The organism is Paraburkholderia sp. BL23I1N1, from assembly GCF_003610295.1.
In the GTDB taxonomy this organism is placed as follows: Bacteria; Pseudomonadota; Gammaproteobacteria; order Burkholderiales; family Burkholderiaceae; genus Paraburkholderia.
In genome coordinates this window covers 1,091,137-1,148,807 of sequence record NZ_RAPV01000001.1, presented here as the reverse complement: position 1 = coordinate 1,148,807, position 57,671 = coordinate 1,091,137, and the positions used below count along the sequence as shown (strand labels likewise).

At 60.2% G+C, this 57,671-nt stretch carries 52 protein-coding genes and 2 tRNA genes (2 of these 54 only partly in view); 18 read left to right on the top strand and 36 right to left on the bottom strand.

Features of this window, described 5'->3' with window-relative positions; all coding sequences use genetic code 11:
- The 6 genes from B0G76_RS05420 to B0G76_RS05395 form a co-directional block, all read right to left on the bottom strand.
- Positions 1 to 692, bottom strand: the 5' portion of a protein-coding gene (locus B0G76_RS05420) for an NAD(P)-binding protein (protein WP_183081994.1). The gene continues 109 nt to the left of window position 1, outside the view; the window shows 692 of its 801 coding nt (coding positions 1-692); it begins with the start codon at positions 690 to 692; its stop codon lies beyond the left edge, outside the window.
- Positions 693 to 819: 127 nt separating this feature from the next.
- The gene (locus B0G76_RS05415) at positions 820 to 1,755 is read right to left on the bottom strand and encodes a 3-hydroxyacyl-CoA dehydrogenase NAD-binding domain-containing protein (RefSeq protein WP_120290692.1); all 936 of its coding nucleotides are present in this window, start codon (positions 1,753 to 1,755) and stop codon (positions 820 to 822) included.
- Positions 1,756 to 1,776: 21 nt separating this feature from the next.
- Positions 1,777 to 2,982, bottom strand: a complete 1,206-nt coding sequence (locus B0G76_RS05410; protein WP_120290690.1) for an acyl-CoA dehydrogenase family protein — start codon at positions 2,980 to 2,982, stop codon at positions 1,777 to 1,779.
- A gap of 31 nt (positions 2,983 to 3,013) precedes the next feature.
- Entirely contained in the window at positions 3,014 to 3,751 is a 738-nt protein-coding gene (locus B0G76_RS05405) for an acetoacetate decarboxylase (protein ID WP_120296218.1), read from the bottom strand.
- Between the two features lie 81 nt (positions 3,752 to 3,832).
- Complete coding sequence (locus B0G76_RS05400) at positions 3,833 to 5,062, bottom strand: CaiB/BaiF CoA-transferase family protein (protein WP_120290688.1); 1,230 nt, start codon at positions 5,060 to 5,062, stop codon at positions 3,833 to 3,835.
- 91 nt (positions 5,063 to 5,153) lie between these two features.
- Positions 5,154 to 5,957 carry an enoyl-CoA hydratase-related protein gene (locus B0G76_RS05395; protein ID WP_120290686.1) on the bottom strand — a complete coding sequence of 268 codons (804 nt, stop codon included), beginning with the start codon at positions 5,955 to 5,957 and terminating at the stop codon, positions 5,154 to 5,156.
- Between the two features lie 432 nt (positions 5,958 to 6,389).
- Between B0G76_RS05395 and B0G76_RS05390 the strand changes: the two genes are divergently transcribed.
- Complete coding sequence (locus B0G76_RS05390; RefSeq protein WP_120290684.1) at positions 6,390 to 7,202, top strand: IS5 family transposase; 813 nt, start codon at positions 6,390 to 6,392, stop codon at positions 7,200 to 7,202.
- 515 nt (positions 7,203 to 7,717) lie between these two features.
- Here B0G76_RS05390 and B0G76_RS05385 read toward each other — a convergent pair.
- Positions 7,718 to 8,392 carry a response regulator transcription factor gene (locus tag B0G76_RS05385; RefSeq protein ID WP_120296217.1) on the bottom strand — a complete coding sequence of 225 codons (675 nt, stop codon included), beginning with the start codon at positions 8,390 to 8,392 and terminating at the stop codon, positions 7,718 to 7,720.
- 297 nt (positions 8,393 to 8,689) lie between these two features.
- Positions 8,690 to 10,660, bottom strand: coding sequence for an ATP-binding protein (locus tag B0G76_RS05380; RefSeq protein WP_120290682.1), 1,971 nt, complete (start codon positions 10,658 to 10,660; stop codon positions 8,690 to 8,692).
- A gap of 727 nt (positions 10,661 to 11,387) precedes the next feature.
- On the opposite strand from B0G76_RS05380, the gene B0G76_RS05375 reads away from it, so the two are divergent.
- On the top strand, positions 11,388 to 12,338 hold the full coding sequence (locus B0G76_RS05375) for an AraC family transcriptional regulator (RefSeq protein WP_183081993.1): 951 nt from the start codon (positions 11,388 to 11,390) through the stop codon (positions 12,336 to 12,338).
- Positions 12,339 to 12,352: 14 nt separating this feature from the next.
- Here B0G76_RS05375 and B0G76_RS05370 read toward each other — a convergent pair whose 3' ends face one another.
- The 9 genes from B0G76_RS05370 to B0G76_RS05335 form a co-directional block, all read right to left on the bottom strand.
- The gene (locus B0G76_RS05370) at positions 12,353 to 13,150 is read right to left on the bottom strand and encodes a cytochrome c (protein WP_120290678.1); all 798 of its coding nucleotides are present in this window, start codon (positions 13,148 to 13,150) and stop codon (positions 12,353 to 12,355) included.
- Positions 13,147 to 14,769 (bottom strand): cbb3-type cytochrome c oxidase subunit I, encoded by a 1,623-nt coding sequence (locus B0G76_RS05365; protein ID WP_120290676.1) that lies wholly within the window; start codon positions 14,767 to 14,769, stop codon positions 13,147 to 13,149. The genes B0G76_RS05370 and B0G76_RS05365 overlap by 4 nt, the downstream gene beginning before the upstream one ends.
- Positions 14,759 to 15,328, bottom strand: a complete 570-nt coding sequence (locus B0G76_RS05360; RefSeq protein ID WP_120296216.1) for a cytochrome C oxidase subunit II — start codon at positions 15,326 to 15,328, stop codon at positions 14,759 to 14,761. The genes B0G76_RS05365 and B0G76_RS05360 overlap by 11 nt, the downstream gene beginning before the upstream one ends.
- Before the next feature lie 42 nt (positions 15,329 to 15,370).
- Entirely contained in the window at positions 15,371 to 15,562 is a 192-nt protein-coding gene (locus B0G76_RS05355; protein ID WP_120290674.1) for a hypothetical protein, read from the bottom strand.
- 7 nt (positions 15,563 to 15,569) lie between these two features.
- A complete protein-coding gene (locus B0G76_RS05350; protein WP_120290672.1) occupies positions 15,570 to 16,853 on the bottom strand; it encodes a cytochrome c in 1,284 nt (427 codons plus the stop codon).
- Positions 16,854 to 16,866: 13 nt separating this feature from the next.
- Positions 16,867 to 17,535: a c-type cytochrome gene (locus B0G76_RS05345; RefSeq protein WP_120296215.1), complete on the bottom strand. Its 669-nt coding sequence runs from the start codon at positions 17,533 to 17,535 to the stop codon at positions 16,867 to 16,869.
- Between the two features lie 374 nt (positions 17,536 to 17,909).
- A complete protein-coding gene (locus B0G76_RS05340) occupies positions 17,910 to 18,281 on the bottom strand; it encodes a response regulator transcription factor (protein WP_120290670.1) in 372 nt (123 codons plus the stop codon).
- Positions 18,282 to 18,546: 265 nt separating this feature from the next.
- A complete protein-coding gene (locus B0G76_RS43490; protein ID WP_259460510.1) occupies positions 18,547 to 18,672 on the bottom strand; it encodes a hypothetical protein in 126 nt (41 codons plus the stop codon).
- A gap of 23 nt (positions 18,673 to 18,695) precedes the next feature.
- A complete protein-coding gene (locus tag B0G76_RS05335; protein WP_147394007.1) occupies positions 18,696 to 19,058 on the bottom strand; it encodes a hypothetical protein in 363 nt (120 codons plus the stop codon).
- Between B0G76_RS05335 and B0G76_RS42420 the strand changes: the two genes are divergently transcribed.
- The 3 genes from B0G76_RS42420 to B0G76_RS42745 all read left to right on the top strand — a co-directional run bounded on the left by B0G76_RS42420 (position 19,057) and on the right by B0G76_RS42745 (position 20,336).
- Entirely contained in the window at positions 19,057 to 19,263 is a 207-nt protein-coding gene (locus B0G76_RS42420; RefSeq protein ID WP_147394006.1) for a hypothetical protein, read from the top strand. The genes B0G76_RS05335 and B0G76_RS42420 overlap by 2 nt on opposite strands.
- 447 nt (positions 19,264 to 19,710) lie before the next feature.
- The gene (locus tag B0G76_RS05330) at positions 19,711 to 20,208 is read left to right on the top strand and encodes a DUF3331 domain-containing protein (RefSeq protein ID WP_310793958.1); all 498 of its coding nucleotides are present in this window, start codon (positions 19,711 to 19,713) and stop codon (positions 20,206 to 20,208) included.
- Entirely contained in the window at positions 20,175 to 20,336 is a 162-nt protein-coding gene (locus B0G76_RS42745; protein WP_183082245.1) for a hypothetical protein, read from the top strand. Before B0G76_RS05330 ends, B0G76_RS42745 begins: the two co-directional genes overlap by 34 nt.
- A gap of 534 nt (positions 20,337 to 20,870) precedes the next feature.
- Here the strand turns inward: B0G76_RS42745 and B0G76_RS05325 are convergent.
- On the bottom strand, positions 20,871 to 22,331 hold the full coding sequence (locus tag B0G76_RS05325) for an efflux transporter outer membrane subunit (protein WP_120290664.1): 1,461 nt from the start codon (positions 22,329 to 22,331) through the stop codon (positions 20,871 to 20,873).
- A gap of 76 nt (positions 22,332 to 22,407) precedes the next feature.
- Here B0G76_RS05325 and B0G76_RS05320 point away from each other — a divergent pair, with 76 nt between their 5' ends.
- The 5 genes from B0G76_RS05320 to B0G76_RS05300 all read left to right on the top strand — a co-directional run bounded on the left by B0G76_RS05320 (position 22,408) and on the right by B0G76_RS05300 (position 28,907).
- Positions 22,408 to 23,025 (top strand): TetR/AcrR family transcriptional regulator, encoded by a 618-nt coding sequence (locus B0G76_RS05320; RefSeq protein ID WP_120290662.1) that lies wholly within the window; start codon positions 22,408 to 22,410, stop codon positions 23,023 to 23,025.
- Positions 23,026 to 23,107: 82 nt separating this feature from the next.
- Positions 23,108 to 24,223, top strand: a complete 1,116-nt coding sequence (locus tag B0G76_RS05315) for an efflux RND transporter periplasmic adaptor subunit (RefSeq protein ID WP_120290660.1) — start codon at positions 23,108 to 23,110, stop codon at positions 24,221 to 24,223.
- Complete coding sequence (locus B0G76_RS05310; RefSeq protein WP_120290658.1) at positions 24,220 to 27,360, top strand: efflux RND transporter permease subunit; 3,141 nt, start codon at positions 24,220 to 24,222, stop codon at positions 27,358 to 27,360. The genes B0G76_RS05315 and B0G76_RS05310 overlap by 4 nt, the downstream gene beginning before the upstream one ends.
- A gap of 35 nt (positions 27,361 to 27,395) precedes the next feature.
- On the top strand, positions 27,396 to 28,202 hold the full coding sequence (locus tag B0G76_RS05305; protein WP_120290656.1) for an oxidoreductase: 807 nt from the start codon (positions 27,396 to 27,398) through the stop codon (positions 28,200 to 28,202).
- Between the two features lie 147 nt (positions 28,203 to 28,349).
- Entirely contained in the window at positions 28,350 to 28,907 is a 558-nt protein-coding gene (locus tag B0G76_RS05300) for a MarR family winged helix-turn-helix transcriptional regulator (RefSeq protein WP_259460509.1), read from the top strand.
- Between the two features lie 486 nt (positions 28,908 to 29,393).
- On the opposite strand, the gene B0G76_RS05295 is transcribed toward B0G76_RS05300, so the two are convergent.
- Entirely contained in the window at positions 29,394 to 32,420 is a 3,027-nt protein-coding gene (locus B0G76_RS05295; protein WP_120290652.1) for an ankyrin repeat domain-containing protein, read from the bottom strand.
- 409 nt (positions 32,421 to 32,829) lie between these two features.
- Between B0G76_RS05295 and B0G76_RS05290 the strand changes: the two genes are divergently transcribed.
- Both B0G76_RS05290 and B0G76_RS05285 read left to right on the top strand, forming a co-directional pair.
- Complete coding sequence (locus B0G76_RS05290; protein ID WP_120290650.1) at positions 32,830 to 33,087, top strand: hypothetical protein; 258 nt, start codon at positions 32,830 to 32,832, stop codon at positions 33,085 to 33,087.
- Positions 33,088 to 34,163: 1,076 nt separating this feature from the next.
- Entirely contained in the window at positions 34,164 to 35,249 is a 1,086-nt protein-coding gene (locus B0G76_RS05285) for a LacI family DNA-binding transcriptional regulator (protein ID WP_120290648.1), read from the top strand.
- Between the two features lie 135 nt (positions 35,250 to 35,384).
- Here the strand turns inward: B0G76_RS05285 and B0G76_RS05280 are convergent, their stop codons facing one another.
- On the bottom strand, positions 35,385 to 36,632 hold the full coding sequence (locus tag B0G76_RS05280; protein WP_120290646.1) for a DUF1479 domain-containing protein: 1,248 nt from the start codon (positions 36,630 to 36,632) through the stop codon (positions 35,385 to 35,387).
- A gap of 95 nt (positions 36,633 to 36,727) precedes the next feature.
- On the opposite strand from B0G76_RS05280, the gene B0G76_RS05275 reads away from it, so the two are divergent.
- Entirely contained in the window at positions 36,728 to 37,663 is a 936-nt protein-coding gene (locus B0G76_RS05275; protein ID WP_120290644.1) for an AraC family transcriptional regulator, read from the top strand.
- Positions 37,664 to 37,684: 21 nt separating this feature from the next.
- On the opposite strand, the gene B0G76_RS05270 is transcribed toward B0G76_RS05275, so the two are convergent.
- Together B0G76_RS05270 and B0G76_RS05265 are read right to left on the bottom strand one after the other, a co-directional pair.
- The gene (locus B0G76_RS05270; RefSeq protein WP_120290642.1) at positions 37,685 to 38,491 is read right to left on the bottom strand and encodes an IclR family transcriptional regulator; all 807 of its coding nucleotides are present in this window, start codon (positions 38,489 to 38,491) and stop codon (positions 37,685 to 37,687) included.
- 43 nt (positions 38,492 to 38,534) lie between these two features.
- Positions 38,535 to 39,101 carry a VOC family protein gene (locus B0G76_RS05265; RefSeq protein ID WP_120290640.1) on the bottom strand — a complete coding sequence of 189 codons (567 nt, stop codon included), beginning with the start codon at positions 39,099 to 39,101 and terminating at the stop codon, positions 38,535 to 38,537.
- A gap of 145 nt (positions 39,102 to 39,246) precedes the next feature.
- Between B0G76_RS05265 and B0G76_RS05260 the strand changes: the two genes are divergently transcribed.
- The 4 genes from B0G76_RS05260 to B0G76_RS05245 all read left to right on the top strand — a co-directional run bounded on the left by B0G76_RS05260 (position 39,247) and on the right by B0G76_RS05245 (position 43,587).
- Positions 39,247 to 40,095: a fumarylacetoacetate hydrolase family protein gene (locus B0G76_RS05260; RefSeq protein WP_120290638.1), complete on the top strand. Its 849-nt coding sequence runs from the start codon at positions 39,247 to 39,249 to the stop codon at positions 40,093 to 40,095.
- A 58-nt stretch (positions 40,096 to 40,153) separates the two neighbouring features.
- Positions 40,154 to 41,677, top strand: a complete 1,524-nt coding sequence (locus tag B0G76_RS05255) for a bifunctional 3-(3-hydroxy-phenyl)propionate/3-hydroxycinnamic acid hydroxylase (RefSeq protein WP_120290636.1) — start codon at positions 40,154 to 40,156, stop codon at positions 41,675 to 41,677.
- Between the two features lie 96 nt (positions 41,678 to 41,773).
- Positions 41,774 to 43,120, top strand: coding sequence for an MFS transporter (locus tag B0G76_RS05250; RefSeq protein WP_120290634.1), 1,347 nt, complete (start codon positions 41,774 to 41,776; stop codon positions 43,118 to 43,120).
- 110 nt (positions 43,121 to 43,230) lie between these two features.
- Positions 43,231 to 43,587, top strand: a complete 357-nt coding sequence (locus B0G76_RS05245) for a nuclear transport factor 2 family protein (RefSeq protein WP_120290632.1) — start codon at positions 43,231 to 43,233, stop codon at positions 43,585 to 43,587.
- 542 nt (positions 43,588 to 44,129) lie between these two features.
- Here the strand turns inward: B0G76_RS05245 and B0G76_RS05240 are convergent.
- Together B0G76_RS05240 and B0G76_RS05235 are read right to left on the bottom strand one after the other, a co-directional pair.
- Complete coding sequence (locus B0G76_RS05240) at positions 44,130 to 44,354, bottom strand: AlpA family transcriptional regulator (protein WP_120290630.1); 225 nt, start codon at positions 44,352 to 44,354, stop codon at positions 44,130 to 44,132.
- A gap of 505 nt (positions 44,355 to 44,859) precedes the next feature.
- Positions 44,860 to 44,936 (bottom strand) — tRNA-Pro (locus tag B0G76_RS05235).
- A gap of 151 nt (positions 44,937 to 45,087) precedes the next feature.
- On the opposite strand from B0G76_RS05235, the gene B0G76_RS05230 reads away from it, so the two are divergent.
- Positions 45,088 to 46,217 (top strand): IS630 family transposase gene (locus B0G76_RS05230; RefSeq protein WP_409076698.1). Its coding sequence is split into 2 segments (ribosomal slippage): positions 45,088 to 45,526 and positions 45,526 to 46,217, totalling 1,131 coding nucleotides; the frame shifts between segments, so codons are not numbered across the junction.
- 163 nt (positions 46,218 to 46,380) lie between these two features.
- Here B0G76_RS05230 and B0G76_RS05225 read toward each other — a convergent pair.
- The 12 genes from B0G76_RS05225 to B0G76_RS05165 all read right to left on the bottom strand — a co-directional run.
- Positions 46,381 to 46,788 (bottom strand): MerR family transcriptional regulator, encoded by a 408-nt coding sequence (locus tag B0G76_RS05225; protein WP_120290626.1) that lies wholly within the window; start codon positions 46,786 to 46,788, stop codon positions 46,381 to 46,383.
- 46 nt (positions 46,789 to 46,834) lie between these two features.
- Positions 46,835 to 47,245, bottom strand: a complete 411-nt coding sequence (locus B0G76_RS05220) for an integration host factor subunit alpha (RefSeq protein ID WP_006052505.1) — start codon at positions 47,243 to 47,245, stop codon at positions 46,835 to 46,837.
- A gap of 69 nt (positions 47,246 to 47,314) precedes the next feature.
- A complete protein-coding gene (gene pheT, locus B0G76_RS05215; RefSeq protein ID WP_120290624.1) occupies positions 47,315 to 49,750 on the bottom strand; it encodes a phenylalanine--tRNA ligase subunit beta in 2,436 nt (811 codons plus the stop codon).
- A gap of 142 nt (positions 49,751 to 49,892) precedes the next feature.
- Positions 49,893 to 50,906: a phenylalanine--tRNA ligase subunit alpha gene (pheS, locus tag B0G76_RS05210; RefSeq protein ID WP_183081992.1), complete on the bottom strand. Its 1,014-nt coding sequence runs from the start codon at positions 50,904 to 50,906 to the stop codon at positions 49,893 to 49,895.
- A 157-nt stretch (positions 50,907 to 51,063) separates the two neighbouring features.
- A complete protein-coding gene (gene rplT, locus B0G76_RS05205) occupies positions 51,064 to 51,423 on the bottom strand; it encodes a 50S ribosomal protein L20 (protein ID WP_006052502.1) in 360 nt (119 codons plus the stop codon).
- Between the two features lie 29 nt (positions 51,424 to 51,452).
- Positions 51,453 to 51,650 carry a 50S ribosomal protein L35 gene (gene rpmI / locus B0G76_RS05200; protein WP_012433738.1) on the bottom strand — a complete coding sequence of 66 codons (198 nt, stop codon included), beginning with the start codon at positions 51,648 to 51,650 and terminating at the stop codon, positions 51,453 to 51,455.
- Between the two features lie 247 nt (positions 51,651 to 51,897).
- Positions 51,898 to 52,422 carry a translation initiation factor IF-3 gene (infC, locus tag B0G76_RS05195; protein ID WP_075643546.1) on the bottom strand — a complete coding sequence of 175 codons (525 nt, stop codon included), beginning with the start codon at positions 52,420 to 52,422 and terminating at the stop codon, positions 51,898 to 51,900.
- Positions 52,423 to 52,471: 49 nt separating this feature from the next.
- Positions 52,472 to 54,379, bottom strand: coding sequence for a threonine--tRNA ligase (gene thrS, locus B0G76_RS05190; RefSeq protein WP_120296213.1), 1,908 nt, complete (start codon positions 54,377 to 54,379; stop codon positions 52,472 to 52,474).
- A gap of 252 nt (positions 54,380 to 54,631) precedes the next feature.
- A tRNA-Val gene (locus B0G76_RS05180) sits at positions 54,632 to 54,708 on the bottom strand.
- 140 nt (positions 54,709 to 54,848) lie between these two features.
- A complete protein-coding gene (locus tag B0G76_RS05175) occupies positions 54,849 to 57,092 on the bottom strand; it encodes a bifunctional (p)ppGpp synthetase/guanosine-3',5'-bis(diphosphate) 3'-pyrophosphohydrolase (RefSeq protein WP_120290622.1) in 2,244 nt (747 codons plus the stop codon).
- An 85-nt stretch (positions 57,093 to 57,177) separates the two neighbouring features.
- The gene (locus B0G76_RS05170) at positions 57,178 to 57,531 is read right to left on the bottom strand and encodes a RidA family protein (RefSeq protein WP_120290620.1); all 354 of its coding nucleotides are present in this window, start codon (positions 57,529 to 57,531) and stop codon (positions 57,178 to 57,180) included.
- A 96-nt stretch (positions 57,532 to 57,627) separates the two neighbouring features.
- On the bottom strand, positions 57,628 to 57,671 hold the final stretch of the coding sequence (locus B0G76_RS05165) for an alpha/beta fold hydrolase (RefSeq protein WP_120290618.1). Its footprint extends 868 nt past the window's final position; the window shows 44 of its 912 coding nt (coding positions 869-912); its start codon lies beyond the right edge, outside the window; the stop codon is at positions 57,628 to 57,630.

Below are 57,671 nucleotides of genomic sequence, written 5' to 3'. Positions count from 1 at the left end.
CTCAAGGGATTTTCGCCGGGCACTACGATCGTAAGCGAGGCATTCAGCGAATGCGCCAGCAAGGTGATCGCCAGATTGTTATTGCTGTCGGGCGTTGTCACGACCAGCGCTTTGGCGCTATCCAGCCGCGCGCCCTTGAGCACGTCGTCGAAAACGCCCGGCGCCCCGAGCACGACCATATGGCCGCGATCTGCCGCCCGGTCGGCCTGATCCTGATCGCCCACGAGCACGAGCACCGTCTGTCCGGTTTCGCGCAAGCGGTCTGCAACCAGTTCACCCAGCGAATGAAATCCAACCAGCACAATGTGATTGGCAAGATGTTCGAGCTTGCGTTCCATAACCCTGTTCTCCCGATAAGCCATCACATCGTCGCCCGACAGCATGCCGGTGAGCCTCGAAACCGCGAACCCGCCGACCACCAGCGCCGCGAACATGGCCACCAGCATGAAGATCTTTTGAGGCTGATTGAACTCGGTAAAGTCACCGAGTGTCGAGACGAGATTGACCCCATCCCAGAGGGCCGCAAACACTTTGTCGGGAAAGGAGGCATCGGACTGATCGAGCAGGACCAGCCCAACAGCGGCGCCGCCCAGCAGCAGAACAAGCAGACCGACGGTATGGCGCGCGCGGCGGCGCCATTCACGAATGCGGATGCCCCCGAGACGCGGCTCATCGACACGGAAGATCCACATCGTTACCTCGGATAGATATTCTGATCGAGCTAAAAGCGAACCCAATGCCAGATAATCGCGCTCGTCTTTTGGATCAGTTGCCCATAGTCAGGAGTCTCTGGACACGCCGCGCTTGTGGCGGATAGCGTCATTCCTTTCCTCGCAGACGCAGCAGGCCCATCAGAACCTCGTCGCGATACGTCGCAAGGTCCTCCTGTAAGGAGCGTGACTGGATCTCCTCATGCACCCCCTTGATGATGGTCGCGCGAACGTCAGGCGTCAGCTCCGGCGTACCGAGCACATGCCACCATGCCGTCAACGGGCCGGTGAACTGATCGAAGAAATGCTCGATGCCACCCTGACCGCCGCCGAGGTGATACAGAAGACTCGGCCCCATGATCCCCCAGCGCAAGCCAGGGCCCCACGAAACGGCGGCATCGGCGTCGGCCACGCTGACCACACCCTCCGCGATCAGGTGGACCACCTCGCGGAAGAGCGCCGCCTGCAGACGATTGGCGACATGGCCCGGCACCTCCTTGTGCAGGCGTATCGTCCTCTTGCCCAGGCCGCGATAGAACGCGCTGACGCGCTCTATCGTCTCTTCCGACGTCTTCGCACCGCCGACAATCTCGACAAGCGGAATGAGATGCGGCGGATTAAACGGATGACCGATCACGCACCGCTCAGGGTGGTTCGGGCAGGCCGACTGAATCTCGCTCATCGTCAAGCCCGACGAACTCGATGCAATGATTGCGTCCGGCGCCAAGGCCTCATCGAGACGCCGGTAGAGATCTTTCTTGAAGTCGATTCGCTCCGGGCCGTTTTCCTGAACCAGATCGCTGCCGGCGATGGCGGCATCGAGGTTGTCAGTGAATTCCAGCTTCGACGGCGCAGCTCCCGGTGCGAGGCCCAGATGCTCCAATGCAGGCCAGGCGGCCGAGATGAAATCGTCGAGCTTTTTCTTTGCGTCGAGGGCGATGTCGGTAGCGACCACCTCCAGCCCTTTCGCAAGGAACAGCGCAGCCCAGCTCGCGCCGATAACGCCCGTCCCAATGATCGTGACGCGTTTGATTGGCTTGGCCATGACAGATGAACTCCGGTAATTTTAAACAAACGCACTGAAGCCGCTGACCGCCTTGCCGACAATCAACGAATTCATCTCGCGCGTGCCTTCATAGGAGTAGAGCGCTTCGGAATCGGCAAAGAAGCGGGCGACGTTGTAGTCGAGCACAATACCGTTGCCACCCAGAATCTCCCGAGCCGACGCTACCGTTTCGCGCATGCGTACCGTGCAGAAGGCCTTGGCAAGCGACGCATGATGGTCCTTGAGCTTGCCCTGGTCCTGCAACTGCGCCAGCCGCACGACCATGCACTGCGACGCGGTGATGTTTCCCAGCATCTTCGCGAGGTGATCCTGGATCATCTGGAAAGACGCAATCGGTTTACCGAACTGCTCGCGCGTCTGCGCATACTTCAGCGCATGTTCGTACGCGCCCATGCTGCAACCGACCGATTCCCACGCGACATACTGCCGGGTCAGGCGGAGCACGCGCGCGGTGTCGCGGAACGTCAGATCGCCCCGCAGGCGGTTTTCTTCGGGCACGCGGCAGTTATCCATTGTGATGACGCCGTTCTGCACCACACGCAGCGCAACCTTGCGCTCGATCTTCTCGACGGAAAATCCCGGCGTGGTCTTGTTCTCGACGATAAAGCCCTTCACCTGATTATCCGTGACGTCACGCGCCCAGATGATCGACACGTCGCACCACGGCGAATTGCCGATCCAGCGCTTCTGGCCGTTGAGGATCCATGTATCGCCTTCGCGTTTGGCCGTCGTCAGCAGGCCGCCTCCGCTACCGGATCCGACCAGCGGCTCGGTCAACCCAAAGCAGCCGATCTTCTCCATCCGCGCCATCGGTGGCAGCCACTTCTGTTTCTGCTCTTCCGATCCGCCCAGGTAAATCGAGCCCATCGCAAGGCCGCTATGCACACCGTAGAACGTCGCGATCGATGCATCGACGCGCGCCAGTTCCATTGCGATGAAGCCGTCGAGCAAGGTGCTGCCTCCGGGGCAGTCGTAGCCCTCGAAGCCGATACCGACAATGTTCAGCTCGCGGATACCGGGAATCAGTTCGAACGGAAACCGGTCCTCGGCCCAGTACTGGTTGATGACGGGAGCAACGCTCGTTTCCATGAAATGGCGCACCCTCTTGAGGATGGCCTGCTCTTCCTCGCTCAGAATGTCGTGGATCTGATAGAAGTCGCTGTCGGGTTCAGGCAGCGACAATTGGGAAGTCTTCGTCTCGGGCATGGCGATCTCGCACAGTGGAACTGGACAACGTCTACGCAAGGTAGTTGTAGACGACCTCGGCATTCCCGAGAGACAGATCCGTCAGGATATGGACAGCTGACAGCACCTCGAGAACGGGAAGTTTCGCGACGGGTGCAAAGCAGTGTGGATGCAGCTCCAGGGACGCGGGTCCCGACCAGGCACCCTTCACTGTCAGATCGTCGACGTGGTATTTGACGATCTCGCAGACCCGCGCGGTGCCGTCCACATTCGGCAGGATCTTCAGCAAAAAGCCTGGCGTTTCGAGCGACTTCCTGACGCCGGCGAGATCGAGCTCGGTGTACTTGTAGGCCATCGTCGCGGTGGCGACGCGTACGCCGTTATAGTCGAGCGTGCCGACCAGGGCGTCCTTGCGCACCTCGAGCTTCGGTTGCGCCAACACCTTTGGAAAACCCAGCAATTCGCGGCCGGAGGCAATGCCCGCTTCGCTGTCGAGATACATCGCGTGCGTGAACCCGCCCGCCACGCCATTGAACGTTACGGGAATGACCTGGCCGGATTCGGTGTACGAGCCGAGTCCGCTCGAGTCGGGCATGTTGATGAATTCGTATTTCACAATCGGCTCGGTCGGCTTCAGCGGCGCCGGCACCACGCGCGCAAGCGCTTCCGGATCGGTGCGATAGGTGATGATCACGAATTCGCGGTTGACGAACCGGAACGGACCTTTAGGATAGGCGGGACTCGTCAACGGCATGGTGTAGGCGGTCGAGCGTACTTCGTCTTCAGTCATGTGCATCTCCATGTGTGCTGCTGCGCGACGTATGCGAAGCCGGGCGGCGGTTTGCCTGGTCCGACGCCTGGATGCGTTACCTCATGATTTGTCTTCGAAGCGGGCGACGGCGCCGCCATCGCTCAGTCGTGCAATATCGCCGTCGTCGAATCCCAGTTCCTTCAGGATTACCGCACCGTGTTCGCCGAGCCGGGGCGCGACCGAGGGCTTGACCTTCGGTGCACCATGGATCTGAATGGGGCTGCTGACGGTACGGGCGCCGGCTCTGTCGGCAATTTCGAGCGGCACGACGATGCCGTTGGCCGACAGTTGAGGATCGTTGATGATCTCTTGCGCGATCTGCACGACGCCGAAAATCACGCGACCTGCCGTCAGCACTTCTTTCCAGTGGGAAAGCGGTTGGCTCGCAAACAGCGGATCAAGAATCTCAACCAGCTGTGCAGCATTGGCCGTGCGCTTGTCGTCGGTGAAACGCGGATCTTCGAGTAGCTCGGGCCTGCCGATCGTCTTCACGAAGCCGGGCCAGTCCTTGCGCTGCGCAGCGACAAGCAGAATCCAACGATTGTCCGACGTCTGGTACGGATTGAGCAGCGCATTGGGTGGAGACTTACGGTTATGTTGCGCGAAGAAATGGCCGCCATTGAGGCCGCCTTCGACCCACGCTGCCGCGGCCCAGATACCGTTTGCGATCAGCGAAGTCGAGACGTGGCTGCCCTTGCCCGTCGTCGCGCGCACATAAAGCGCTGTGACGATCGCCGCATAGAGCGTTGTCGCAGTCGCGTGGTCGCCGATGCCGGGTATCGGAAGCGTCGGCGGGCTTCCGGCATCGTGCGTCACTTCCATCAGGCCCGAGCGTGCCCAATAGGCGGTCACATCGAACCCTGGTGTATCAGCCTCCGGCCCCTCGGAACCGTACCCTGTAATATCCGCGTAGATCATCTTCTCGTTCAGCGGCGAGAGATCTTCATAAGTGACGCCCAGAGAAGCCTTCACGCGAGGAGGAAAATTGACGACGACAACATCGGCCCAGCGCACAAGGCGCTGCATCACTTCTTTCGCCTGGGGAGACTTCAGATCGATGGCAATGCTGCGCTTGTTGCGGTTCGTCAGTTGCCACGCGTAGTTGACGTCGCTGGTTGGATTCGGCGGCATCGCTGAAAAAAAACGATAGACGTCACCCGTACCGGGGGGCTCCACCTTGATGACGTCGGCGCCAAAATCGGCAAGGATCGTCGCCGCAGCCGGGCCCGCAATATAGCTTGCCAGATCGAGTACTTTCAGATCCGAGAAGACGTGGTTGCCGGTAGTCATCTAGTCATCTCCATGAATTAGGACTAACCTAGTCGCGTTGGTTACGCGCTGTATTTAAAACAGTAACGACGGTCGTATGGACAGTCGCTATTCATCGGCCGGTGAACTTTGGTGGCCGTTTTTCGAGGAATGCTTTCGTGCCTTCCGTCTTGTCTTCAGTGGATGCGCACAGCGCAAACAAGGCTCCTTCGAGGGCGAGTCCCTCAAACAGCGAGCCGTCGAGTCCGCGATTGACGGCCGCAATGGCATAGCGCACCGCGAGGGGTGCATTCACGGCGATCTGCGCGAGAATTTCTTCTGCACGCGCGAGAAGCTTCGACGGCTCGACGATTTCGTTAACAAGGCCGATACGAAGCGCTTCTTCGGCGGTGATCATCTCGCCGGTGAGAATGAGCTGCAGCGCGATTCCCTTGCCGACAAGGCGCGCAAGACGCTGTGTTCCGCCAAAGCCCGGAATGAGGCCGAGTTTGATTTCGGGTTGCCCGAATTTCGCGGTTGATGCTGCAAGTCGGATCGTGCAGGCCAATGCGGTCTCGCATCCACCGCCAAGTGCAAGACCGTTGACCGCCGCAATGACGGGCTTGCCGAGGCTTTCGACGAGGTTGAGCAAAGCCTGCCCGTCACGTGTGTGCTGCTCGGCCTCGACGGGCGTCGCGCTGGCCAGTTCGGCGATATCCGCTCCCGCGATAAACGCGCGATCGCCCGCGCCCGTGATGATGACGCCGCTGACCTGAGTATCATCCCGAGCGGTTTCGAACGCTGCCCTCAATTCGCCGATGGCTCGCTGGTTCAATGCATTGAGAACCTTGGGGCGATTCAGCGTGACGTATGCCACAGCACCTTTCGTTTCATAGACAATCGTTTCAAACAATTCCGGGGTAAGTGACGGCGCCATGGATCTCAACACTCCACATGAACGTTACAAATCATCTACGATACTTTTGTGATCGCCAGGATTCCAAGTCTGTATTTGCGCGAACTCCTTCTTTCGCTTTTTCTGGATTCCAGCACTGGCTATCTCGCGCATATGCCGTTTGAGGCTACCGCCGACCATTGAGGATTTTTCTGGGATGCGCGGGCCGGTCCATGAGACTAGATTAGATATTCGTGGCACACAGAACCATGCTACGAACGGCTAGCTTTACTAGCGAATTAGCATGGGATGCTCATACTCTTGTATACCCACCCGGCCAGGAAAAACGGTCAGGAGCGGACGGCCAACTGACCGCTGATTCAATCGGTCCGATGGCGGCACGAGACTGTTACGAGTTGCCTGTTTTCTAGACGGTGTTAGGAACTTCCGGTCAAAACCTGGTACCCTGGAGGGATGACAAGAGAGAAACGTAAAGCGTACCCGACAGACGTGTCAGACGAAGAATGGAGCTTCGTAGCAGCGTATCTGACGTTGATGGATGAGAGTGCACCACAGCGTAAATACGAGTTGCGCGAGATGTTCAATGCGTTGCGCTGGATGGCTCGCGCTGGGGCTGCGTGGCGAATGCTGCCGACCAACTTCCCGCCGTGGGAACTCGTGTACCAGCAGACGCAACGATGGCTGGCGGCCGGCTGTTTCGAATGCATGGTGAGTGATCTTCGTTCAATCATCCGTGTCGCGCAGGGGCGGCGGGGGCAGCCCAGCGCGGTGATCCTTGATGGCCGTACGATGCAATCGACATGTGAGAGCGGTCCACGCGCAGGCTATGACGGCTACAAGCGCAAGCGTGGCAGCAAGGTGCATATGGCGGTCGACACGCTGGGTCAGTTGCTCGCCGTACACGTGACGCCGGCCAACGAGCAGGAGCGCGCACAGGTGACAGAGCTGGCGCGCCAGGTGCAGCAGGCAACGGGAGAAACCGTGAAAGTGGCCTTTGCCGATCAGGGTTACACGGGCGAAGCTCCTGCGCAGGCCGCGCGCGCTCAGGGAATTGATCTCCAGGTGATCAAGCTCGATGAAGCGAAAAAGGGTTTTGTGCTGTTGCCACGTCGATGGGTAGTCGAGCGCAGCTTCGGATGGCTCAACCGCTTTCGACGCCTCGCTCGCGACTACGAACGCTTGCCCGAAACACTCGCAGGTCTGCATTTTGTCGTCTTCGCCATGCTTATGCTTGTCCATGCAATCCCAGTACTTCGAAGTTCCTAACACCGTCTAAGCCTGCTCAATCAGAATTGAATAAGTGTCGGCAAGCTCGCCGCATCCAATACGCATGTATAGGTCAGCCAGACCATCGACGAGGAAACTACATCCATTCGTAGAATGGCGTCTCGCGTTTGTCCAGGCTAACTTGGTTTCATGGCGCACGGACGGAATCGGCCGCCGCTGCACCGACCTGCGAACGCGATGAGCGCGACGGCACCTATCTGCCATCAGGGGCTGGGGCACTGGAAATGAAATACCTCGTACGGTTTTCTGTCGTGGTGGTTGCACTCGCGGTGTGCTGCGTTATTGGTCTTTCGGTGCAGGATCACCGGTCCTATGAGCGCCTTGTAAGCGCACAGTGGGACGCGCGCGACTATGTCGTAGAGACGTGCTATCCCAGCGAGAATCCCGATGACTCATCTGGACGGCGGAATGCGGAACAGCTCGCGCCAACGCGCATACACCGCGGCCACCATGCGGATGACGCACGAAACATGGCAACTGCTAGGCCCACGCTGTTAGACCGATCTTTCCGGACGCGGCTTAACGCCGAGCGCTTCTGCCTTTCTGACGAGATCCGCTACCGAGCGCGCGGCCATTTTTCTCATCGCTTGTCCCCGATGAATCTTTACCGTAATTTCGCTGAGATTCATTTCCGCGGCAATCTGCTTGTTCAGCAGGCCGGCCACGACGAATTCCATGACCTGCTTTTCTCGTGGCGTCAATGAATCGTGAGAAATGCGGAGGGCAGCAATGGATTGTTCGGCGAGGAGGCGCTCACGGTCACGGGTCAACGCATGAGTGACTGCATCCAGCATGTCCTGGTCGCGAAAAGGTTTGGCAAAAAAATCGAGAGCGCCAGCTTTCATGGCCTTGACCGACATTGCAATATCACCGTGCCCGGTCATGAAAACGATCGGCATACGAAGCACGCTCTTTGCAACATCCTCCTGAAATGCAAGACCGCTCTCGCCCCGCAGCCTGACATCGAGAATCAGGCAACTCGGTGCGTCATGCTTCGGAAACGCCAGAAATTCCCGAGAGGATGCGAACGTTTCGACGCGCAGCCCGACGGATCGCAGCAGGGCGCCTAGCGCGAACCTTATCGCTTCTTCGTCGTCGACAATGTAAACTACCGATTGCACGCTTTCGCCAGTGCCTTTGATCGAACTCGAATCTTGTCCCGAACTCATCAGCGTCTCCCTATCGGCACAATGGGCGGCGAGGTTCGGCATACCGACACCGGTTCCGATACCTCCAGCCGCAATGAACGCTTCTCGCTCAATCCGTTTTCCTTTGGATACGGCAAATTCCGCCAGCGCATCTCGGCCGTGACCCGAGAGAGGACTTCTTAAGGTCGAATTGGTCTGCACGTCCTTGCTCGACGTATGCCGCCGACCGCACGCAATAGGTGACGATAATTCTATGCTTCGGAATCGAGAGCGAACAGTGCCGGCCGAATGTAAATCCCTGGAGATGCTGCGGTGCATCTAATGCGCCGCACCTTTGCGCAACGCCCGGAAATCGCTGTGTTCTAGTTCGTCGCTTTGTCCTCGTTCGTTATCCGGGCGCTCGATGATCGCAGGCATCCCAAGCTGGAAGGTCGCGCCGTGGCCCGGCTTGCTCGACACCCGCATCCGTCCTCCATGAGATTCGACAATCGATTGACAGATCGACAATCCCATGCCGAGTCCGTTGGGTTTCGTCGTGAAGAAGGCGTCGAATAGTCGGTCGGCATTTTCTGGATCGATTCCCGATCCTGAGTCCTGAACCGCGACGACCAGATTTCCACCCTCGTCCATGCGCGACTCGATGAGCAGTTCGCGGGGCCGGCCTTGAATGTCGTCCATGGACTGGATACCGTTCATCATGAGATTGATGATCACCTGCTGAAGCTGGACCCGATCGCCCAGTAACGGGGGCAGCCCAGAGGCAAGTCTGAGGCAAAGTGATACCTTGTGACTTAGAACTTCTCGCTGCGTCAGGCAGACAACGTCATTGATCACATCATTGAGATCCAGTCGCGTTTTCTGCAGAGAATCCTTCTTGGCCAGCGCGCGGATATGGTGAACAATTTCGCTCGCGCGCCGACCTTCGCCAATCATGCGCGTGACGCAGGACTGCACCTCCGCCAGTTCCGGGCTCGGGTGCCCTAGCCATCGCAGACAGGCCTCGCCGTTTGTGACAATTGCGGCGAGCGGCTGGCTGATTTCGTGAGCGATCGATGCGCTTAGTTCTCCCAGCGTCGTCACGCGCGTAACGCGCGCGAGTTCGGTCTGTGCCTCATGCAACTTTTGCGCCGCCAGCTTCGTCGCGGTCACATCCATTATCGCGCCCACAAACCGCCGCTTGCCAGGCTCATCGATCACGACATGGGCGACGACATGGAGATGCTTGACCGAGCTGTCCGGCATCAGTAGACGATATTCATAATCAAATTCCTGTTCGCCATTCATCGCCCTGTCGATCACCTGCCTGACGAAGGTAACATCGTCGGGATACACGCGTTCGAGCGTTAACTCGACCGTGGGGGTGATGTCCGGGTCGTATCCAAAGATCCTGAAGCTTTGCTCGGACCAGAAAATTTCTCCGCTCGCTGGGTTCCAGCCGAAACTGCCGGTGAGGCTCAGTTTCTGGGCTTCAGCCAGGTAGGCCGCCTGACTTCGGCGCAGCGCGTCTTCGGCACGCTTGCGCAGCGTAATGTCATTGTCGGTTTCGAGCGCCGAGATTGGGCGTCCGTTCGCACTGCGCTGCAATGACCAGCGGCTAGCTACCACGACTTGCGAACCGTCCCGCTTGGTATGAACGAGTTCGCCTTCCCAGCGTTCCGTCCTGAGCAACGTGTTCATGGTGTCGTCAAGAGAGACGGGAAAGCGGGTTTGCAAGAGTTGATGGGAAGTCTTGCCGAGTGCCTCCGCCTTTTTCCATCCATAGAGCGCCTCCGCGCCGTGATTCCAGTAGGTGATTACGGCGTTCATGTCGCGAACAAAGACGGTGTCGTGAGACAGATCGAGGAGCCTGGCCTGCTCGCGCGCTGCTTTCCCGAGCCAGCGTACGCGTCTCACCAGTGTGGTGATGGCGAGTGACGTGATTAGAAAAGCAATCAGCGCTGCAACATCGCGTAACTCACTTACCCGAAAGCTGAAGGTCGGCTGTGAAAAGAAAAAGGCAAGGCAGCCAACGGCGATTGTCGAGAAAACCGCAGAGGTAATGAAGCTGTCCATTAATGACAGCAGCACCACGACAATCAGATAGACAAATCCCGCTGTGCCAAGGCGAGCCCCAAGGTGGAAGCAGACCCAGGTCGCACTTGCCATAGCAACGCCACCGGCTAACCAAAGCCAGGCCAGATAACGCAATCGGGCACTCTGGTCGCCCCAGGTATCTGACCGAAACAGCCGGCGCTTTGGAAGGCAACGGAGCCGCTCCGACTGCCCAACCAATTCCGCGAATAAATTCATGGGGTATCGTGATTTCAACCGGGGTCAACTAGTCTTTGTTGATAGCTTCTGCCGTTGTGCCTGTGAGTCGTGAGTCATCCGCCGATGGGGGCCGCCACCCCTGAGTGATTAGCAGGCCGTACGACGCGCGCATACCTGCGCTTTGCTTGAGCCCCTTCAAGAGGCAACACATCTCCTTTGCCAATAACCCTTTAGTGTTCAAGGTAACGGTGGGTTGTCCCGTTTTTTCTTCTGGTAGTTCGAGGCGAGGCTCAGCGTTGAGCGACCCACAAACTCTCTGATAGCTTTCGCTTCTCTACTGGGCTTCGCTTCGGCATCGCGAGCGGTCACCCGCATGCCGTCCCACAACGATTCATCAGATGTGAAGAAAGCCTGCCTTGCTTGCACGACTCACTGACTATGACCCCTACACTCAACAGTCTAGATGCGGGCTTGCCATCTGGATTGACTGATCGCGCCATTCACACCCAGAATCTGGTCTATAAGTGCCACTTTCGGCCATTGCCAGCGTGACAGCCGAACGGGGTGCATGCCTTCAGTGATATGCACCTTGCCTCAGTTAAAGTCGTCTCCGCGCCAAAACGCTCGGCGAAGGGTACCTTGTGTTCGGATCCCTACGCTCCTGGGAACCCTGATTGACCTGGCAATCGCACCGTCCTATCCTTTATTTGCTCACTATAAGGAAGGCCAGCATATGTCGAGTGTCGAGCCACCTTCGATTGCGCGGTTGTCCACCGAAGTTGTGCCACCGGCGCAGCGGCTCGACTACTGGGCCGACGTTCTCGCCTCTGCCCTCGTGCCGATGACGATCGGTTGTCCGTCGCCACGCCAGTTCGAGTCGAATCTCCTTAGCGCCCCGCTCGGCATGATTACGGTCACCGCTATATGTGGATCAGCACACGATGCCCTGACCACACAACGTGAGATTGCGCGGAGTCGAGGCCGTTCGTTTCACCTGGTTACGAGCCGTAACCTCCCGTGGACAATGACGCACCGCGGTCAGACGCGGATTCTGCCTGGTGAGTTGGTACTTGTTGATTCGCAGCTTGAGTTCGAGATGAATTGTCCGGACACGTACAACTTCCTGAATTTGACGCTCCCGCCAGAATGGCTGGCCACTTGGGGCTCGAACGTAGAGGGACTGACAGGTCGGATAATTCCAGCAGACTCCGGATGGGGGCGAGTGCTCTCTAGCTACGTAAGCCAACTCTCGCCGGAGTTCATCTTGCGCACGCCACTGGCCGAATCCGTTCTCGCCGATCAGCTCGGTGCGTTGCTTGCGCTTACGGCCCATGAGCTTTCAGGCCAATCGCTCAGGGCATCACCGGCGGTGCGGTCCCTGCTTGAACGGATTCACGAGTGCATCATGCAGCGTCGTACTGAGTCGCAGTTGACTGCGAGCGACATTGCAGCAGCGTTAAATGTGTCGTCTCGCACTTTGCACCGGGTTCTGGCAAGCAGCGGCGAGACGTTCGGCCAACAGTTGCTGAAAGCCAGGATGGAAGCGGCCGTGCGTATGCTTCAGTCACGGGCATTTGATCACGTAACAACCGCTGAGATCGGCCGACGCGCCGGATTCTCGAATGCGTCGCATTTCGTCCGCGTGATTCGCCTGAGGACCGGTCGGACTCCCGGGCAGCTTCGGCAAGTCCGAAAGGTCGCCGAAGGCGCAGGCTAGCGCACGCGGCTTCATCACCGCGTCAGGTTTGCGTAGTAAGAAGCGGCAGCGGCGATATCATCCGGCGTCATATTGCGCGCAATGTTGCGCATCTGCTCCGAGATATCGTTATGCCGCTCGCCCGACGCGAACGCCTGCAGCTGCGCCTGCGTATAGGCCGCCGGCAAGCCGTCGAGCCAGGGGCTGCCCGCCTTGTTGTCGATCCCGCCATGGCACGTCGCGCACGCCGGAATATTGCGCAGCGGCGCGCCATGCAGGACGATCCCGGGGGCGCCCGCCGCATCAAGGCCCTGCGCCGGCCTCGGTCGCGGCAGCGACGCGTAGTAGGCGGCCAGATCGCGCATGTCCTGGTCGCCCAGGTTCGCCGCCATCGGCGACATCACGGCGTTCGCGCGTGCGCCGCTCTGGAAGTCCTGCAACTGCTTGTAAACCATGATCGCATACTGCCCCGCCAGATTCGGCGAGTTCGCCCCGCTCATGCCGCGCTCGCCGTGGCACATCGTGCAGCGCAGCGCGAGCGTCGCGCCGCGTCCGATCGACAACTGCGTCGCCCCCGCGAGCAACTGCGGCGTCACTTCCACCTTGCTCAACTGCACTTGCGGAGCCACTGGCGCCTCGTTGGCCAGCCACCGCTGCGGCACCCCCGCCGCGCTGCAAATCGCGTTCCAGAGGCCCTGGAATTGCGCATCGCGCTGCACCGACGGCAGCCAAACGAAGCCCACCGCCACACTGAACACGAACACCAGAGCAGTGGCGCCAACGCTCGCCTTGAACCAGCTATTGCTCCACGAGAACAGGCGTTCTTCACTCATCGCTGGGCTCCAATCGGAATCACCGGGACGGTGTCACCTCTTGCCATCAACTGCGCGATCGGATAGCCATAGTTAAGCACTGTCAGCGCAACCATCAGCGTAAGCCACAGCGCGAAGCCGTTGAGCGCAACCGGGAGCGTACGCGGCTCGTGCACCGCGGTACTGAAACGGTATTCCTCGGGCACGGCGGCTTCGCTGCGATGCCCTTGAATCAGAACCACGAAGAACACGATGGCCGAGAGCACGAGGATGAAGCCGCCGATCGCCGACATCACCACCCACATCGCCTGCGCCGCGATCTCCGGGTCGGTGTAGTCGTAGTACGCCATGCGGCGCGGCATGCCCAGAATGCCGACCCAGTGCCACGGGAACGTCAGTACGATCATGCCGATGAACCACAGCCACAGCTGCAGGCGCATGAGCCTCCAGTTCGTCATTGCGCGTCCTGTCAGTTGCGGCCACAGGTCGTATGCGATCGCGAAGTACATGATGACGATCGCGCCCGCGTAGATCAGGTGGAAGTGCCCGGTGATCCACTGCGTGTTGTGGATCGTCAGGTCGAGCTGGTAGCTCATGTTGATGAGGCCACCCGCTCCGCCGAAGCCCAGCATCACAAACGAGAGTGCGAGCGCCAGCATCTGCGGGTTGTCCCACGGCAGCGCGCGAAGCCAGCCGAACGCGCCCTTGCCGCCGCGCAGGCGCGCCGCGATCTCCACCGATGCGCAGATCGTGAACACTGTCAGAAGCGTGGGCACCGCCACCAGCGCGGTGAACACCGACTGCAGGAACTTGAAGCCCGAGCCCACTTGCGGATCGGCGAACAGGTGGTGAATGCCGATCGGCATCGCCACCACGAGAAACAGGATGAACGAAATGCGCGCCATGGTATCGCTGTAGAGCCGTCCGCCGATCGCACGCGGCACGATCGTGTAGAACGCGATGTAGGCCGGCATCAGCCAGAAATAGACGATCGCGTGCAGCGTCCACGAGAAGAACACGCGCGCGAGGCCCGCGTCGATCGTCGTCTTCCATCCGAAGGCGACCGGCAGGATCTGGAAGATGATTTCGAGCGCCGCGCCCACCGCGGTCCAGCCCCACAGATAAGCACCCGCCACGCTCGCGAACATCGGCAGCGGCACGGCGTCGCCGGGGTGCGCGCGTTTCCACGCCGCGAGATTGATGGACATCAGCGCCACCCAGATCCACGAGCCCACCACTACCAGCACCACGCCGAGGTAGTAGAACACGTTGCCGATCATCGGCGGATAGAACGTATAGAGCACCGAGGCGAGCCCGAGCGCGACCGTGATTGAGGCCATGACCGCGCCCACCGCCACCAGCGCGAACCCGGCCCACGCCCAGTGCACGCCGATGAGCGTGCGCTTGAGGGACAGCTCGGTGACCGCGTAACCGAAGCCCATCGCCACAAGCGTCGGGAACACGTAGCCCATCACGGTGCCGTGCTCGGTCACCGAGCGGTAGTAGATCTCGGAGTCCGGCAGCCACGCGTGCAGGGGGCTGCGCACGTACATCTGCCAGGCGCCGAGCAATAGCGCCGCGCCGAAGACGCCGAACGCCAGCCAGAAATGCGCGAGCACGAGTCGCTTGTTATTTAACACAGCTGAGTCTCCGCGAATTGGCGTTCATATGCATGAACGCATCCTTGTCGATGACCTTCACGTGCGCCCACATCCCCTGGTGGCCCGTGCCGCAATATTCGTGGCACGGCATCAGGTGATCGCCCGGCTCCGGGAAGGTGGTTCTGAAAGTGGAGATATAGCCGGGCTCAACCATCGAGTTGATGTTGGTATGGGTGACGAGAAAGCCGTGCACGACGTCGGCGCTCGTCGCGCGAAAAGTAATCGGTGTTTCAGCGGGAACCAGCAGGCACTGCGGCGTGAACGAGTACTGCTGCGCGATGATGCGCACCGTGACCGAACCATCGGGCTCCACCGCGCTGCCGAGGTTGCTCTCGACGAACTCGCCCGACACGTTGAGCGTCTCGGGGCGAATGGTCTCGACGCGCGAGGGCGGCATCCACGACCAATGCAGGCCGGTGAAGATCACCACCGCGACGGTGCTCGCGACGAGAATCATCGCGAGTACCGCCCAGCGGCGCTCGATACGCGCGGCGACTTCAGCGGAGGTGTGCGGGTCGGGAACGGTAGGGTTCGACATGGCGCCGTCTGGTTCGATGAGGGGTTCGCTTGAGTGATTCGCTTAGTGGATGACGCCGCGCGGCAGGAACACCAGGAAGTAGAACGCGTACCACATGCCAATCACAATGGCCGTCGCGATGCCGGCCACCGCAATCGCGCCGCGCGGGCCGCTGCTGACGATCTGCTCGACGCGTTCTGCTTCGTCGTGGGAAGCGGCGTTGCCGTCGCCCGAAGGGAGGGGGGATTGGATCATCGCTACCTCAAAAGATCGGTGCCGAGCGCAACGCGTTGACTTCCTTCACGGTCACGGGCGTGCCGTGATTGCCCCATGCCGTGCGAATGTACGTCACCACGGCGGCCACTTCTTCATCCGACAGGGTCTGGGCGAACGGCGGCATGCCGTACGGCATTGGATTCTTGCTGGTGCCCGGCGCATAGCCGCCGTTCAGGACCATGCGGATCGGATTGACCGACGAGGTCATCTGGATCGACTGGTTGTCGGCGAGCGGCGGGAAGTTCGGCAACTTGCCCTGCCCCTGCGCGGCGTGGCAGATCGCGCATTGCGCGTCGTAGATTTTCTTGCCGAGCGGCGTCAGGCGATTCTGTTCCTCGGTCATCGCGACGCCGGGCGGGGTCTGCTGCGCTTCGCCGGAGCGCGCCGGCAACGCCTTGAGGTAGACCGCGACCGCGCGCACGTCGTCTTCGGAAAGATACTGGAAGCTGTCGTAGACGACTTCGGCCATCGGCCCGTACACCGCGCCGCGCCGCGACACGCCCGAGTGCAGCAGGTCGACGATGTCGTCGATGCTCCAGTCGCCGAGGCCGGCTTCCTTGTTCGAGGTCAGCGACGGCGCATACCAGTTCTGCATGGGAATCAGGCCGCCTTCGAACTGCTTCGAGGGGGAGTTGCCGCCCAGCGCATTGATCGCCGTGTGGCACATCGTGCAGTGGCCAAGCCCTTCGACAAGGTAGGCGCCGCGATTCCATTCGACCGACTGCGTCGGGTCCGGCCGATTCTCGCCCTCATGCATATACAGCGTGCGCCAGCCGCGCAGCAGTTGGCGCTGGTTGAACGGGAAGCGCAGTTCGTGCGGACGGTTCGGCTGATGGATCGGCGGCACCGACTGCAGATACGCGTAGATCGCATCCGAGTCGGCCCGCGTGATCTTCGTATAGGAGGCGAACGGCATGGCTGGATACAGCAGCGAGCCGTCGCGCGACTTGCCGGTATGCATCATCCGGTAGAACTCGTCGGCACTCCACTTGCCGATGCCGGTGGTCTTGTCCGACGAGATATTGGGCGTGTAGAGCGCGCCGAACGGCGTCTCCATCGCGCGACCACCGCCGAACAGCTTGCCGGCGGGCAGGGTGTGGCAAGCAATGCAATCGCCGGCGCGGGCGAGATATTCGCCGCGCGCAATGACGTCCGCGTGGCTGTCCGCAAGTGTGCCGGCCTGCGCAGCGGAGACGCCCAGCAGCGTCGCTGCGCGAAGCAGCAGTCCGCCAAGTGCGGTGACGGCGGTGAGCTTTCGGAAACTGGGCACTTCGCAGCCTCGGCTAGTGAGAAACGCTGCCGCAAGCAAGCGGCATCTTCAAGGTGCCCGCGGCAGCGGGCTGCGGATTGGCAGGCGCGGGCTGCGCGGCGAGCCACGCCGCGATCGCGGTGATGTCGCTGTCGCTCAAATGCGTGGCGATCGTGTGCATGCAGTCGGGCGCGACGGTGCGGCGCGTGCCGTAACGGAACGCGCCCAACTGCGCACTGATGTAGTCGGCGTGCAACCCCAGCAGCCCTGGAACCGCCGGTTCCATGCCGGTCAGCGCCGCACCGTGACAACTGGCACAGGCGGACACACCGCGCGCGCGGTCGCCGTCACTGACGAGCGCTTTGCCGAGCGCGAGCGTCTGCGCACCGACGCTCGCGGTGGCAGGCGCGGGATAAGGCGGGCGTTCGGCGGCGAAGTAGTCTGCGATCTGCCGCAGATAGGCGTCAGGCAAATAGGCCAGCAGATAATTCATCGGCGGGTACTTGCGGCGGCCATCGCGAAACGCCAGCAACTGGTTGTACAGATAGCCGGCCGGCTTGCCGGCGAGGCGCGGGAAATAGTCATTGTCGGTGCCTTCACCGTGCGCGCCGTGACAGGCCGCGCACCCCATCACGCGCGCCTGCATGGTGTCGGGCGCCGCCTCGGCGTTGGGGCTCGAAACGTGCGTCGGTTCCGCGGACATCGCGCACACCGAATACAGCGCGACGATCAACAATGCGATGCGATTCGTCACCAGTTTCCTCGTACGGATTGCTTGGCTGGAGCGAAGTTGGCCTTCGCTGCGTTGGCTTGACCGCCTTTCCTCTAGCGCCGCTCCACCAACCTCGTGCGTCTGCGCGCTACCACAAGATCAACCTAGGTTTGCAGGAAAAACAAAGCCATTCTACGAACGGTTGGCACACCGGCGCATAGCTGCTCAGACTCATACTTGAGTATGTCCCGGGTAACCCGGCAGCGTAAAACCGCCAACTCAGCACTCTGCATTCGCAACAACCGCTACGGCAATTAGCGCGAAGTACTCCATTTCCAACGCCCCATTTGAGGGCATTGTGCGGCTTACGGCCTGCCCAGCGCGACATTGAGCCAATGCGCCATGGCAGCGGCGTCAACCGGCTTCTCGAGCAAAACCAGTGCGCCGTTCGCCTGGATTTCCGCCTGCAGCGAAGCGGTCGGAAACGCAGTGATGAAAATGACCGGCGGCGCAGTTCCTAGTCCGAGAAGGTGAGTGTGCATGGCGACCCCCGACATTCCGGGCATCCGCACATCTGAAATCAGGCATGACGTGTCGCCGACGTGGCCGGACCGCAGGAATTCCTCCGCCGACGCAAAAGTGCGCACACTCCAGCCCAGGGAACGCACGAGGCTTGAAGTCGCCAGACGAACCGCCTCATCGTCATCGACTATCGTAACTATCTGGGAGGTATCCAAACGGAGAACCCCGGTCTTTCAGATAACGGGACACGAAAGCGCGATCAATTACGAGCACGTGCATTACAGCAAGCGTAGTCCGGCGCAAACCAAACGAGAATCATACGAACGTATAGCGCATCGAACATCTGACCGCCACCCAACGAGACGGGCGCGCTCACTGATCGATAGGCATGGTCGATTCGTACTTTATTGTGGGTGCTCGAACCGGTCACCTGGACGCTACGCAACAATCGATCGTCCGATCTCATCAGCACGTCATTCACTATTGAATGCAGACTCGGCTCAGATCGACTGTCCTTCGATAGACGTTCTTGTCCAGCCATGGCACGAACATGTACTCGTCGTACGCGTTGCCGCCGATAAAAATCCAGTTATGCAGAACGTTCAATATGACAGAGTCCTCGAATCAACTCATCCTGGCGTGCCTAACCGCGCATGCGACAAGTACGTCGCATCACACCCCCGCAAAAAACAGCTTTCAAATATGCCCTCGGTGCGCGATCCCGCTGATGGCGTTGTGCGAAGGGATTCCGCCCGAGCGTAAATAACAAACGCCGCTTTTCCTACGCATTCGACCAACGAGACGAACACAACCAAAGCTGAGTCTTTGAACTCCAATGGCAACATCGGTGCGATGGCTATCACGCTCGTGCCGCACAGAAAGACGAAGATTGCCCGTGCGAAGCGGACATCCATGACAGCCGTAAAGTCTTCCAAGACAACGATCAGTCTTGCCGCAACGGCAGCAGGCAGCATGGCGTCAATGTTTCCCATGCCGAACTCCAACGACAATTCGATCAACGAATACCAGCAGACAAAAAGAATCAGGGGCGTGGCCGTCTTTTCCGAAGACAGTCGCTGGATGCCTAAGGCGAACGGACTCGATATGTTCTTTAAAAAAGTGGTCGCCATCGGCGTTGGTCCGCTCACACGCTATGTCTTGCCCGATCATCAGTCGCCTCCTTCTGAAGTCGTTTGACGTTCCGGAAAGACGGCTCGTGGAAATCGAACCGAGCAACCGTACCGGCCATGCAATCATGGTTAGGCAAACAGGACGGCCAAGACTATTCTACGAACGGTTGACATAGTTCCCGCATAAGCGTTGTGGACTCGTACGCGGGTATATCCCATGGGCTACAAGCAGCAGTGGAGGACATCCGACGAGCTGCAGTCGAATAAGGACTCGCGCTACGTTCAAAGCCGGAATGGACGGGCGATGCTCGCCATCGATAGACCTGCCGAAATGGCATGCCCCGCCATCAGCATACGTGCGTATATCCTCGGTCTACATACGAGAATATAGGTATCCAAAACCATCGCGTGAAATTGCCATCCTCTTGCAGGTTTGCAACTGCCCCGTTACTGCAGTACTTTGAACACGCAGCCCTTCGTATGCGGGCATTTACTGCGCGGACACAGGCTTCGGATGTTTTCGTCAAGGAAACCAATCGCTACAAATTCTATGAAGGATAGCGAAAGAATGCTTTCAAGTACCTGCCCAAGCGATCCATGGATGCAGACGATCGGCTTGTTGAAACTGCTATCCGGTCTCGACCCTGTGCAAAACGAGGTGGTCGCCTCCATGGGCCAAAACGCGGGTCGGCGCGCCCCCTCCTCATGCGCATTAACCAAACGAGTGACATTTCCGGTCAAGGTCGTAGAACGACCTGACCCGAATACCCTGATGATCGCTTGGTGCGACCCAACATCGTGCCACTATGGCGACCAGATCTGGGGTGCATGCCTAGCGAGAAATTCCGGCGTCTGTGCGATAAGCGGCATGCGTATCAGGCGGGGGGACGCGATATACAGGCCAAGAACATCCCGCTTGCTGCGCCCGGTCAACGCTGACGCGATGATACTTTTTTCGGTGATCGACCATGCCGCTTCTTGCTCAACGAGCTTGCCATCGCCTTTGACTTGATGGCCAACGGTCGAAGATCGCTTTCAACTGGTTGTATGGCGCCGGTCGCAACTGGCCTGCAGTTCGACGAAACGAGCTTTACCGTCACGCTGGAGAACGGCTGTTTTCTCCGCATTCCGCTATCTTGATTTCCAAGACTGAAAGCTGCGACGCCCATACAGCGTAACGCCTTTCGCTTCAGGCCTTCAGCAATATCTTGCCCGGTTGATGTTGGTCCGCGTGGGGGGCACAAGATGGTCGATCGATGTGAGGGGACGTCTGTAGGACTTCGTAAGCGGACGCTCGGGTCACGATGCCCCGAAGGACAGCTTCGGCCGATGAATCAACATTCACCTCCGCCAATCGAACGGCCGTTTACTGCGTGGAGCCGACGTCTGAACGTCCGAGCGACGCGACGGGCGAATGGCGCTTCCTGGCCGGTCACTTCTCATGCGATACGCATACTCAGCCCAAACCGCGCAGAGCAGCGATCTGCAGAACTCGACCCGTTTCCGTCGGTCAGGTCACTGCACTAGTTGTGGCTGTTCTCGAATTGCGAACGGTCACTCGCCCATCGTGCGCGCTGTGCATCTTCAGGCGCCGAAAACAGAAACCAGAGCGTGACCATCGGAGGAAGCCTTTGCAACGGATGGGCCGACTGCAGCCGACCGGGAGCGGTGGTCCTATCGGCTTACAACGGCCTCAGGACCGGTGGGTTGCCAACCACCACCGAGCGCCTTGAATGCCGCGACCGCTGCGCGCGCCGATTCCGTTTGCGCCTGCACCCGCCCATCCGAGGCGCGCAAGAGGTTGTCGTCTGCCTGCAGCACTTCGATCAGGCTGACGACACCCTTTTGATAAGCGGCGAACGAGGCCGCCCGCGCGCGGCCGAGCGAGTTCACGCCCTGCGCGAGAATGGCAGCCTGCTCCTCGCGCTTGACGAGTGCCGAGAAAGAATTCTCGACGTCCTCCGTTGCGTGCAATGCGGTAAGCCGGTACGCGGCGAGCATCTCCGCTTCCTGCCCTTTGGCCACATTGATCTGCGCATTGATGCGGCCGAAATCGAACAGACGCCAGCGCAGCCCCAGCACGCCGGCGGCCTGACTGGCGCCGCTACTGAACAGGTTGCCGCTAGCCACTGAGGTGGCGCTCCCAATCAGTGCACTAAGCGACACCTTGGGGTAATACTCTGCGATGGCCACGCCGATACGCGCGTTGGATGCAGCAAGGCGACGCTCGGCCACGATCAGATCGGGCCGACGCCTGAGCAACTCACCAGGCGATCCGGTGCCCGCGATTCGAGGGGCAGCCGGGACATTGCCGCCCTCCAGCAGTTCCGCCCGATGCGTGCCGGGCTGGGAACCCAGCATCAAGTCCAGCGCGTTCATCGCCGCATCCAGCCCTGCCTCAAGGACCGGGATGGACGCCTGAACCTGAGCCAGCGCGCCTTCAGCCTGGCTCACCTGCAGGTCAGCCGCCAGGCCTTTCCCGTACAGAAGCTTGATGGTCGAAAGTAGATCCTGCTGCGTCTGCAACTGCTTGCGGGCCACCTGAAGACGAGCCTGTAATCCACGAATGGTGATGTAGATGTCTGCAGTCTGCGCTGCCACAGCCAGGCGCGTGGCCACCTCGCCGGCCTCTGAAGCCTGATAGTCGGCAAGCGCCGCTTCCCGTCCGCGACGCAGGCCACCGAACACATCCAGCTCCCAGTTCGCGCTGAAATTGGCCTCATAGTCGTTGCCGTAGCGGTCGAAACCGGGCGTCGAATTGAGGACCCGCCCCAAGGGTGTCTCAACCGACTGGTAGACCCGCGCAGCCTGGCCGCTGACATTGCCGGACGGCAGCAGCGCGGCGTTCGCCGCGCCGAGTCCTGCGCGCGCCTGCGAGACGCGCGCGGCGGCCTGCGCGAGGTCCAGGTTCTGTTCCAGCGCGAGCGTGACGAATCGCGTCAGTTGCAAATCGCCGAAACCCGTCCACCACGTGGCAAGGTCGGCACTGGCCGCCGCCTGCCGGTAATCGACTGCGGCCTGGCTCTGGAAGCTGTCTGGCATGGCGACATTCGGTCGCACATAGTCGGGACCAACCGCGCAGCCTGTCGAGAGGCTGGTGACAATGACTGCGGCAAGGAGGTGTCTGGGTAGCATGAACGTCTTCGCAATGTTCCGGTAGTGACTATAATACCAAATAGTCACATATTGTCCATTCCTGTATGCTATGCCCATGAAAAACACCACCACTCCCTCTGTCCCCGCGCGCGGCCCGGCCGATCACGAGGTGCGGGACCAGATCGTTGCCGCGGCCACCGAGCACTTCAGCCGGTATGGCTACGATAAAACCACGGTCTCGGACCTCGCCAAGGCGATCGGGTTTTCCAAGGCCTACATCTACAAGTTCTTCGAATCCAAGCAGGCCATTGGCGAGATGATCTGCGTCAACTGCCTGCACGAGATCGAAAGCGAGGTCAGGGCGGCCGTAGCGGACACCGATCTGCCGCCGGAGAAGCTGCGGCGGATGTTCAAGGTCTTTACTGATGCGAGCCTCCGTCTGTTTTTCCGGGACCGCAAGCTTTACGACATCGCCGCATCGGCTGCCACGGAAAACTGGCAGGCCGTGCAAGCTTATGAAGCACGTGTTCAGAAGCTGCTGCAGGAGGTTTTGCAGGAAGGTCGGCAAAGCGGTGACTTCGAGCGCAAGACGCCACTGGACGAAACCGCGACGGCGATCTATCTGGTGCTGCGCCCCTACCTCAACCCGCTGCTGCTTCAGTACAACCGCGATACCACCGACGTCGCGCCGGCGCGGTTGTCCAGCCTGGTACTTCGTAGCCTGTCGCCCTAAGCGAGATCAAGTTTGTGACGCTTGACTATATTGGTCACTAGAACCATAATGGAAGCCGTCATCACTCATCGATGGGACTTTCATGTTCTCGCGTCGCCTCGCCACTTCCGCACTCGCCTGTGCACTGCCGTTTGCGCTAGCGGCCTGCGGCGAAAAAACACTGCCCGATCCGCGCACCGAAGCCCCACTGGTGCGCATGTCCGTCGTTCAACGCGCCGTCCCCGCGTCCCGTTCGTTTACGGGGACCGTCGCGGCACGCGTGCAGAGCGACCTGGGTTTCCGTGTTTCGGGCAAGGTGCTGGAACGGCTGGTGGATGCCGGCCAAACCGTCAAACGCGGTCAGCCGCTGATGCGCCTCGACCCGATCGATCTCAAGCTTGCCGCGCAAGCCCGGCAGGAGGCGGTCACAGCCGCGCGAGCGCGAGCGCAGCAGACCGCGCAGGATGAGGAGCGCTATCGCGACCTGCGCGGCACGGGTGCGATCTCGGCTTCGGCCTACGACCAGGCCAAGGCGGCCGCCAATGCCGCCAGGGCGCAGCTCAATGCGGCCGAAGCTGACGCCGACGTGGCGCGCAATGCGACGGGCTATGCCGGGCTGATGGCGGACGGCGATGGCGTTGTGATGGAAACATTGGCCGAACCCGGTCAGGTCGTCAGCGCCGGACAGCCTGTCGTGCGCCTCGCTCACGCTGGGCGTCGCGAGGCTGTCATCCAGCTACCCGAAACCCTGCGTCCCGCGATTGGCTCGGTCGCCCAGGCGACGCTTTTCGGCAGCAGCGGCAGCACCTTGCCGGCGACGCTACGTCAGCTCTCGGATACCGCGGATCCCCGCACCCGGACCTTTGAAGCGCGGTATGTTCTGCAGGCAGAACTGGCCGACGCCCCATTGGGTGCCACAGTGACGGTCCAGATTCCGGACGCGCGTTCTGCGGTGCAAGACGGTTTGCAGGTGCCGATTGGCGCGGTGCTCGACGCGGGCAAGGGCCCGGGCGTGTGGGTGATAAACGGCGAGCCGGCCAAGGTTGCGTGGCGGCCGGTGACGGTCCTTCACCTGGACGACGACAGCGCTCGCGTGTCAGGTACGTTGAAGCAAGGCGACAGGGTCGTCGCGCTCGGCGCCCAGTTGCTTCGCGAAGGTGATCCGGTCCGCGTGTCCGGCCAGTCCGTCGCGATGGCGAGCGAAGGAGCACGTCCGTGAGCGAAGGCCGATTCAACCTGTCGGCGCTCGCCGTGCGCGAGCGCGCGATCACGCTGTTCCTGATTTGCCTGATCTCCCTGGCCGGGCTCGTGTCCTTCTTCAAGCTGGGTCGCGCGGAAGACCCCGCCTTCACGGTCAAGGTAATGACCATCATCACCGCATGGCCGGGCGCCACCGCACAGGAAATGCACGACCAGGTCGCCGAGAAGATCGAGAAGCGCATGCAGGAACTGCGCTGGTACGACCGGACCGAAACCTATACGCGCCCCGGTTTGGCCTTCACGACGTTGACGCTGCTCGATAGCACACCGCCTTCGGAGGTGCAGGAGGAGTTCTACCAGGCCCGGAAAAAAATCGGCGACGAAGCAGCCAACCTGCCGGCCGGCGTGATCGGGCCGATGGTCAACGACGAATATGCCGACGTTACCTTTGCGCTCTTCGCGCTGAAGGCCAGGGGCGAGCCGCAGCGCCTGCTCGTGCGCGATGCCGAGACGCTGCGCCAACGGCTGCTGCACGTGCCGGGCGTGAAGAAGGTCAACATCATCGGCGAACAGGCTGAGCGCATCTACGTCCAGTTCTCGCATGACCGGCTGGCAACGCTCGGTGTCAGCCCGCAGGACGTGTTCGCCGCGCTCAATGGCCAGAACGCCCTGACGCCCGCCGGCTCCGTGGAGACCAAAGGTCCGGAGGTGTTCATTCGCCTGGACGGCGCCTTTGACAACCTGCAGAAGATCCGCGACACGCCGGTCGTGGTGCAGGGCCGCACGCTGAAGCTGTCGGACATTGCTACCGTCACGCGTGGTTATGAAGATCCGGCAACGTTCATGATCCGCAACAACGGCGAACGGGCGCTGCTTCTGGGTGTCGTGATGCGCGACGGCTGGAACGGGCTCGACCTCGGCAAGGCGCTGGGCAGCGAGGTCGGCGCAATCAACGCCGGGCTGCCGCTGGGCATGAGCCTGACCAAGGTGACCGACCAGTCCGCGAACATCAGCTCGGCGGTCGACGAGTTCATGGTCAAGTTCTTCGCTGCACTGCTCGTCGTCATGCTGGTGAGCTTCGTCAGCATGGGCTGGCGGGTCGGCCTCGTCGTTGCCGCGGCCGTGCCGCTGACGCTGGCCATCGTGTTCGTGGTGATGGCCGCAACCGGCAAGAGCTTCGACCGCATCACGCTCGGCTCGCTGATTCTCGCGCTCGGCCTGCTCGTCGACGACGCGATCATCGCGATCGAGATGATGGTCGTGAAGATGGAGGAAGGCTACGGCCGCGTGGCCGCGTCGGCCTACGCGTGGAGCCACACGGCGGCACCGATGCTGGCCGGCACGCTGGTGACCGCGGTCGGCTTCATGCCGAACGGCTTCGCGCGCTCCACCGCGGGCGAATACACCAGCAACATGTTCTGGATCGTGGGGATCGCGCTGATCGCATCCTGGGTCGTCGCCGTGGTCTTCACGCCCTACCTCGGCGTGAAGATGCTGCCCGACTTCAAAAAGGTCAAAGGCGGTCACGACGCGATCTACGACACGCCACGCTACAACCGCTTCCGTCGACTGCTCGCGCGCGTCATCGCGCGCAAATGGCTGGTCGCCGGCTCGGTTGTGGGGCTCTTCGTCCTGGCCATCCTCGGCATGGCCGTGGTCAAAAAACAGTTCTTCCCGATCTCCGACCGTCCCGAAGTGCTGGTCGAAGTGCAGATGCCCTATGGCACGTCGATCTCGCAAACCAGCGCTGCCACGCAGAAGGTCGAAGCGTGGCTCGCGAAGCAGAAGGAAGCCAGGATCGTCACCGCGTACGTAGGGCAAGGTGCGCCACGCTTTTACCTGGCGATGGGGCCGGAGCTGCCCGATCCGTCGTTCGCCAAGATCGTAGTGCGCACGGACAGCCAGGAAGAGCGCGACGCATTGAAGCAGCGACTGCGTCAGGCAGTCTCCAACGGTCTCGCCCCCGAGGCGCGTGTGCGGGTCACGCAACTCGTGTTCGGTCCGTATTCACCGTACCCGGTCGCCTACCGTATCTCTGGTCCGGACCCGGACAAGCTACGTGGTATTGCCGCGGAAGTTCAGCGGGTGATGGACGGCAGTCCGATGATGCGCACGGTCAATGCCGACTGGGGCACGCGCTCGCCGACGCTGCACTTCACGTTGCAGCAGGACCGTCTGCAGGCGGTGGGACTGACGTCCGGCGCCGTCGCTCAACAGCTGCAGTTCCTGCTCACCGGGGTGCCCGTCACCGCTGTGCGCGAGGATATTCGGACCGTGCAGGTCGTCGCGCGTTCGGCCGGCGACGCACGGCTCGACCCTGCGCGGCTCGGCGACTTCACGCTGGCCGGCGCCAACGGACAGCGCATTCCGCTGTCGCAGGTCGGCAAGGTCGACGTGCGGATGGAGGAGCCGATCATGCGCTGGCGCGATCGCGTGCCGACGATCACGGTGCGCGGCGATATCGCCGATGGCCTGCAGCCGCCGGACGTCTCGACCGCCATCACGAAGCAGCTTCAGCCCATCCTGGCCAGGCTGCCGGGTGGCTATCGAATCGAGGAATCCGGCTCCATCGAGGAATCGGGCAAGGCGACGACCGCCATGCTGCCGGTGTTCCCGATCATGCTGGCGATCACGTTGATCATCATCATCTTTCAGGTGCGTTCAATCTCCGCGATGGTCATGGTGTTCCTGACCAGCCCGCTCGGCTTGATCGGGGTCGTGCCGACGTTGATCCTGTTCCGGCAGCCGTTCGGCATCAACGCGCTGGTTGGCCTCATCGCGCTGTCGGGCATCCTGATGCGCAACACGCTGATCCTGATCGGGCAGATCCACCAGAACGAGCAGGCGGGACTTGACCCGTTCCACGCGGTCGTCGAAGCCACCGTGCAGCGTGCGCGCCCGGTGATCCTGACTGCAATGGCCGCAATCCTCGCGTTCATTCCGCTGACCCACTCGGTGTTCTGGGGCACGCTCGCTTACACGCTGATCGGCGGAACGTTCGCAGGGACGGTACTGACGCTGGTGTTCCTGCCGGCCATGTATTCGATCTGGTTCAGGATCCGGCCAGGCAGCCCAGCGGGTTCGCACAAGGGCAGCCACGAGCACGCCTCTCCTCCCGAACTGACGCTGCAGGACGTGCTCAACGCGCGCAGTTAAAGCGCAATCAATTTACCGTATCGAAGGAAACTGCCATGCCCAATTCCAAGGTGATCGTTGTGACCGGCGTGTCGTCTGGTATCGGACGCGCGACCGCAGAGAAGTTCGCGAAGCGCGGGTGCCGCGTGTTCGGCACCGTGCGCAGCATTGCAAAGACGGCACCATTGGCCGGCGTCGAGCTGGTGGAGATGGATGTGCGCGACGATGCTTCCGTTCAAACCGCGATTCATACGATCGTCGATCGCGCCGGGCGCATCGACGTGCTGGTCAACAATGCCGGCACGACGCTGATCGGAGCGGTGGAGGAAACGTCGGTTACCGAAGCTGACGCGCTGTTCGACACCAACGTATTCAGCATTCTGCGTACGAGCCAGGCAGTGCTTCCGCACATGCGGGCGCAACGTGATGGAAGAATCGTCAATATCAGTTCGGTGCTCGGCTTTTTGCCGGCGCCATACATGGGACTCTATGCGGCGTCCAAGCACGCCGTCGAGGGGTTGACCGAGACGCTGGATCACGAGGTGCGCCAGTTCGGCATCCGCGCAACGCTGATCGAGCCGTCCTTCACCCGAACCAATCTCGATGTCAATGCGCCTCAGGTGAGTTCGAAAATCGCCGCCTATGACCGCGAGCGTGCGCTTGCATCGAGCGCGGTCGTCAACAGTGTCAAAGGTGCCCCCGCGCCCGATCGCGTGGCAGACACAATTGTCGAAGCCGCGCTTGGCAGCTGGCGTATGCGTTTCACGCCGGCAGGACAGGCGTCTCTCTTGAGGAAATTGCGTCGCTTCATGCCGGCAGCTCCCGTCGATGCAAGCCTGAGGAAAACATTCGGCCTCGCGTGAGTCCTGACTCTGCGCGGTAATTCGGGCCGGCCGGTCACGCTCGGGTCCCCAGGAGCTTGCTAACCAGTGGCTCGCTTCAGACCTCGATGGTCACGTCGACTTCGGTGCCTTGCGACGGGCGCCGCCGCAGCATCGGAGTATTGCCAAGTGAGCGCGCTATCCTTCCCGCCAATCGCAGATATGGAAAATCAAGATTCTGGGTGGTCGATGTGTGATCTGGAAGCAATCTCCGCAGTTGCACTGAACCACTTTTTTGCCCAGCGCGCGATGCGGGCTTTCTGGACTCATTTCGACGAAACGCTGCGACATACCGATGTCAACGCCTCCCAGTTTTGTATGCTCGCCTTGCTGCATCAACGCGAGCCACTGGTTTTCGGCGATATGGCTGCGGAACTGGAAATGGACCGGTCGAATCTGTCGGCCAATCTGGCACCACTGCTCCGCCGCGGGCTTATCTCAACGATCACCCACGAAAGAGATCGACGGAAACGTCAGCTTGTCGTGACTGCGCGAGGTCGAAAAGCTGTGGCTTCCGCAATGATCCCCTGGATGCGGGCCTACCAGGATACCTTCACGTTTGTGAGGCTGCTTGATATCGATTCCATGCGAGATCTCTTTCGCGTGATGCGGGACATGAAAAAGCAGGATGACCTGAGCGGAACCGCGGTTCGCCCAGAATCTCAGTTAGTTTTACGAAATGACTAGCCCGGAAAGCCACGGACGGCGTGCCAACGTGACCTGATTTGCCTCGGCCGCATCGAACCGGCTCGTAAAAGGAAGACTCCGCGCGAAGACCGCGTCCATTGGAAATCGCGCATGTCGTAATCGCCGTGGCCATTGTGTCGATGGGGACGTCCCGGACTTCCTGACATACCCACACCCTCGCCGGCTTGATGCGATGTCGTGCGGGGCGCTTAAGAAAGGCGAACTGAACGCGCGGATGCTTTGGGACGATGGGGACCGAGCGTCTTCGTCGGGGATGAGGATTTACCTTGCCGCCATTCTCTCCGTCGTAGCCTCGTATCTCATAGACCGTCTCGACCGAATGCGCAGTTACGACCCTTGCTACCGGCGCGCTGTTGGAGTTGCAAGGGCCGGTGTCAGAGGCGAAGCGGTCGTCTCAATGACACTGTCTTAGCGAAAGCGAACGGCGCTTGTTGGCCGCATGCCGACCCAAGAAGTATCGGCAAGTCAACCCTTCTTTCGTCTTTCGATCTCTTGTTTCACACGTTCGATTTCAAGCCGTTTGGCTTCCTTTGTTCCCCATCGTGGTGCTGTGTTCTGGATGGCTTCGGCGGCTGCACGAATGCGTGCTTTGGCAGCAAGTTGATTGGCTCTGCGGTCGTCCAACTCTCTCATTTTGGCCGCTTGCCGCTCGGCGAAGCGTTCGGCCGCGATGGGTGTGGTTCGTTCAGGCAGTCCGGCAAGGATCACAAGCTTGTCAATATTGTCCCAGGTGCTGATCCAGCCGTCGTTGTAGGCAAACTCACTAATCAACGGGAGGTTGAGTGCCGTGTAGATCGGGATCCAGTTTTCTTCTTCGCCCTGGCGGCGACGCACAGCGAGTTTGGGATTGTACTGGTACCGCCCGGTGGATACGCGCAGAAACAGGGATCGATTGTAGACATAGTCTCTGTCGATTTCGTTCCTCGCCAGCACGCCAGATAGATGCTGGCGCTTATTGCGCTCCGGCCGCACTATGTTAGCGGGTAAGTGTTGCCAGGCATCGAGGATGATTTGGGTCTGGAACGCGCTGTCTGCATTGCGTCGTATCTTGCTGAATCGGGCTTTGAACAATACCCACAGGGTCTGGAACAGAAAGTATTCAGACAGATGCCGGTCGATGCGGACCAGGCGATCACCCGCCCTGACATCAATGCAGGGCGGAGCCAGGCATTCATAGATTGCCGCCAGCGGGCCAGCAGCGAACTTTGCATCGCCAAATGCCTGACGCAAAGCCCAGTGCAGGGCATTTTGACCATAGTGATCGACGGCATCGCGATCGGCACCGCGCTCCAGCAGGGCTTCCACCAGCGCCACATTTCCTGCAGCAGCTGCGGCCATCAGTGGCGTCTGGTTCATTGGCAGGCGATGATCGACGCCATGCTGGTCACACTGCCTGAGGATGTCCTTGAAGTGGTTGGCGAAGAAAGGGACGTAGCTCTTGCGGGAGAACACCGCGCGCTGCTGATCAAAGGTTCGTGCCTGCTCGAATTTCGCCTCAACGGCCAGCCACCCGGCGAGCTGCGGCTCATCGAAGCAGGTGGCATAGTCAAAGAGCTGCTGCTTGCCCCGGTTGCCCGGAGACTGCTCGCGGAAGACCTTGATCAGCAGTTCTCTGACCTTGGCCTCATCGAACACCGGCCATGGCACCGGGACCTGCTTCAAGATCGTGCGGCGGATGGCCTCCGCCTGCTCCTGCTTGCCCTGCAGTTCGAGTTTGCGTGCTTCCTTCTGCCAGTCTTCGAGCGTGGATTGCCTGGCCTCGATCCTGGTCTGCCCCACGAACAGATCCAGCAACCCGAACAGATCATGCCCTGTGTCCGACTCGATCATGTAGATGTTCTTGATGGCGCGCGTCAGCGCTACATACAGGGCATTGACGAAGAATTTATAGACTTCGAGCGACTTGTCACTCTTGTCTCTGGCGCGTTTGTAATCCAGTGTCTCGACCGCCAGATCGGTCTTGGCGATGCCCTCGACGATGTCGTTGAACTCGCCGCGGTGATCCGAGATGAAACGGTAGAGCACGATGTTCTCATATTCGAGACCCTTGGCTTCGTGGATCGAGAACAACAGCGGCGTGGCAAAGTGCTTGCGGGCGTCGGCCTTGTCCTCGTCGCGCATTACCAGGACGGCGAACTGGGTGGATTGGCGAATCTTCTGGTCCAGTTCGCGCTTGGTGGCTTCCTTGTCGGGCATCAGCGTAACCTGGCCGCTCTCGCCGCCGACGGCCTGGACCAGGAAGTTGCTCTCGCGGTCGATAGAGCCGAAGCGCCGCTGCTTGATCTTGAGCAACTGATTGGCGACGCGAGTGACCTCCAGGCCGTTGCGAAAGTTGGCCTTTAGCACGTGCAATTCCTGCCGCTCGGCCAGTTTTGGGTCCTTCCAGAACAGGCTCTTGATCTGGCTCCAGGAAAAGAAATTGGGATGGACAATCTGGTTGGAATCCCCGCAGAGCATGAAATGGCCAGGCTTCTTCAGCGTTGTCAGCACGAGCGCGAGTTGCACAGTGGTGATGTCCTGCACCTCGTCAATAACCACGAAGTCGTAGCGCGGCGCAGCCAGCGCTTGCCAGTCGTGGGCGACAAGATTCAGGTCGTAGAGCTTTGCCTCAGCCAGCCAGGCGCGATATTTCTCAAACAGATTGTAGAGTTGGTCGCGCCGTTCTACGGGAAAGATCGATTGACGTACCCCCAGTGCCTGATACTCGTCGCGCGACAGGACACCGCCCGACCCAGCAGCAATCACGCCGCGAATCTCCTCGAAAGCCTGGTGGGCTTCGACATCCTTGAAGTTCTGCCGCATACGGGAATGCCAGCCCGCAAAGTCGCGCCAGTTAGCCTCGCGTCCTGCCGGAACGCGGATCGACTCGACAAACTCCCGGTAGGACAGAAATACGGCATCCTGACCGCCATGCTCGAAACCGTTGGCGTAATAAAGGTCGCGGGCGCTCTGCGCCAGGAAGGCGGAGTGAGTAACGTAGAGGACCTCACCTTCAGCATGTTTGAGCTTTTCAAGCGTCAGTGCGGTCTTGCCGCTGCCAGCGCTGCCGACGACAACCAGGGGAGGTGGTTGTCGGTAAATGGTCTCCTGCGTGTCATCAAACGAGATCGGTTTGTCGAGCAGGTGAATGCCGGTACGCTCGGGATGAAGGTAGCGCACAGCTTGCGCCTCCCTGATGGCGTCATCAGCGCTGATGTCTGGAATTTTGCTCTCGTCAATCGCCGCGCCGCGCAGGAAACGTGACTTATCGTAGGCGTGATTGGCGATTACTTCCAGCATCAGTGCGCAGACTTCATCTCCGCGGCGCACCAGCGAGAACAACAGCCGGTCGGCGTCATCCAGCTTCGCCCGGTAGAACTTGCCGTGGCTCAGATTCGCGAGCTTCTTGACCTGGGCAGCACGGAAGTCGTGGCGAGCGATGGCCGCGGACACCTTGTCGTAGCTGGCCTTGACGCGTGAAGTGTCGAGGCCTGTGTATTCGAGAATCTTCATGAGGCGATGAGGTCGAGGACAAGTGCAAGAGTAAGAATTCTCTCACGGCAGTCGGGCCTGCCAACCTCCATAGGAAGTTTTCCGGTCATTCTTGAACGGCAGTTATCCATCCGACCTGAACCGGACGCCCCTTGACAGAGTATTCCTTCATGCTGAATGACGGGTTTTGGCCGACCGCTGCCTTACACGGTTGACTCCGGTCGGCCCACTACTGCCGTCTGTAATCCATGATCGAGGGGCTGGAGTCTGTGCTAGAGCGGACATTTGGCGAAATCGGTAGGCATGATATCGGCACCGTTCTTGGCGAACGGAGATCTGTCGATTGCCCGATTCGCAGCGGCCTCGCGCGCAAAATTGCCGCAGCTCTGGCGAGTACAATTGATGGACCATTCTGGATAGCGGGTATTTCATGGGCAAAACGAGCACGGACGTTTTCAAGCCGACGGCTGTTCCGGGCGGTGAATCGGCGGGCCTGTTTGATGTTGTTTGCCATCATGTAAAGGAGATGACGCAGGCGCGATGCGCCGCCGTGATCGTGATCGACGGCGAAAGCGGTTCCGGCTACTCGGTCGTCGGACCGCTTGAGGCACAGGTGCTACTACCGGACATCCTTGTGACACCCTCACCGCGAGAGGATTACCAATCGTTCGCCATCCGCACACACTAATCACGCTTTCCTTTCGCCTTGTGTTGTGCACGGCATTAGCGCACGGCCTGTATCCGCCGTGCGCAGGCCATACGCGTTCACCTGTTCTCCAGCTCGCAGATGGAGCGCATCTTACTGTCCCACCGAAGCGCATTTTTAACGCACGCGGTTTGCATTACATGTGACCACCTTAACGCTCGCCCGTACGCGCGAGGTACACACACCGATACGCACCTCTGTACGCACGAGGTTCGCAACTTTCTCGCACGCGGTTTAACGTGAGGCGGGAGAGCATGACGCACGGTAACCGCATTTTTTACGCACCGGTATCCGCACGGCGTTTGCGCTTTCACGACGACCGTTACGCAATTTCTTCGCACGGGATGACGCAGCGTTTCTATTGGGCCTGAACTGTCATTTGCGTGAAAGCCGCGATCTCTACGCAAAACGTTTACTCCGTGCGACAAAAACCGCAATGAAAATGAGTGAGTGCAGGATAGGCTTGCGCCGGTTTTGGGCGCCCAGGGGGCCAACGCATCGCGACAGCGTGCGCCTCAGGGCCGCAAATCGGACATTTCTAATTAGCCTGAATTGGACATTACTAAAAAGCTACTACAGTCATGTCGAGGCTTTTTTGAAATGTCCGCTTTCTGGCTAAGTTGAAATGTCCGGGTTTAAGGGGTTTGTTTCTAACGCCTTTTGTCTCACACATTGTTGAAGGACGATGCCTGAAGTCAAAATTTTGCTCATTTCTTTTATGTCAATTTAAATGAATTGCGAAAAACGCGTGTCAGCCGCCTATCCGGCGCCAGATCTGTCTCCTGCCGGTCAGTTGCCGGTACGCTGATACCGCAACTCCCTCTGGCTGCGAATAGCGGCCACCAGGGGTTATCGTACTTCCCGTGCAAAATCTGGCGGTAGCCGCGCTCAGAGCCGCTTGCAGCAAGGCTTGGCAGTTCGGTAGGTTTCGCGCAATCAGCGATTGCGCAAGTTCCTGATCGATATCGATTTTCACGATCAAAGCGCCATATTTTGCACGGAAAGTACGATGCCCCCGTCAAACACTTTTTTGGAACGTTCCAATTGTGCAGGGCAACATGAAAACCGTTCCGACAATTCAGGACATTGCAGCGGCTGCGGGCGTATCCAAGTCGACGGTCTCGCTGGTCCTTCAGCAGAGCCCGAAAATCAAGGCGGAGACGGCCGACAAGGTTCGGGCGGCGGCACAACTTCTCGGGTACGTCTACAACCGCGGCGCAGCAAATCTGCGTGGGACCCGAAGTACCATCGTCGGCATGGTCATTAATGACCTTACCAACCCCTTCTTCGTCGAGTTGCTCGTCGCCATTGAGCGGGTACTCGCGCAGTCCGGATACACGACGCTGATGGCGCACACTGCCGAAAACGTCGCGACCCAAACTCGTGTTCTGCAATCGATGCGTGAGCAGAATGTGGCCGGCCTGATCATGTCTCCTGCGTTGGGAACATCTGAGCAACTGCCGGACGAGATCAAGTCCTGGGGAATTCCACTTGTCCTCGTCATGCGACCGATGGGCACGGATGTCGACACGGTCGGAGTCGACAACAGCTTTGGATTCGCTCTCGCAACGGAACATCTGATTGATCAGGGCTATACGCGTATCGCGTTCGCTGGCAATCGAACGGGGTATGCGGTTGCGAACCAGTGCAGGCAGGGCTATCTCGCGGCAATGGCCAGTCATGCCCTGCCTGTCGCCGACGAGTGGATCATCGATGTCGAATTGACGCCCGAGGGCGGTCGTCATGCAGTCCGAACCATCTTCGAGATGCGGCCTCGACCGACGGCTGTGGTCTGCTATAACGACCAGGTTGCGTTGGGCGTATTGCATGAACTGGACCGGATGGGCAAACGTGCGGGCAAGGCGCTCGCGGTCGTCGGCTGTGACAATGTGATAGCAGCGGAACATACCAATCCTCCCCTCACTACCCTTTCCGCCGGAGCGGACAAACTTGGCACGATCGCGAGTGAGACGCTGCTGGCCAGGCTTGATCCATCGGCGGACGGAAAAGAACCACCCGTGCAGTACTTCGCCATTCCGCAGCTAGTCGTCAGGAAATCAAGCGTGAGCTCCACGCGGTGGCACCCGCAGCTTTCCATCGATGCCACCCGCACGGAACGTCGCGTAGCGGGCCAGCGACAATAAACTTCTATTGACTCGCGCGTCAGCCCGCGTGACTGGCTTGATCATCGCGCGGCGTCTCGCCAACGCGAACTGATCCGGCTACCCATCCACGAATCGTGGGTAGCCGTGCAGACCGCCCCGCCCAGCAACGGCGTTTTAGAGGGCGAAGCCCATCTGCTCCTTGCCGAGTTGAGTCAGGTCTTCTTCCACAGCCCTGCCGGCAAAGTCAACTTCGAACTGGTCCGCGGGGAAATCCGGCGGGCTCTCCCCCTTGAGGAAGGTGGGCAGTTGGCGTTTAAGGTAGGCGTCGTTCTTTGCACACGCAGGCGCAGCCGATATGTACATGACGTTGCTGTAGCCCTTTCCACGATGGGCATCTTCGACCGCGTGAATCACGTCGCTATGCCAGAAGACGGTGTCCCCTGCCTGCATCTGCGGGATCGAAGATAAGGCCTCGTGCAGCAGACCGTGCCATTCTGGCTTGATCGAAAGCGCGCGCCCGGGCAAGGCGCCGCACAGATCGTCGTCCGGCACGTCGTCCTGAAGAGCGCGCAATAATATGTACATCATCGCGTTCGCGATCGGCACGAGTTGGAGCGTGCCGTCTCCCGGACCTTGCGGAGTGAGCGCCGTCCAGCCCTGGAAAGTACGGAACATCGAACAGACAGTGGGAGACGGAATCTCTCTCGCCTCGGGGCGATACGCGGCATCGAACGCGTCGTAGTGGCGCCAGTCGCCACTAAACACGTGTCGATAGACACGCCGGAAATTGTCGTCAAGCCAACGTTCGACTGACCCACCGTCGCAATGAGCAGACAGCCCGAGCGACTCCGAGCCGGGGGGGCGACGCCGCAGCCGGTCCGCGTACACCGGAACGCGGTCCGGATCGAAATGAACCCGCCCTTCGCTGTCGTGTATCCAGAGCCGGTTCAGAAAGACGCGCGTCTGAGTGAGTTCGGGCGCCTGGCGCGCTTCGACCTGAGGCTTCGACCAGTAAATGCCATAGATCTGGGGCTTGCTCGACGTGAGGTTGCCGAAGTACTTGTCTTCTGCACGATGCGCGAGTTTTTCGTCGAGGTCATTGGACTCGACATACTCAGCGACCTGCGCGTCCCAGCGTTCAGCGCGCTCGCGGCTGAACACGCCCCGGACGACGCAGGCCCCTTGATCCTTGATCGATGCGATCTGCGCGACGCTCACCCGGTCAGCCGCGATGTCCGCATACTGGATTTCAGGAATGACAGATTCACCGCGGGCACGCTGCGCCACGATGGTAGCGACCTTGCGCTGAATTTCAGCTTCGACCTGCCGGAATACTTCCCTATAGTTCGGAAGGCCGGCGCGCAACAGCTTTTTAACCGCCCGAATAGCGGTCGGCAAATCGTCGATGTGAAGGGATTCCATGGTGGCGTCTCCTAGTGTTCTTTGATGACTGAAGCTTAGCCTGGGCCAGGATGGACGGGTGATACAATAAGGTCGACTTCTTTGCGATTCCAGCCATGAAGCCTCTATACGAACATGTCGAGATGAGCGCCGGATGCTCCGTGCGGGTTTATCACCGGAAGCTTCCGCGTATTCCGTTCGAATGGCACCGTCACCCGGAATATGAACTCACCTTGACGATGAATAGCCGCGGCAAGCGCTACATCGGTGACTCGATTTCCGGGTACGAGGGCGATGACCTGGTGCTCGTCCCGCCGGACTTGCCTCATACCTGGTCGTCGAACCGTTCGATCGACGACAGCGCCCCGCAGGTCGCTATCGTCATCTGGTTCGAAGGCGACTGGGCGCGACGACTGGCGGATTGCTGCCCCGAGTACGAAGCACTTCATCGGCTTCTGAGGCGCGCGGCCTGCGGCCTTGCGTTCAGGGCAGAAGCCGGGGCAACGGTAAGAAGCCGGCTCGACGGTCTTTTGTCAGCGTCTCCCAGAGAGAGACTCAGCGTTGCGCTGGACATCCTGTGCACATTGGCCGATGAGGAAGCACGGCCACTCGCGTCCCCCAGTGCGTTTGATCAGAGCAACGTGGGGCGGCCTTCCGGCCACGAACCGGAGCGGATAAATCGGGCGTTAGCAGTGATCGAGGCACGGTTTGCCGAGCGGCTGACACTCACGGAATTAGCCGCCGCCGCGACCCTTTCAGAGCGCACACTCAATCGATACTTTGTTCAGCATATCGGCGAGAGTGTTGGGAAGTATGTGAGCCGTGTGCGAATAGGTCACGCATGCCGAATGCTCGCGGACACCTCATGGCCCGTGTCGGTCATCGCTGCGCATTCAGGATTTCCCAACGTTGCCAATTTCAACCGTCAGTTTCGCGCGCTGAAAAACACGACTCCCGCGGCCTATCGGAAAGAGTTTGCTGGTGAACCCCGACATCACCCGAATGCCCCGTCGACACTGGAGGCAAGGTCGCCATCGTTGGAGCGCTCATGAGTGGCCTTCAGGTGGTGATGACTAAGCGGACCGCCTGGCTCGCGATATCGAGTGCGACGAAGCGACGGCTCCCCTGCTTTCAATGACCGCACGCGTGCGCTGGGAGGTTCGCGCCGCTGCCTCCTGGATCGATTCTACGAGCCGGTCCAGATTCGCAAACTCGAGTCGCTGCGTCGGCACAATCACCGCAAGCGATCCGACCGCTTCACCGGAATCGTCCGTGAAAAGTGGCGACGCCAGTGCAGAAACGCCGTTTTCCAGTTCGTCCCTCGACAGATAAAAGCCCGCGCGTCGGATTTTGAGCAGCGACGCGCGGAACTCGTCGAGTGTCGCCCCGAGGCCGCTTTGCGCAATCTCGTCGGCATACTGATCGAACAGAACCGCAAGCTTGGCCTTCGGAAACGTCGACAGGATCGCTTTTGGAGCGGCCCCGAGAAACAGGGGCCGCGGACGGCCCCGGCCGTACCGGAGGTCAAGCGCCGCGTCGTGCGTCTCGCGATGCGTGTCAACAAGTTCATTTCCGTACCAGCGTGACATCACCACATCGAAGCCCGAGTGTTCGCTCAACTCGCGCATGATCGGCTGGCCGACCGCAAGCAGCGGATCGGACATGCGCAAGTGGTAGTCGAGCTTGATGATGCGAGGGCCGAGACCATAGTCTCCGCCCGCAAACCGGACGAGCAAGCCAGCGTCCACCAGCTCGCGCACATAGCGATAAGCCGTTGGAATCGAGCAGTCGAGTTCGGCGGCAACGTCTTCGACGGACAGGAACGGCTTCGCCTCCGAAAACAGCTCGAGTATGGATAACAGTCTCGTGATACTCGACATCTCTGCGCAGGGCTCCTCGTGTGTGAACGGATTATATCCGTGCTTATGCAAGCCCCATGCGCTCGGCCATTTCTGCCTGCCAGGCGCTGCGCGGCCTGAACCCCGGTAGCGCGCGCGCATGCTGTTCGACGGCCGCGATCAGTTCAGCATCGGGCAAGTTGAAGTCGACAGGCACCCGCATTGGCTGATCGACGTACCACGGCGTGTCGATGAAGAGCTCAAGGCGGTTGCCTTCGGGATCGCGCGCATAGATCGAGATCGCATTGCCGTGAGTGACGGGGCTGATTTCCTCCAGGCCTTCCGCGACGAACCGCTGGTAAAACTGCCTCAGCGTGGCAAGGCTGTCCGCTTCGAACGAAATCTGGTTGATCGGATTGAACGTCAAGTGCTCGGGGCGGCCACTCGCGAGCACGATCTGGTGATGCACCGCGGGATCGCGGCTCAAGAACACGAGTCGCACAGGGCCATGCGGCGTCTGCAGCATCCCCCGATCCGTCACGGTGAACTCCAGCACCCGGGAATAAAAGTCCTCCACCCGTGCCATGTCGCTCACATAAAAGCCCATGTGACTCAGCGACAGGCCCGCTCGCGCTTTCTTCATACCATTCATGCTTGTCTCCACATAATGATAAACCCTAACAAAAAAGACGTTGTGCCCTTTGTTAAATTTAGTTTATTCTCAAAATAAGATAAATGCACAATTTTTTAAGGTTCGAAGCGCCGATCGCATCGACTTTTTATCTACCGGAGCATCAATGAAACTCGCCAGCTTTTCCACCCATCAGGGCCCCTCGTTCGGCATCGTTCGCGACGCAACCGTCTTCGACCTCGGCAAGCGTCTTGGCGGCCGCTATGCAGATCTGAAGGCGCTGATTGCCGCCGACGCATTCCGCGAGGCCACTCAGGCCGCCGAAGGCACACAGGGCGACTATCCGCTGTCGAAAGTGACGCTGCTGCCGGTGATTCCGAACCCCGAACAAATCTTTTGCGTGGGACTCAACTACGCAGACCATGTCAAGGAAACCAATCGCGAGACCACCGAGCATCCAGTCATCTTCATGCGGGTGCCGGCTTCGCAGGTTGGCCACGGCCAGCCGATGCTGCGTCCGCCTGAGTCGCACAAGTTCGACTATGAGGGTGAGATTGCCGTCGTCATCGGGCGCGGTGGACGGCGCATTGCCGAAGCCGACGCGTGGAATCACATCGCTGGCTACGCCTGTTACAACGACGGCTCCGTGCGCGACTGGCAGCTTCATACGGGCCAATGGGGCCCGGGCAAAAATTTCTATCGCACCGGCGCGTTCGGACCGTGGATGGTGACGAGCGACGAGATCGAACCCAACGCGGTGATGACGCTCGTCACCCGCCTGAACGGCCAGGAAGTACAACGCGCGACGACGCAGATGCTGATCCACGGCATCGCCAAACAGATTGCTTACCTGTCGACCTTCACGCCGCTCGCTGCGGGAGATGTGATCGTGACCGGCACGCCCGGCGGCGTCGGCGCGAAGCGCAACCCGCCGCTCTTCATGAAGCCGGGGGACGTGACGGAAGTGGAGGTAGACCGCATCGGTGTGCTGTCCAACCCGGTAGCCGACGAGTAACACCCGGCGCCGGCCTCACACTGTGCGTGCGCCCGGCGTCTTCCAGACGGACTCAGACATGTCAGATAAAACCATTTCGACGCACGCGTGTGATTACGACGTGGCAGTCATCGGCCTCGGGCCCACCGGAGCGACGCTGGCCAACCTGCTGGCAATCGAAGGCTTGCGGGTGCTGGTGCTGGAGCGAGACAAGGATATTTTCGCGCTGCCCCGCGCCGTGCACTTCGATGGCGAATGCATGCGCGTGTTCCAGACCGTTGGCATCGCGGACTCACTGCTTCCCAAGCTGTTTGTCGGTCCCGGCATGAAATTCGTGAGCGCTGAGGGCAAGTTGCTCATCGATTGGGAGCGCCCAACTTGCATCGGGCCGCATGGCTGGTGCGCGAGTTACAAGTTTCATCAGCCCGATCTCGAGAACGCGTTACGTGAACGCCTGGCCGGCCAGGCGAATGTCGATGTGCGCTTGCGTCACGAAGTGTTCGCGCTAGACGAGACGAGCAATGGCGTCCGGCTCCGCTTCGAAGACACGAGTTGCGGCAAGCTCGCCCATGCCACTGCCCGTTACGTCGTCGGCTGCGACGGCGCACGTTCGATTGCGCGGCGCTTCATGGGCACCGAACTCACTGATCTGAAATCGCATGAACGCTGGGTGGTCGTCGACGTATTGCTTGATGCCCCTCGGCCCGACCTCGGCGATTACTCGATTCAATACTGCGACCCGGCGCGCCCGACCACCTACACGCGCGGCCCCGGCAATCGCCGCCGCTGGGAGATCATGGTGATGCCCGGCGATGATACGGCACAACTCGGTTCTCATGAGTGGCTGTGGGGCACGCTCGCTCGTTGGATTTCGCCGGCCGATGCACGCCTCGAACGTTCCGCCATCTACACCTTTCACTCGGTCGTGGCGAACGGCTGGCGCCGTGGACGACTTCTGCTTGCTGGAGATGCAGCGCATCAGACGCCGCCCTTTATGGGCCAGGGAATGGCGGCCGGTATCCGCGACGCTTCGAATCTCGCATGGAAGCTGGGTGCGGTTATACGTGGACAGGCGCCCGATTCCCTGCTCGATACCTACGAATCCGAACGTTCGCCGCACGTGCGTGAATTTATCGAAACGGCGGTACAACTTGGGTCCGTCATCCAGACGACCCGGCCGGACATTGCCAGCAGCCGCGATAGCGAAATGAGCACGGCGATTCGCAATTTCGTCACCCCGCAACCGAAGCTCGGAGCAGGCGCCCACCTCGACGAACCATCAGCCGTTGCGGGACATATCGCGCCGCAGCCCCGCCTCCCGGACGGACGTCTGCTGGACGATGTGGTCGGCTACCGGTTCGCGCTCGTCGCGCTACCGGAATTGCTCGCTCAATGTGACGACCTCGCCGAGCAGGCCGCGCGGGCTGACGTCGAGATCGTGGCCAGCGGCGAGCCCTGCGTTCGCGAGTGGTTGGCGGCCATCGGCGCCGCGGCAGTGCTAGTGCGCCCCGACCGGTATGTCTACGGTGTTGCCCAGGGTGCTGAATCCTCGCACTGCTTGCTTGAACTCGCCCTACCTGCACTGCAAAGCGAACGTGCATGACCCTGTAGGCGCGCAAAACCCGTTGTGACGCCCCATGCATCGTGACCGGCACACAGCAATCATTGGCCAAAGAAGCCAACAATCACTGGAGGAGTCATGGAGACAACCCGTAATCCGGTCGGCGGCGCCGACCACCCGCAGCCCCCCGGCCTGACATGGTCGCAGTGGAAGATGATTCTCATCGCGAGCCTGGGCGGCTCGCTGGAGTTTTACGATTTCATCGTCTACGGCTTCTTTGCGCATAACATCGCGGCCCAGTTTTTCCCGAACGCGTCGTCACTGATCAGCATGCTCGCTACTTTCTCCGTGCTTGCGATCGGGTACGTGATCCGGCCGCTCGGCGGGATTGTGCTCAGTAGCTGGGGCGACCGTTATGGCCGGCGTCCGGTTTTCCTTGGCTCGATCATTGTGGTCACGACCGCGACCCTCTGTCTGGGGCTCCTGCCCAACTACCACAGCTGGGGCATGACCGCGTCGATCCTGTTGATCGTGCTTCGCATGCTGCAGGGTTTTTGCGTCGGCGGAGAAATGCCCGGCGCCATCACCTATGCGGTGGAAGCGGCACCGCATCGCGCGGGCCTTGCCGCGGGCTTCATCATCTGCGCGGTCAACGTGGGCGTGTTGCTGGCTACGGTCGTCAACCTCGGCATCCAGACCTACCTGTCCGCCGCGGCCGCGGCCGCGTATGGCTGGCGGATCGCGTTCCTGTTCGGCGGTGTTTGCGGGATCGTCTCCTACTGGATGCGCCGCAATCTGGACGAGTCTCCCGAGTTCAAGGAGATGCATGGCGCTGTCGTCAAGCAGCCGTTTCGTGAAACCCTGCGACGTCATGGCAAGGCCGTTGCAATGGGAGCGCTCACGATCGCGGTGATGGCCGGCGTCAACGGCATACTGTACGGTCACATGCCAGCTTATCTCGTGCAGCAGTTGCACTACGCACCCCGGATCGCGGCGATTGCCCAGAACGCTTATCTGATCGTCAGCTCTTTCGGCCTGCTCGCTGCGGGCTGGCTCGGAGACAAGATCCCGCGCCGGTATCTCCTGCGCACGTCCGCGGCGCTATTGATCGTGTTGACCTACCCGTTCTATCGGGCGCTCGTCAACCATACCGTCGATCCGGTCGTGCTATTTGTCCTCGCCGGCGTGGTTTTCTCACTGGCAAGCGGTACGTGGGCGTCGGTACTTGCCGATCAATTTCCTGTCCGGATCAGGTTCAGTGGAATCGCGCTGGCATACAACGTGTCGGTTGTTGTATTCAGCGGCTTTGCGCCCTTGCTGGCGACGCTACTGATTCGCCAGACCGGCTCACTCGCAGCGCCGGCTTTCTACGTCATCGGTGCATCCACGGTTGCGCTGCTTGCAAGCTATGCATTGCCAATGGGAAGGTTCGCGGCCGAACCCATTTCGCGGGGAAATCGACTGAGCGGAGAATTATTGCGTTGATCCCGGCGAACGATTCGCCGCGCGGAAGATGCCCATGAACACACAACGCAACGGGCAGCCGGAGCCTTTTTTATGGGCCACGCGCATGCCGCATCCGCAGGAGAATCACAATGAAGAATGGATTCGCTCAAACCGCCGTCGACGCAATGGCAAAACAACGCTGCGCCGCCACTGTGTCAGGGGACATGCTGACACTGGCCTCGCTTCTCGACGACGGGCTGATGTTCGTTCACTCATCCGGCTACGTTCATGGCAAGTCCGAGTATCTGACTTTCCTCATCGACAAGATCGAGACACGGCAGATCAATCGTCCGCAGCCGCTCGCGTACCGGTTTCTGCCAGACATGGTGATTACGACGGGTCGGCTTGAGCAGTCGCCGGTGCGCAGGACGGATGGATCCGAGGTCGAGATTCGCGCGCTCGTCACGCAGATCTGGATCAAACGCGAAGCTGTCTGGAAGCTATGACACGTCCATTCCGGGCGCTTGCCGGACTGACGTGAATCGCTATCAGCCCGGCATCATGGGTGGCCTTGATGGCGAGTGCACGGGCGGCTGGCAATCGTCGAAGGCGACCTTGACCGAAACTTGACCAAAGTAGGCATAAATCCCCCTCAGAAGGGCTAAAAGCATAGTCGGTTAGTGGACGGCCACCACTGCAAATCATTGATTTAACTTAGCTTTAGTTTCTGCCTGTTTACGGCGAATGGGACATTTAATCCGTTGGGTCCTATATTCCTGCTTGAGATTAGAGGGCACTGGCCGGCAAGCTCCGGCACAAGAAAAAACCCCGGAAGGTCCAAGTGACGGCCTTCCGGGGGCGAGTCTCGGGACAGTGTGGACTGCTCCGGGAAGCACTCCTCGTTGAGACGGATGGGGAATTCCAAAGGATAACGAAGTATTTATTGCAGAAATACGACCCCGCAACTCAAGCTTCCGTAAGTCCGCGTTTTGTGGCGCTCCAACGGCTTCTGATATTACGCAAACCGCCACGACAGAACCGAACCAAGCTAGGTTGCTCCGCGCCCACTGGCCTCAACGCGGTCCACAATCCATGCATCAACGTCGGTCTCAAGCCATGCAACCCTACCACCACCGATTTGTACAGGCCGTGGAAATTTGCCTTCGGCCAGGTAACGATAGACAGTACTTGTGCCCAGACCAACACGCAGACGCACCTCGCGAAGGCGAATCAAACGTTGCTTTGCCGGATTCTCAAGGAATTGATCAGCCATCGCCAGACTCCTTCTGAAAGCGTCCGGCACGAACCGGACATATAGCAATCTAGAGCGCAATTCGGAGCGTGACAAATGTCCCGTCGGGAATGAAATTGCGAAATTTCAGAATCGTGTCTCGCAGGCATCGTCCCCCCAGTGCCCAGGAGTTCCCATCTCCGGCGACGAAGAAGTGAAGCCTCGCTTTGACAAGGGGATATGAAACCGAATCCTTCCGATTTTTATCGGGTAGCCAACCAGCATGATCGGTTCACCTTGGTGAAATCCGTGCGATAGAGCGCCCAAAACGAAGACGCTCCGCTGCCCCGACAGTCTCGCGAAAATGATTGGACCGCCACCGAGCCCTCGCCTGCTGACACCGCGGGCAGGACAAGTTCAGCCGGTTCCCTAGCGTACCCAGAACTTCCATCGCGTTCCCAATACTGGAGTGGCCTAAAAGTGGCACTATTCTGGAAGCTAAAGAAAAAGGCCTTATGGACGTACATCCATAAGGCCTTGATTTCTTTGGTCGGGGCGAGAGGATTTGAACCTCCGACCACCTGCACCCCATGCAGGTACGCTACCAGGCTGCGCTACGCCCCGAACAGCTAAAAATTATAACAGACAGTTCGAGCGATTAGAACCGCTCTACGCCAACAAAGCAAACTAGTGTCGTGACTTCCGTGAACTGTCGGTAAATATGGGGCCGGGGAAAGACGTTGTAACCACGAGCACGCTGCGCGAAAATCGGGGAATGGAAAAATACATCGTTACCCTGACGGCGAAAGAAAGAGAGCAACTCGAAGCGATTGTGAGCAAAGGTTCGCACCAGTCCCAGAAGGTAATCAACGCTCTCATTCTGTTGAATTGCGACACCTCTTCAGGGCGCTGCCGTCGCTCCGGGCAAGAGGTCGCAGCGGTGTTGCACGTGAGCGCGCGCAAGATCGACCGGGTGAAGAAACGTTTCGTGGAGGAAGGCTACGAAGCCGCGCTTGTCAGGCCGCCGGGCCAAAGGGTCTACGACAGCAAGATTGACGGCGAGCTTGAGGCCCGCCTGATTGCGCTGAGCTGCGGCGAGCCTCCCGAGGGCCAGGCGAACTGGTCGCTGCGGCGATTGGCGCAGCGTGCCGTAGAGCTGGAGTACGTGGATAGTCTCTCGCACGAAACGGTGCGGCGTGCGCTCAAAAAAACGAACTCAAGCCGTGGCGCAAGATAGGCTGGATTATCCCGCCCAAAGCGAACGCGGAGTTCGTGGCGGCCATGGAAAACGTGCTCGGTGTGTACCACCGGCCCTACGACGCGACGCGCCCCGTGGTGTGCATGGACGAGACGCCGCGGCAGTTGATTCGCCAGACCCGCGAACCGATCAAAGCGGCACCAGGGCGTCCTGCGCGGGAGGACTATGAGTACGAGCGCTGTGGCGTGTGCAATGTCTTCATGGCATCGGAACCCCTTGCCGGACGGCGTCTGACGAAAGTCACCGACTCCCGGACCAGGGTGCAATGGTCCCGCTTCGTACAGGACATTGCCCAGGCCTACCCGGATGCGCAACGAATCACCCTCGTGATGGACAACCTGAACACCCACACGGCCGCCGCGCCCTACGAAACCTTCCCGCCATCGCAGGCCAAAGCGCTGTGGGACCGGTTTGAATTTGTCTACACGCCCAAACATGGCAGTTGGCTGAACATGGCCGAGATCGAACTCAATGTGATGATCAAGCAGTGCCTCGACCGGCGCATCGACAACATCAACACGGTGCGCCGCGAGGTGGCCGCCTGGCAGGCTCGACGAGATCAGCTTAAGGCCAGGATCAACTGGCAGTTCACCACCGACGATGCCCGCATCAAACTGTCCAGGCTATATCCGACATTTGAGGCCTGACGAAACACTAGCAGGTTGCTGAAATACCTTCCGGGAGGGGTTCGCAAAAAATTGCCGACCTCACAGGAAGTCCTGCACGCCGCTCGCGCGACGCCGGTAAGGGGTAAGACCACCCCTAGAAACTGCTTCCGAGCACCCTGCAAAACGGTATTTCAGCAACCTGCTAGTGGCCCAACAAATCGATCACGTGCAGCAACTCCTTGCGCAACTGCTCGACATCCACCGTAGTCGTTGTTGCTGCCGGTGCCGCTACGCCCTCGCCTTGCTCGACTTCATCAGCCGGTGCGCCGTGCGCGCCACCGCCATGCGAATCAAGCCGATTGCGCGCGCCGTTGATCGTGAAGCCCTGCTCGTACAGCAACTCACGAATCCTCCGGATCAGCAGCACTTCATGATGCTGGTAGTACCGGCGATTGCCGCGCCGTTTGACCGGCCTCAACTGCGTGAACTCCTGTTCCCAATAGCGCAGCACATGCGGTTTCACACCGCATAGTTCGCTGACCTCACCAATCGTGAAGTAGCGCTTCGCCGGAATCGGAGGCAAGACGACTTTTTCGATCGTCGCTGTCATCGTCAGTTAGCCGTCGTGGTGGGTTGCGCAGGAACGCGCCAATCGATCAGCGCGTGAAGCTCGCTTCAGCGCCGTTCTCGACCAGCGCTTTCAGCTTTTGACTCGCATGGAACGTCACAACGCGGCGCGCGGCGATCGGAATCGCCTCGCCGGTCTTCGGGTTTCTGCCGGGACGCTGAGGTTTGTCGCGCAACTGAAAGTTGCCGAACCCCGACAGCTTCACGCTATCGCCACTCTCCAGCGCGTCGCGGATCACCTCGAAGAACGCCTCGACCATGTCTTTCGCTTCCCGCTTGTTGAGCCCGACATTGTCGAACAGCAACTCGGCAAGTTCAGCCTTGGTAAGCGTCGGCGTTTCAGTGGAAACGGCCGCGGGTGATGTCGGAATTTCGCGAATCATGGCGCTGCGTTGCGCCGTTAGAAGGGCTTCGAAATCACTCGAGTTCATTTCATTCATATCTATCAAATGGCGCGCCAAGCAGAAACGGAAGTTGCGGAAAAATGCCGTGCAAATGTTAAATGCGGGTTATCCACGCAACCTTGCGCCATATACTCGAGCCAGACGTTCCACCAGAGTTTGAATGGCCAGATCGACCGTTTCATCCTGAAGGGTCCCGCCAGTATCTTGCAAGGTCACACGGAACGCAAGGCTTTTCTCATGGGCAGCCAGGCCACCGGAAGTGTTTGATTTTGGACGGAATTCGTCGAAAAGCGCAACCCTCTGGACCGTCTTGCAGGCCTCTTCGGATTGGGCCTTCCCGAGCTCGTCCAGCAGCGCCTGCACCTCGATTTTCTGATCGACGACGACCGCAATATCGCGGCGCACCGGCGGGAATTTAGACACGTCCGCAGGAGTCGGCAATACGCGCTGCATTAATGCTTCCGCTTCGATTTCAAACAGAATCGGCGCGTGCGGCAAATCATATTTTTGCATCCAGCGCGGATGCAATTCGCCAATCCAGCCCACTGCCTGGCCATTCAGTTCAATACGCGCGCTGCGGCCCGGATGCAATGCCGGATGCTCGGCCTTCACGAAGCTCGCCACGGCCGGCGCGAGTACGGCTTCGATGTCGCCCTTCACGTCGAAGTAGTCGACTGCGCGCGTTTGCGCGCCCCATTGCTCTTCAAGCGCGGGACCATAGGCCAGGCCGCCGATCATCTTCGGCTGCGCGAAACCTTCTACCGTCAGCTCGCCTGCCTTGATCGACGGGTCGTGCAGGAACACGCGGCCCGCTTCGAACACGCGCACGCGATCGGCCGCGCGACGGTTCAGGTTCGTGCGCAACACATTGATCAGGCTGCCGAACAGCGTGGTACGCATCACCGACAACTGGCTCGCAATCGGATTCAACAGACGTACAGGCTTGTCGTTGCCGGCGAAGTCCTGCTCCCACTCGGCGTCCACGAAACTGAAGTTGACCGTTTCCGCGTAATCGCGCGCGGCGAGCGCGTGACGGATCACGTGGATCGAGCGCTTCGTTTCGTTGGTCCGCAGCATTTCGCTGGTCGCAACCGGCGGACGCGCCGGGATCTTTTCGAAGCCGTAGATACGCGCGACTTCTTCGATCAGGTCTTCTTCGATTTCGATATCGAAGCGGTGCGACGGCGGCATCACCGAGAACGTATCGCCGTCGCGTTCGAACGCGAGGCCGAGGCGCGTGAAAGTCTGCGCGATTTCGTCCGCATCGATCTTGATGCCGATGATGCGGTTCGCGCGCGAGACCCGCATCTTCACCGGCTCGCGCTTCGGCACGTTGACGATCTGATCGTCGACCGGGCCGGCTTCGCCGCCGCAGATATCGAGGATCAGTTGCGTGATGCGCTCGATGTGTTCGACGGTGGTCGCGTAATCGACGCCACGCTCGAAACGGTGACCCGCATCGGTCGAGAAGTTGTACCTGCGCGAGCGGCCGCGAATGCTATCCGGCCACCAGAACGCAGCTTCGAGATAGATGTTGGTGGTGTCGAGCGTAACGGCCGTGCTGTCGCCGCCCATGATGCCGGCGAGGCTCTCGATGTGCTGTTCATCGGCAATCACGCCGACGGTTTCATCGAGTTCGACCGTGTTGCCGTTCAGCAGCTTGAGCGTTTCTCCCTTGCGGCCCCAACGCACGTCCATGCCGCCGTGGATCTTGTCCAGATCGAACACGTGCGACGGACGGCCGAGTTCGAGCATCACATAGTTCGAGATGTCGACGAGTGCGGAGATGCTGCGCTGCCCCGAACGCTCGAGACGCTGCACCATCCATTGCGGCGACTTCGCGCGCGCGTTCACGCCACGAATCACGCGGCCCGAAAAACGGCCGCACAGATCGGGCGCCGAGATTTTGACGGGCAATGTTTCGGTGAGCTTCACTTCAGCCGGCTTGATCTCGAGCGGGCGCAACGCTGCACCCGTGATGGCCGAAGTCTCGCGCGCCACGCCGAACACCGACAGGCAGTCCGCCTTGTTCGGCGTCAACTTGATTTCGAAAATCGTGTCGTCGAGCTTGAGCGTTTCGCGGATGTCCTGGCCGATCGGCGTATCTTCCGGCAGGATCATCAAACCGCTATGATCTTCCGAGAGCTTCAGTTCGCGTGCCGAGCACAGCATGCCCTGGCTTTCCACGCCGCGCAGCTTCGAGAGCTTGATTGCGAACGGCGTGCCGCCCTCTTCGGCTGGCGGAAGTTGCGCGCCAACCAGTGCGACCGGCACCTTGATGCCCGGCGCGACATTCGGCGCACCGCACACGATGTTCAGCGTTGCGCCCGTGCCGGCGTCGACCTGACACACGTTGAGCTTATCGGCGTCCGGGTGCTTGACGACTTCCAGCACCTGGCCGACGACAATCTTCGAGGTCGGCGGCGCGGCCGGCCGCAGGTCTTCGACTTCGAGACCCGCCATCGTCAACGCGTGCGACAGCTCATCGGTCGTCAGTTGCGGGTCGACAAAGGTTCTCAGCCAGGATTCCGGGAATTGCATGGTTCTGTGTACGTTCTGATCAGGTTAGGTCCACGTCCGGCAGGCGGCCCCTTAATTCACTGGGCACTGCCGGGGACGCTGCTGGCGGCACGCACTGCGTGCCGTGCCGCGCTCTATGCTAGTCGCGTTCGTACGCGCCGGTTCAGGCGAATTGACGCAGGAAACGCAGGTCGTTTTCGAAGAACAGACGCAGGTCTTGCACGCCGTAACGCAACATCGTGAGCCGCTCGAGGCCGCTGCCAAAAGCAAAACCGATGTAACGCTCGGGGTCGAGGCCCATGTTGCGGATCACCGTGGGGTGAACCTGGCCAGAACCCGAAATTTCGAGCCACTTGCCGGCGTTCTTGCCCGTTTCGAACAGCATGTCGATTTCAGCCGACGGTTCGGTGAACGGAAAGTACGACGGACGGAAGCGCACCTGAATATCGTCGCGCTCGAAGAACTTCTTGAGGAAATCGGAGTAGACGCCCTTCAGATCCGCGAAGCTGATGTTCTCGTCGATCCACAGGCCTTCAACCTGGTTGAACATCGGCGAGTGAGTTGCGTCGCTGTCCACACGATACGTGCGGCCCGGCACGATCACCTTGATCGGCGGCGTGTTGGTGCGCGCGTAACGCACCTGCATCGGACTGGTGTGCGTGCGCAGCAGCAGTTGACGGCCGTCGGCATCTTTGCCGTCGACGTAGAAGGTGTCCTGCATCGAACGCGCCGGATGGTTTTCCGGGCTGTTCAACGAGGTAAAGTTGTACCAGTCGGTTTCGATTTCGGGGCCGTCGGCCACATCGAATCCGATCGACCGGAAAACCTGTTCGACGCGTTCCCATGTGCGCATCACCGGGTGCAGGCTGCCTGCGTTGGTGCCGCGGCCGGGCAGCGTGACGTCGATCGCCTCAGCGGCGAGGCGCTGGTTCAGCAACGCGTCGGCCAGCGCCTGACGGCGGGCCGTCAACGCGGCTTCCACTTGTTGCTTGACGAGGTTGATCCGTGCGCCTTCGGTCTTGCGCGTTTCGGGGTCGAGTTTGCCAAGGCCCTTCAATAGCTCGGTCAGCGCACCCGATTTGCCGAGAAAGCGCGCTTTCTCGTTCTCGAGGGTGGTGACGTCGGAGGCTTCTGCGAAGGCTTTTTGCGCGTCGGCGACAATCTGGTCCAGATCCATTGATCCCATCATTTCAACGTCAGTGTTCAATCGTTGCAAAACTGGTTCTACCAACAAAAACGGGGCTCGGTGAGGAGCCCCGTTTTTGTTGCAGCGTCACCGAGACTACCGGATGTTCGCTGCAACGAACCACGCAGTTTAATTGCCCAAAGCGCAATCAGGCTGCAACGGCGGCTTTCACCTGCTGAACGATCGCAGCAAAAGCAGCCTTGTCGAACACAGCCATGTCGGCCAGCACCTTGCGGTCGAGTTCGATCGAAGCCTTCTTCAGGCCGTTGATGAACACGCTGTACGTCATGTCGTGCTGACGCACCGCCGCGTTGATACGCGTGATCCACAATGCACGGAACACACGCTTCTTGTTGCGGCGATCGCGGTAGGCGTATTGGCCTGCGCGCATGACCGCCTGCTTGGCGATGCGATAGACGTTATTGCGACGGCCGCGGTAACCCTTGGCCAGCTTGATGATCTTCTTGTGACGGGCCCGTGCGGTAACCCCACGTTTTACTCGAGGCATATTTCGCTCCTATGAGTGTCGGTTAAGGGTTAAGCGAACGGCAGCATTGCGCGCACGGAGTTCATATCTGCATCATGAACTGCCGTCGAACCGCGCAAATGGCGTTTGTTCTTGGTGGTCTTCTTGGTAAGAATGTGGCGCTTGAAGGCTTGACCGCGCTTGACGGTACCGCCCGGACGCACCACGAAGCGCTTTGCAGCACTCTTCTTGGTCTTCATCTTCGGCATGACAACTCCATTATTAGATGGATATGGGTGTGCGGTCGGCCAGATGGCCACGACCCGCCCTTCGAAACCCATTCCACTTGGTATGCAGACTGCCGATACTGCCGGCAGCCGCTTTTCAGGACACAGCGCCCACTTGCATAGGCACCGATCCGAAACCTGCCGATACCGCGCCGGACACCCAGCACAGCACCGCTCAATCTTTCACAACCGGAGCACGCGCCACACGGCGCGCCGCCGCTCCAATCGCTTACTTCTTTTTCTTCGGCGCGAGCACCATGATCATCTGGCGCCCTTCCATTTTCGGCATCTGCTCGACCTGACCGACTTCGTCGAGGTCCGTGCGCAGGCGCTCGAGCATGCGCATACCGATTTCCTGGTGAGCCATTTCGCGGCCACGGAAACGCAACGTGATTTTCGTCTTGTCGCCGTCGTCGAGGAAGCGGATGAGGTTGCGCAGCTTGACGTTGTAATCGCCGTCATCGGTACCCGGGCGGAATTTGACTTCCTTGACCTGGACGACCTTCTGCTTGAGCTTGGCCTCGTGCTGCTTCTTCGCTTCCGAGTACTTGAACTTGCCGTAGTCCATCAGACGGCAGACCGGGGGGACCGCTTGCGGAGCGATTTCCACCAGATCCACGTCCTGCTGTTCCGACATTCGGAACGCATCAGCAAGTTTCACGATGCCGAGCGGTTCATTCTCGACGCCGACCAGACGCACCTCGGGTGCTGTAATTTCACCGTTGATGCGGTGCGCAGACTTATCAGTAGCGATGTTACGTTTCCTCTAAAAATTAAAAAAACGAGCCGGGCTGCCAAGTGGCTCAGTTGAACGACTGCACGTCCTGACGCAGACGCTCAATGAAGGTATCGAGTGGCATCACGCCTAGGTCGACACCACCACGGGCACGCACGGCTACCGTTTGGGCTTCACGCTCTTTGTCGCCGACCACGAGTAGGTACGGCACCTTTTCTAGCGTGTGCTCGCGTATTTTATAGCTAATCTTCTCGTTGCGCAAATCGGCCTCTACTCTAACCCCTTGTTTTTGCAACGATTGGGCCAGAGACTGTGCATATTCGGCCTGACTTTCCGCGATATTCATCACCACAACCTGCATCGGCGCAAGCCACGACGGCATTGCACCAGCATGGTGCTCGATCAGGATGCCGAGAAACCGCTCCATTGATCCGACGATTGCCCGGTGCAGCATGATTGGGCGGCGGCGGCTGTTGTCTTCGGCGACGTATTCGGCGCCCAGGCGTTCCGGCAGCACCATATCGAGCTGCAACGTGCCGCACTGCCACGAGCGGCCAAGTGCGTCCTTGATGTGGTACTCGACCTTCGGGCCGTAAAACGCGCCCTCACCCGCCAATTCTTCCCACGTCACGCCGCATGCCGTCAGCGCCTCGCGCAAGCCCTGCTCCGCGCGATCCCAGGTCTCGTCCGTGCCGGCGCGCGCATCCGGGCGCAACGACAGCTTGATCTCGACATTGTCGAAGCCGAAGTCTTTATAGACGCTCATCGCCAGCGTGTTAAACGCGATCGATTCGCTAATGAACTGGTCTTCGGTACAGAAAATGTGGGCGTCGTCCTGCACGAAACCGCGCACGCGCATCAGGCCGTGCAGCGCGCCCGACGATTCATTGCGGTGGCACGAGCCGAATTCCGCGTACCGCAGCGGCAGATCGCGATACGAGCGCAGGCCGTGGTTGAACACCTGCACGTGACCTGGGCAGTTCATCGGCTTGATCGCGTAGTCGCGCTTTTCCGACTCGGTCGTGAACATGTTTTCACGATAGTTCTGCCAGTGACCGGACGCTTCCCAGAGCGAGCGGTCCATGATCATCGGCGTCTTGATCTCAAGGTAACCGGCGTCGTTCACCCGGCGGCGCATGTACTGCTCGACCTGCTGCCACAGCGTCCAGCCACGCGGATGCCAGAACACCATGCCCGGCGACTCGTCCTGCATATGGAACAGATCGAGTTGCTTGCCGAGCTTGCGGTGGTCGCGCTTTTCCGCTTCTTCGAGCATGTGCAGATACGCGTCCTGGTCTTCCTTCTTCGTCCAGGCCGTACCGTAGATGCGCTGCAACTGCTCGTTCTTCGAATCGCCGCGCCAATAGGCGCCGGCGAGCTTCATCAGCTTGAAGACTTTCAGCTTGCCGGTGGACGGCACGTGCGGGCCGCGGCACAGATCGGTGAAGCCACCATGCGAGTAAAGCTTGATTTCGTCGGTAGCCGGAATCGATTCGATGATCTCGGCCTTGTACTTTTCGCCAATGCTTTTGAAGTAGTCCACGGCTTCGCCGCGCGACACTACACGGCGCGTGACCGGCTCGTCTTTCTTCGCGAGCTCCTGCATGCGCTTTTCGATCTTCTCGAGATCTTCGGGCGTGAAGGGACGGCTGTAGGCGAAGTCGTAGTAGAAGCCGTTGTCGATCACCGGACCGATCGTGACTTGCGCTTCCGGATACAGGTCCTTCACCGCGTACGCGAGCAAGTGCGCCGCGGAGTGGCGAATGATATCGAGGCCGTCTGCGTCTTTCTCAGTGACGATGGCAAGCGCCACGTCGTGATCGATCAGCGTGGACGTGTCGACGAGTTCACCGTCGATCTTGCCGCCGAGCGCGGCTTTCGCGAGGCCGGGGCCGATCGAGGCGGCCACTTCGGCGACGGTCACCGGATGCTCGTACTGTCGAACAGAACCGTCAGGCAGACGTATCGAAACCATTGCGTTCTCCGTGGTGCCGACCGGCGGCGGCACATTCAACCAGGTCAAAAAAGCCAAAAAAAATGCGGCCCCGCTTTCGAGGGGCCGCATTCACATTTCCTGCAAACTACATTGGCGAAAGTGGTCCTCGACTAGCGTCGCTCCGAAGTAGTTTCGGTCAACGTTCGCGGTGTCATAACCGTATTCGCCTTTTGCGCCGAGGCGCTTGCTGCGGTTTGCGAAACCCCGGCAAAACCGGAATTTCTCTTTCGTTGGTAGGCTCGATTGGACTCGAACCAACGACCCCCACCATGTCAAGGTGGTGCTCTAACCAGCTGAGCTACGAGCCTGAAGAAACGAGATTATATGGAGCGCCACACCGCTTGGCAAGTACTTTTATGCACCGACTTTAAATTTCTACGCACACGCACGAGCGCATCGAACGGATGCCTTTTGGGACGCAACGGCACCCAGCCACCTCGCCCGTGCGTCAATTCTTGCGCGAGGCGCGCATCACACCTGTTACTTCGCCGAGCAACGTACACGCGCGCTGAATTTGCGCGGCGCTCGAGACTTCGACGGTGAATTGCATGAACGCGGCATTACGACGCGATTGCGTTTTCACGCCGATCACATTCATTTTCTCGCGCGCGAAAACTTCGGAGATATCGCGCAGCAGACCTTGCCGATCCGTTGCCTCGATGCTGAGGTCGACAGGATAGACCGATTGTCCGCGGCCGCTCATGACATCCGCCGACCACGCGGTTTGCAGCACACGTTCCGGTGCGCGATCGGCCATGCGCAGGAAGGTCGGGCAATCGCTGCGGTGAATCGACATGCCCTTGCCGCGCGTGACGAAGCCGCTGATCTCGTCGGGCGGGGCGGGACGGCAACAGCGCGCGAGTTGCGTGAGCAACGCGTCGACGCCGACCACCAGCACGCCCGTAGAAGCGCCGCGCGCGACGCTTGCGCCGCTACTGCGTTTCTCGAACTGTTCCGGCGCTTCGACGACAGGCTCAGGCGGCGGCGCATCGTGCAGTGCCTGCTCGACGAGCCGCAGACTGAACTCTTCCTTGCCGACCACCGAGAACAGATCGTCGGTGGTCTTGAAGCCGAGCTTGGCGGCGAGCTGATCGAGATTGACCGACGTCTTACCCTCGCGCTGCAGGGTCTTTTCGACCATCGCACGGCCACTCGCGATGTGCTCCTGCACTTCGACCGCGTTGAACCACGCGCGCACTTTCTGCCGCCCCCGATGGCTCTGCAGATACCCGAGTTGCGGGTTGAGCCAGTCACGCGACGGACCGCCCTCTTTCACCGCGACGATCTCGACCGTCTGGCCGTTCTGCAACGGCGTATTGAGCGGCACCATCGCGCCGTCGACACGCGCGCCACGGCAGCGATGCCCCAGCTCGCTATGCAGGTGATACGCGAAATCGACCGGTGTCGCGCCGTGCGGCAACGGAATCACGCGCGCTTGCGGCGTGAGCACGTAGATATGGTCGTCGTCGAGCGTAGCCTGCCGCAGTTGCTCCCACGGCTGCGCGGCGCGCTTCTCGCCGTGCTCGCCCTCCGAGACCTCGTCTTTCCACGCGAGCAGCTGACGCAACCACGCGATCTTCTCGTCGTACTTCTCATTGGCGCTGAACTGGCCGCCGTAACCCCGCGTGCCCGCTTCCTTATAACGCCAGTGCGCCGCCACACCGTACTCGGCGAACTGATGCATTTCCTGCGTGCGAATCTGCACTTCGAACGCGCGGCCGTCGTCACCAATCACAACGGTATGCAGCGATTTATAGCCGTTCGGCTTCGGCCGAGAGATGTAATCGTCGAACTCTCTCGGCACCGGCTGCCACAGGTTGTGCACGATGCCCAGCACCGTGTAGCAATCCTTGATATCCGGCACGATCACGCGAAACGCGCGCACGTCGTACAGTTCGGCGAAGTCCAGCTCCTTGCCGTGCATCTTGCGCCAGATGCTGTAGATATGCTTGGGCCGGCCGCTGACTTCGGCCTGCACATTCGCCGCGGCCAACTCCTGCTGCAGCCGCTCGATCGCCTGCGCCACATAACTTTCGCGCTCGACGCGTTTCTCGTCGAGCAGCTTGGCGATGCGCTTATAAGTAACCGGTTCCTCGAAACGGAACGCGAGATCCTCGAGTTCCCATTTCAGTTGCCAGATGCCCAAACGGTTGGCGAGCGGCGCGTAAATATCGAGCGTCTCACGCGCAACGTCGGGCGACGGCGTGGTTTTCGCCGCCGCGTAATACCGCAACGACTGCACGCGCGACGCGAGCCGTATCAGCACGACGCGAATGTCTTGCGCGAACGCGAGCAGCATCTTGCGCAAGGCCTCGACCTGGGCGCGGCGCGCAGCCTGCGCATCTCGCCCCGCTTCAGGCATCGCGTTCTGCGCCGCGCGCAAGCTCACCGTACCCAGGCGCAGCAACTTGCGCACGTCGCCGACCAGTTGCGCGACTTCTTCGCCGAAGTTGTCGGCAATCACGCGCTCCGGGTCCTGCAGATGCGGCGTCAGCGCGAACAAGGCCGCCGCCAGCACGGCCGGCGGATCGACGTTGAGCGTGCGCATGATCGACGCCGTACCCGCCGCATGATCCGCCAGCAACTCGCCCGATGAGAGCCGCACTTCGCCCGCATGTTCGCGCACGAACGCCATCGCTTCGTCGAAGGAAGGGATGGGTGTCGGGGTGCTCGTAACGATTTCGGTAGTCATGGTGCGACGGCCCACCGGGCCGGACGGATCAACGGATTTTCAACAACAATTGCGAGGCGAGGCTCAAGCCAGGGTCAAGCCAGACTCAATCGCGCTGCGCCGCGACCACGACGATTTCGACGAGGCACTTCGGATTCGCGAGCTTCGCTTCCACGGTAGCGCGCGGCGGCGTGGCGCCTTGTGCGACCCACTCGTCCCACACTGCGTTCATGCCGGCAAAATGCACCATGTCCGAGATATAGATCTGCACGGACAGCAAGTGCGCCTTGTCGCTGTTCACTTCTTCCAGCAGACGGTCGATGTGGCCGAGCACTTCGCGCGTCTGACCCGTGATGTCCTGATCAGCGTCTTCGGCGATCTGGCCTGCGAGGTACACGGTGCCGTTGTAGACAGCGGTTTCCGAGAGGCGCTTGCCGACGTGATGACGAATGACTGCCATGAAGAATCCTGAGGTTGGTTGAAAATTGATCGACAATGCGTTCCGCATTGCGCCCGCGCATTGCCCCCTTTCAAGGACGACGCGCGGAACTCACTATTATGACGCGTCAGTGGCCGGCCCGATGAAGAACTGCCTCGCAA

Excerpts from the sequence above, each read along its gene's own strand:
- B0G76_RS05380 (WP_120290682.1), bottom strand. The coding sequence starts at position 10,660 with ATGAATTTATTCGCGGAATTGGTTGGGCAGTCGGAGCGGCTCCGTTGC.
- B0G76_RS05260 (WP_120290638.1), top strand. The coding sequence starts at position 39,247 with ATGAAACTCGCCAGCTTTTCCACCCATCAGGGCCCCTCGTTCGGCATC.
- B0G76_RS05360 (WP_120296216.1), bottom strand. The coding sequence starts at position 15,328 with ATGTCGAACCCTACCGTTCCCGACCCGCACACCTCCGCTGAAGTCGCC.
- B0G76_RS05335 (WP_147394007.1), bottom strand. The coding sequence starts at position 19,058 with ATGGGAAACATTGACGCCATGCTGCCTGCTGCCGTTGCGGCAAGACTG.
- B0G76_RS05265 (WP_120290640.1), bottom strand. The coding sequence starts at position 39,101 with ATGAATGGTATGAAGAAAGCGCGAGCGGGCCTGTCGCTGAGTCACATG.
- B0G76_RS05290 (WP_120290650.1), top strand. The coding sequence starts at position 32,830 with ATGGGCAAAACGAGCACGGACGTTTTCAAGCCGACGGCTGTTCCGGGC.
- B0G76_RS05245 (WP_120290632.1), top strand. The coding sequence starts at position 43,231 with ATGAAGAATGGATTCGCTCAAACCGCCGTCGACGCAATGGCAAAACAA.
- B0G76_RS05270 (WP_120290642.1), bottom strand. The coding sequence starts at position 38,491 with ATGTCGAGTATCACGAGACTGTTATCCATACTCGAGCTGTTTTCGGAG.
- B0G76_RS05175 (WP_120290622.1), bottom strand. The coding sequence starts at position 57,092 with ATGACTACCGAAATCGTTACGAGCACCCCGACACCCATCCCTTCCTTC.
- pheS (WP_183081992.1), bottom strand. The coding sequence starts at position 50,906 with ATGGATCTGGACCAGATTGTCGCCGACGCGCAAAAAGCCTTCGCAGAA.
- B0G76_RS05415 (WP_120290692.1), bottom strand. The coding sequence starts at position 1,755 with ATGGCCAAGCCAATCAAACGCGTCACGATCATTGGGACGGGCGTTATC.
- pheT (WP_120290624.1), bottom strand. The coding sequence starts at position 49,750 with ATGCAATTCCCGGAATCCTGGCTGAGAACCTTTGTCGACCCGCAACTG.
- rpmI (WP_012433738.1), bottom strand. The coding sequence starts at position 51,650 with ATGCCGAAGATGAAGACCAAGAAGAGTGCTGCAAAGCGCTTCGTGGTG.
- rplT (WP_006052502.1), bottom strand. The coding sequence starts at position 51,423 with ATGCCTCGAGTAAAACGTGGGGTTACCGCACGGGCCCGTCACAAGAAG.
- B0G76_RS05390 (WP_120290684.1), top strand. The coding sequence starts at position 6,390 with ATGACAAGAGAGAAACGTAAAGCGTACCCGACAGACGTGTCAGACGAA.
- B0G76_RS05220 (WP_006052505.1), bottom strand. The coding sequence starts at position 47,245 with ATGAATGAAATGAACTCGAGTGATTTCGAAGCCCTTCTAACGGCGCAA.
- B0G76_RS05315 (WP_120290660.1), top strand. The coding sequence starts at position 23,108 with ATGTTCTCGCGTCGCCTCGCCACTTCCGCACTCGCCTGTGCACTGCCG.
- B0G76_RS05395 (WP_120290686.1), bottom strand. The coding sequence starts at position 5,957 with ATGGCGCCGTCACTTACCCCGGAATTGTTTGAAACGATTGTCTATGAA.
- B0G76_RS05170 (WP_120290620.1), bottom strand. The coding sequence starts at position 57,531 with ATGGCAGTCATTCGTCATCACGTCGGCAAGCGCCTCTCGGAAACCGCT.
- B0G76_RS05400 (WP_120290688.1), bottom strand. The coding sequence starts at position 5,062 with ATGACTACCGGCAACCACGTCTTCTCGGATCTGAAAGTACTCGATCTG.
- B0G76_RS05255 (WP_120290636.1), top strand. The coding sequence starts at position 40,154 with ATGTCAGATAAAACCATTTCGACGCACGCGTGTGATTACGACGTGGCA.
- B0G76_RS05225 (WP_120290626.1), bottom strand. The coding sequence starts at position 46,788 with ATGACAGCGACGATCGAAAAAGTCGTCTTGCCTCCGATTCCGGCGAAG.
- B0G76_RS05355 (WP_120290674.1), bottom strand. The coding sequence starts at position 15,562 with ATGATCCAATCCCCCCTCCCTTCGGGCGACGGCAACGCCGCTTCCCAC.
- B0G76_RS05295 (WP_120290652.1), bottom strand. The coding sequence starts at position 32,420 with ATGAAGATTCTCGAATACACAGGCCTCGACACTTCACGCGTCAAGGCC.
- B0G76_RS05250 (WP_120290634.1), top strand. The coding sequence starts at position 41,774 with ATGGAGACAACCCGTAATCCGGTCGGCGGCGCCGACCACCCGCAGCCC.
- B0G76_RS05285 (WP_120290648.1), top strand. The coding sequence starts at position 34,164 with ATGAAAACCGTTCCGACAATTCAGGACATTGCAGCGGCTGCGGGCGTA.
- B0G76_RS42420 (WP_147394006.1), top strand. The coding sequence starts at position 19,057 with ATGCCGAACTCCAACGACAATTCGATCAACGAATACCAGCAGACAAAA.
- thrS (WP_120296213.1), bottom strand. The coding sequence starts at position 54,379 with ATGGTTTCGATACGTCTGCCTGACGGTTCTGTTCGACAGTACGAGCAT.
- B0G76_RS05305 (WP_120290656.1), top strand. The coding sequence starts at position 27,396 with ATGCCCAATTCCAAGGTGATCGTTGTGACCGGCGTGTCGTCTGGTATC.
- B0G76_RS05405 (WP_120296218.1), bottom strand. The coding sequence starts at position 3,751 with ATGACTGAAGACGAAGTACGCTCGACCGCCTACACCATGCCGTTGACG.
- B0G76_RS05330 (WP_310793958.1), top strand. The coding sequence starts at position 19,711 with ATGTTTTCGTCAAGGAAACCAATCGCTACAAATTCTATGAAGGATAGC.
- B0G76_RS05280 (WP_120290646.1), bottom strand. The coding sequence starts at position 36,632 with ATGGAATCCCTTCACATCGACGATTTGCCGACCGCTATTCGGGCGGTT.
- B0G76_RS05325 (WP_120290664.1), bottom strand. The coding sequence starts at position 22,331 with ATGCTACCCAGACACCTCCTTGCCGCAGTCATTGTCACCAGCCTCTCG.
- B0G76_RS05385 (WP_120296217.1), bottom strand. The coding sequence starts at position 8,392 with ATGAGTTCGGGACAAGATTCGAGTTCGATCAAAGGCACTGGCGAAAGC.
- B0G76_RS05345 (WP_120296215.1), bottom strand. The coding sequence starts at position 17,535 with ATGTCCGCGGAACCGACGCACGTTTCGAGCCCCAACGCCGAGGCGGCG.
- B0G76_RS05370 (WP_120290678.1), bottom strand. The coding sequence starts at position 13,150 with ATGAGTGAAGAACGCCTGTTCTCGTGGAGCAATAGCTGGTTCAAGGCG.
- B0G76_RS05275 (WP_120290644.1), top strand. The coding sequence starts at position 36,728 with ATGAAGCCTCTATACGAACATGTCGAGATGAGCGCCGGATGCTCCGTG.
- B0G76_RS05320 (WP_120290662.1), top strand. The coding sequence starts at position 22,408 with ATGAAAAACACCACCACTCCCTCTGTCCCCGCGCGCGGCCCGGCCGAT.
- B0G76_RS05240 (WP_120290630.1), bottom strand. The coding sequence starts at position 44,354 with ATGGCTGATCAATTCCTTGAGAATCCGGCAAAGCAACGTTTGATTCGC.
- B0G76_RS05410 (WP_120290690.1), bottom strand. The coding sequence starts at position 2,982 with ATGCCCGAGACGAAGACTTCCCAATTGTCGCTGCCTGAACCCGACAGC.